Genomic DNA, 54,540 nt, shown 5'->3' with positions numbered 1-54,540 from the left:
CTGCTGGCCCTGCATATCACACCAGCCAGTGTCGGGATGATCGCGTCGAGGTGGGACGTCTTGTGGCCGCTGTGCAGGATGCGACGGACGAGAGCGTTGAACTGGCTTATGTCAATCAGGGATATACCAGCGAGAAGCCTGCCAGAACCGATCGACATTCAGGATTTTCTTTTTGTGGAGATGTTCAATTCAACCATTGTTTGCGCCCATCAGCAGGCTGCGATATCAAGCCTGCCCTGTGATCTGCATGAAAGGCCCGTTCGGCTTCGGCGGGAGGCCTGTAGCCGATTGGCGCCAGCAGGCGTTGGTTAACGCACTTGAGGGTTTCCCATGCGACCTGCGCCATGGATTTCCATGGCCCCAGATGATGGATGACCTCGGTCTTGTATAAACCGTTGATGGTCTCCGCCAGTGCATTGTCGTAGCTGTCACCAACCGTGCCGACCGAGGCGTCGATGTCAGCCAGCGCCAGGCGTTCGGTATATCGGATCGACAGGTATTGTGATCCACGATCCGAATAATGGATCAGCGCCTTGTTTCCCGCGGGCTTTCGTTGCCAGATGGCCTGTTCAAGGGCATCGAGCACGAACTGGGAGGTCATGGAAGTCGAGACTTTCCAGCTCACGATCCTGCGGGCGAACACATCGATGACGAACGCCACATAGACCATGCCATTCCAGGTCTGGACATAGGTAAAGTCCAAGACCCAGAGCTGGTTGAGGCTCTCGGCCCGGAACTGCCGGTTGACCCTGTCATCGGGACAGGGGCACGCCGTATCCGGACGGGTCGTGATGACCTTCCGGCCCCGGATTACACCCTTCAGACCCATCTGCCGCATCAGGCGCTCAACAGTGCAGCGCGCAACCTGTCGTCCTTCACGCTGCAGGCTGTGCCAGACCTTGCGCGCACCATAAACAGCACGGTTGTCCCGCCAGATCCGGCAGATATGTTCCATCAGTTGCCTATCGCGCAGGGCATGCGGGCTGGCCCTGGCCAGATTTCTTGCCATGACCGCCTGCTGGTAAAACGTGGACGGGGCAATCGGCAGAACACGACAGATTGGTGCGACCCCGTAATCGGCACGGTAGGCTTCAATAAACGCGATCATTTGCGAAACGGGCGCTCGAGCGCTACCTGAGCAAAATAAGCCGAGGCCTTCTTGAGGATCTCATTGGCCTGACGCAGTTCACGGACCTCCCGCTCCAACGCCCTGATCCGTGCCGTCTCGGCCGTGGTCGGTCCCGGTTGCGCACCCGCATCCCGACGGGCCTGCTTCCACCAGTCGTGCAGGCTGTCGCCAAGGTTGCCACAAATCTCGCGACAGGTCGCCGAAAGGCTCGGTAATCCGATCGATATTATTCCAGAAAGCGCACGGCGCGCTCACGGAACTCAGGCGAATAACGCGATATCTTCTGCTTTCTACCATAGGGTCCATCCTCCGAGAGTGTTACTCTTCGGTAAACCCGGGCTGTTCACCCTGAATGTCGAGCGGTTCTTGCCCTTCATTCAGGGCAAGGGAGGAATATCACTCAGTTGGTGGCCATGACAATCTATCGTGTTAGAGCCTGAATCAGAAAGCGGTTTGATTGATTTTTCGCAGAACTCTGCGGATATGGGCAATCATCAACCACGCGTGGGATGACGAGATTGTTGCCTCGACATCCTTCGTGAGGCGACGGCAACGTCCGAGCCATGCAAAGCTACGCTCCACGATCCAGCGTTTGGGCAGGACGACGAAGCCTTCGGCCCGATCGCTACGTTTGACGATCTCGATCGTCCATCGGCCGAGTTCAGCCAGCGCACCACGCAACTTCTCGCCAGCATATCCCCCGTCACCGATCAGATGGCGAAGCCAGGGAAACAATGAGCGTATCCTGACCGCTACCAGCGGCGCACCATCACGATCCTGAATGTCGGCGGGATGTACAACAGCCGCCACGACATGACCCAGCGTGTCGGTCGCGATATGTCGCTTGCGTCCCTTGATCTTCTTGCCCGCGTCATAACCGCGTGGGCCGCCATTTTCAGCGGTTTTAACCGACTGGCTGTCGATAATGCCCACTGAAGGCGTGGCGTCTCGCCCGTCCTGCTCACGCGACAGGATCACGAGAATATGGTTCATGGCTTCCCATCGTCCCTCGCGGATCCAACGGTAGAAATAGCCCTGCACGGTCGTGAAAGCGGGAAAGTTACGAGGCAATTGTCGCCACTGGCAACCCGTAGTGACGATATAGAGGATCGCCTCCATGACCCGGCGCAAATCCGTACGTCGTGGTCTCCCCAGTCGTTTCCTCTCGGGCATCAAAGGCGCAATCAGCGCCCACTCCGCATCGCGAAGGTCGCTTGCATACTCCAGGTCGTCCCTTTGATACTGCGCTCGGGTGATTTCAGTCCAGGCCATCTTGATCTCATCAGGTTATCGCAAACCCATGAATCATAACCCGCTGAAATCACTCAACTCATTTTCGGTCAGACACTTAGATACATCGTAATCAGGTATGTTCAACCGATAGGCGATAAAACCTTGTTCCAGATAACCGTTGGGATAACGAGCGATTTCTGTTGACTGAGCTTTCAACTCCCGCTTTTGCTCTTCTGAAAAAGTAAATACAGCATGCCCGTATGAATATTTTCTATAGTTAACATCTTGAACATTATCCATTATATTAGAAATTATTTTTTCGTTTGGACTATAGTCATTTATAATGAGAACTATAGAAGGAGTATGCGTGCAAATTGAATTCCTTTTTGATTCTTTAATAATATCTTCCATAGAATAATTTAGACGTCCGTTACTGCTATACGGAACAACACGATCAAATTTTCTTTGCATCATGATGTAAAGGCCATTATTTATATAATAAGGCATGCTTTCAATTATAGCGTCATCTGACGCTATAATTGTAGCATCTGACAAGTCAGGCGTATTTATAACCAATTTGGCAAATTCTCTAGCCCTAGAATTTGGCGTCTGGATTTCATGAAACTCCAAACTTACAGACGGTAAAATTTGCACAAAAAGCATAAATGAAAGAGAAAATACTCCAAATTTATTCAAATAATTTATTGTATTCTTGTTATTTTTTCGATAAATCCAAAAAAGAGCGAAAATAAAGACGATCCATAATGATTGATGACGATATCCACCAAAATAAACTATTGTGAAAAAAGAAACAAACGCAATATGAGTTACGAGCGCAACAGAAAATAGTAATACATCTCCCCAAAGTGAGAAAATACATGAAAAGACAGAAATTATAGAAATATACTTTAATAATGTAAAAATTTTATGCGAAATGTAGCCAGTTCCAAATATATTATAAAAACATCCCTCAAAAGGAGAAATCGTTATTTCATCCAGAAAATTTATTTTTGAATAATGCTTTATATTGCTTATTGATGGTTGTGCAGCGAGATCATCATACCGAGGAGGATAGATGGTTAACACACAAGCAATAAATCCAGCACAACCCATAGTGGCTGCGGGTAAAATTTTACGAACATTTTCATTAAAGGACCATCTATTTTCCCTCCATACACACAAAGGCCACATGAAAGAAAATAAAATTGAAATAATTGCAGAATGCACATTTGTATTTGCTAGAAAAAAAAGTGTAGGTCCAGTTAATTTATAGCGATAATTTTCTGAGGAAAATACCATTGCTAAAACAATCATTAGCAACATACTTATTCCATAATTTCTTGCCATGACTGTATATTCATACAAAGAAAAGTAACCAAAAATAAACGCTATATTTGTAATAATTCCAAATGGTGAAAAAAACAAAACGAGAAAAACTGCCAAAAAAGATATAATAAACGATGATACTGGTAGCACTTTATAAGTGTGGAAAATTAAATATCCTAACTTTTGAATCAAATATGATACGGCGGGGTGAGCATTACCAATAATATGTATGCTATTTGTTGCATTAATGGCAATCATGAAATTTCTAACTTCATCTCGCCACATAGAATGGTAATTAATCGCACAACATGTAATAATTACCCATATTATTAACATCGTTAATTTAAATAACTTGTTGTTTTTGAAATATTTATCTATAAATTCCATCTGCACCATATCCTAATCTGTAATTTTTTAATGATACCATCATGTTGTAATTCACCAGCTTTCAGAAAAAGATGGAGTGAATATTGACATGAATTGGCCTTACATGATGCGAACATAGCCGAAAAACACTGCAATATCCATAAGATATGCCAAATTAGCATTTGAATGACCCCAGAGCGTCAGCTCATAAACACCGGCACCAGCTTCTCGCTGCGACGCTTTACAACGGCGAGATGGTTTTCGGGACGCTTGTCGTATCGGGTTGCGATGCCTCGGGGACTGTCTGATCCTGTTGAAGAAGCGTTCCACGAGGCTCCTTGCGGACAGACCCAGCGTGAGAAGGTAAAGCTTCCCTAGCGATTGGTCTTTGACGGGATGTTGGCCCAAGCCTTTGGGGCCGCTGCCTTGGTGCGACTGGCATTGCTGTCATATTCCCTGTCGGCCAGCAGGATGTCTCCCTTCCTCCCAGGCTATCGGTCAGCGCATCAGCCTCGATGCAACCGGCGACTTGGCTACCTATCAGAAGAAGACTGGCGGGACGGCTTCCTGCGTCGACGAGAACATGGATCTTGCTGGTGAGGCCGCCGAGGAAACATCCCATGCCGCGATCATTTCCATCCCTTTTTTCTCGTGGCCGCGTGCTGATGCACGCGAACACAGGTCGAATCGATCATGCTGATGTCACCATCATAAGCGTCTAAAACGGCTTCACGAAGCCGATCGATCCCAGACGCGTGCTTTTCGCCAACGGACGAAACGATTGTAGCTGGTGGTCGGCGGCCCACAACATTCGGGGATTTCCGCCCAGGTCAAACCTGCCCGAAGGCACCAAAGAATGCCATTCAGCACACGGCGCTCATCGACGCGGGGAACGAACGCTACGCGGCTTGTTGGGCAGCGATGGCGGCAGGATCGACTATTCGCGGTCAGCGAGTTCGTAGCGGCAGCGCGTCATCAAGGCTCCCTCAGTCCGAAGTCTTCAATCGCGCGAGCCGCTAAACACCAACAATTTTTATAAGTTCGCGACCTAGTATCCGGTTAGCCCATAGCTGTTTATGATAAACCGGCATATGGTCGAAACCCTGTCGACACGGCTCAAGGAATTGCGGACTGTCATACCCGATATGAGAAAACAGCTGCATCCTTCCTCCCCGTCATCCTTATCGCTGCTACAGCAGCAGACTACATCAAGGTTTAACAGATCCTAGCGGGATGTCAGATAAGATTGTGGCGTAATGATATTGATGGAAGCAAAGGGTGCAGTCCACAAGCCACCTGAGCGGTGCCCATGGTTCTGGGCAGATGCTTACCTTGCTACGCGTTATTACGATTTGTATCTCTTCAATAAAAATAAGAAGGAGGCATTTGACTTACGACCGGCATCTTTGTGAGCAGCGACACGGGTCCGAGAACCTCTTCAAGAACATCAGAGACTGGCATCGTATCACAGCACATTATGATCGCAGCACCCACATACTTTTCTCAGCCGTCTGGCTCGCAGCGATTGTTATCTTCTGGAAGATATAAAAAGTCCTGTATCCAGAATATATTAATTATTTTTAAAAAAAACTCCTTTTAAACCCTAAATGCCCAAAATTTTGTACCAATAAAATTGATTATAGTTGTCACAATTATAGAAATACAATTTGCTATTCGCGCGTCCATACCTATGCTTTTTACTGAAAATTTTAGTACATACAAATTAACAAGCAAATATATAAAGTAAATAATTCCATACCTACAAAAATAACATGATTTATTATTAAAATTAACTTTATATGTCCATTTTTTGTTTAATGGAAACCCAACTGCAACCCCAGTCAAAAAACCGCATACTGAAGCCACTTGATATTGATGCCCACATTTCTCGAACAAAATAAGGAAAACTCCATAATTAACTATTGTTGAAATGCCACCAACTAATAAAAAACGAAATAAATGATCTACACTATTTCCAAAATTTTTCATTTAATTCATCTTTCAAAAAAATTAATAATTTCTACATCATATATTAAATTAGAGAATTTCAATCGAGATGTTTAGGCTGAATAACCTCCAGATTTCTAGACGCCCAAACTCCTGAAAATGAGAACAGAAAACGTTGATGGGGAAGTCCAATTTCAATCATGCGTTCAAGCGAAACGCAATGGCGCAGATTACCGAACGGGAACCTTCGGTAGCGGAAGTTTCGCAGCGGCTTGGGTCAGCACACACGCGCTGTTTGCGTGGAAGCGGCAATTCGCGAAGATGACATCAGGTGATACCGGCAGGAATGCAAAATGAAATACGCCTTCATTGCCGGACATCGCGATCATTCTGCAATTCGGGCAATATGCCTGCCATGATGGCGGCCAGGGCGGATATCGTGCAGATGACTGTACCAGTTGGGGCATTCAGACGCTTCACGTAAGCCTCCATAGCCACAGCAATCTGGCTGATTGGCCCAGCGATGATCCTGGCCATGATAATAGGTGCAAGACATCATAGGCGCCTCCCCTCCAGGACCCGCAGAGTGATTTCCGGACGTACCGACATCGCCCGATCTCCCCTGTTCTGGCTGTTCATTTTCTCCTGACCCCCGGCGTAAGTCTTGCCCGCAGGGTCATGGCCGCGATCATGCCGGAACGGCTCTCACGGAATGACCTGTCTTGTCGCTGCGCCCGCAATCCATCTTCTTTCCAAGGCACAGCGGTTCCATCTTCGCCCATTGGGCATCTGCAGTGCAAAGCGATCCATCCAGATTTTAACGCATATCAAGAGGTTTAAAAAAAACCAATTCCCAGCAGGCCCTCAAAAAGGCTTCACCAAAACCCTTTATGATCCGGTGGCCTTGCTTTCATTCCAGAAGGCCTGCTGCAGGGCCGCGGCCTCGGCTTCAAGCAGCGGGCCGATCACCTCCACCGGGCGCTGGCCTGCGGCAAACACCGTACGGCAGGGCAGGTCGAGGGTCGGGTTCTCGGGGTGGTTGCCCGTCATTTCCTTCAGGCTGTGCTCGCTCTGGCCAAAAACCACACGGCCAATGCCGCTCCAGTACACCGCACCCGCACACATTGCACACGGTTCGGCTGATGTGTACATGGTGTGCGACGCCAGCACGGCAGGCGGGAAGCGCTTCGAGGCCCGGGTGGCCAGCAGGCGCTCGGCATGGGCGGTCATGTCACCCCCTTCGGCGGTGTAGCCATTGCCCTGTTCCAGCACCACCTGCCCCTGCGCGTCGACCAGAATGCAGCCAAAAGGATGGTCACCCCCCTGCCGTGCCTGCTCGGCCATCGCAAAGGCGCGACGCAAAAAATGCGCGTGATCGAGATCGGGCGGCAGGTCGGTCATGGCAAATCCTTCATCATGCAGAATGCGCCTTGCCCGGCTGGCCGGGTTCGGCCCCCGCCGGCCTATTCCGGCAGGGGGTGCGCCATGTGCTGGCGCAGCGTCTGCATCTCATCATCAAGGTAGCCCACGATGTCGGTGCTGTCATATGCGCCATCAAACCGGGTGGCGGCGAGTTCGGCCCACATGGCGGCAATCTGCTCAAGCTGGTGGGCCAACTGGGTGGTGTAGCGGGCGACCCATGCGGGCTCATCGGGTGCGAATCGGGCATCGATATCAGCCTGCGTGCACCCGGCGGGCAGATAGGAATTTTGCATCTGTTTTCGTTCCGTGTGTGTGAATAAGATACACAAATGGATGGAAGGCGACGATGCGGACCTAAATGTTCTCATAAAGTTCTTGCCGTATGTGTGTTTTTTCAGCACATACTGTGCGTATGAAAAATATGCACAACATCACCACGGCACCCTCCCCTGCCCCGCCACGCCGCACGCGCCCGCCGCGTGTTGACTGGCCCAGCCTTGCCCCGCGCGTGGCCGCCCTGCGGGCACAGGGCTGCTCCACGCGCGAGACCGCCCGCAGGCTGAACATGAACATCAAGACCCTTGAGGCCCATCTGCGCCGCCACCGCATCCGCCATGCCATACCGATGGACCGCCCCGACCAGGTGCGCCGCACCTGCCTGAACTGCGACACCGCCTTTGTGGCCGATGGCCGCTTCCTGCGGCTGTGCCCGGAATGCCGGGCCATGTTCAGCTAACGGCGCTCACATTCCCGTGATGCCGGAACCGAAGCGACAATCACTCACTTAAGGATGCAATGACATCGCAACAGGATACCGGGCATGGATAGCGCCTTACGCAACCGCACGCAGACCCCCTCCAGCACGGAGCCAGCCCGCCTCCAGTTCCGCATTGCCCTGCGCCACTGCGCGCCGGCCCCCACCGCATCTGGCGCGCCTGCTGCCCGGCGGCGCCTGCGCTCCGTAGCCGCTATTGGCCTGGCCCTGATGGTGGCAGGCACGGGACTGAGTGGATGCAAGCGCCACCATGAGACAGCGGGCGAGAAAATCGATCATTTTGGCGACAAGATGCAGGATACCTTCGACCCGCCCAAAGGCCCCGGTGAAAAGGCAGGCCGCACGATCGACCGTACCCTGCATGATGACTGATATTTTCTAGAATAATTTTAAATAATACCATCTTATTATAAATAAGGTGGTATTTTCATTTCCATAAAGTCAAAAGTTTTTGGTGAATATTTTTTCAAAAAGCTTCGTAAAGAACGCATTTTTTTGAAAAAAGGTAGAACCCAAAAACTTTTACTTCCTTTCAGCCCGCGCCACCGCATCAAACGACAGATCAAGCACCGGGTATTCCGCCCAGTCCCTAAAGTCGAAATGCCACCATTCCTCCGCCAGGGGCAGGAAGCCACTCGCCTGCATGATCCGTGCAAGCAGGTCACGCCGCTGCCGTGCCGTGGCATCACCACCGGCATAATCAACATGGGCGCGGGGCGTCATTTCATCAAAGCCCGATGGCATGGGCACAACACAGCGCGTTGTCAGATCCCACAGGGTCAGGTCAACCGCGCAGCCCCGGTTATGGCGTGACCCGGTGGCCGGATCCCCCACGAATTCATGCAGGGCCTCCGGCACGGCAGCGCGGAACAGCGCCGTGACATGCCAGGGCCGATATGCATCATACACCAGCAGGCCATAACCATGCTGCCCGGCCAGCCTACGCGCGTGTGACAGGGCCAGCGCCGCCGGGCGCTGCAAAAACGCCCGCGCGGCTGGATAAACCGGAAAGCCCAGAAAATTCCGGCTGCAGGCATAGCGGATATCCAGTGCAAGCGCCGGATCAACCCTCGTTATGTCAACAAGGTCCGCAGCCCTGGGTGCTGGCGCAAAGGCGGGCATGACCGCCTGTCCGGCCAGCGCCTGCAATGCACCGGGCGCAAGGCGCGCGGGCACGCGAAACAGGTCGTCAGCTTCCAGCACGGGGCCGGGCGGGCTTATGGATGCAGGCATTACCGCACCCCGATCAGGGGCAGCGCAGGCCCTTCAGTTTGTTGGAGGCGTGTAGGCCTGTACATCTTCCACCGTATGGCTGAGCAGGATCTTGCCGTTATCGGCAGACTGCACCCATGCGGCGGGAATGGTAAAGGCACTTTCCGCCGGACCATCAACGGTAACCTGAATCGTGCCATCCGTATTGACGGCCGTGAGCGTGCCCATGCGGCCCGAGCCCGCCGCGATCACGTCCTGGCCCAGCATGGCCTGCGTTAAATCCGTCATGAATTCCCTTTCCTTGCCGGGCATGCAAGCTGGCACCTGCGTGCCGCCCCATGCCCTGTCTCTTCACATGGCGGGCCCTCTCGGCCGCCTTCCGTGCGCCGGAGCCTTTACGGCAACCGCTCCGGCTTCTTCCCCATGCCCGTTACACCCGGCACAGGCACCCAGGGGCGCATTTGCGAATTCAACGCCCGGCATGGGCCGAAGTTGTCCTGGCCTAGTTCACGCCAAACTGGCTGCGCTGGGCCATGACCTGATTGAGCTGCTCGTTGTAATGGTGATAGGTGCCTTTTGGCACGCAGCCCATTTCCTCAAGATCTTCGAGCTTGATGCTGTCATTGAGCCAGGAATTGACTTCATTGAACTGGATCTTCGCCGGCACCGGGCGCCCGCTGAAGATCACCGGATCATCCTGCCCCTGCACATAGCCGAATTTCTTGTACACCCCATCGGCAGGCGGATTGTGCTCCGCCATTTCGCCGCACACCACCGATGCGCCATCCATGGCATGCACCGTGGCATTGCGGAAGGTCACGGCATGCGGGTCGGGCAGGGTGGCGGCCACATGGCGCTCGGCCTCGGCGATGACGGCAGCGCCGCCCGCCGCATGCGCCAGCCCGGAATACAGGCAGAGCGACACGCCCAGTATAATGACTCGTTTCATGCTTCCACCGCCTGATCACTCATATTGCCATAGCTTGTTTTTATTGTGATGCGCTGCCCGCCTGCATCGGTCAAGCCGGGGGCGGCATGCAGTCGCCATCAGCAATTATGTCATGGGTGATAATATACAGGCATGACAGAGGGGGCGCACAGACCCGGCCAGCCGGGTTATAACAGGGCACCCTGCGGCCCCGTGGCCGCCCACTGCATCAAAGGCCCGTTCTCCCATGTCACAGCGCCCCGTTCCCGCTCCTGCGGCTGACCCGTCCACACGGCCCGACTTCGTGCATGTGCGCGGCGCGCGCGAGCACAACCTCAAGGATGTCAGCGTGGACATTCCGCGTGACCGGCTGGTCGTGTTCACCGGGGTTTCGGGGTCGGGCAAGTCCTCGCTGGCCTTCGGCACGCTGTATGCGGAAGCACAGCGGCGCTACCTTGAATCGGTCTCGCCCTACGCGCGCCGGCTGTTCCGGCAGATGCCGGTGCCCGATGTCACGTCCATCGAGGGGCTGCCGCCTGCCATCGCACTCCAGCAGCAGCGCGGCACGGGCACCGGGCGCTCCACCGTGGGCAGCATCACCACGCTGTCGAACCTGCTGCGCATGCTCTATTCCCGCGCGGGGCATTACCCGGCGGGGATGCAGCGGCTGGAGGCGGAATCGTTTTCCACCAACACGCCCGAAGGCGCGTGCCCGCAATGCCACGGCCAGGGCCGCATCATGGACACGACCACCGACCTGCTGGTGCCTGATGACGGCCTCTCCATCCGCGAGCGCGCGGTCGCGGCGTGGCCCACCGCGTGGCAGGGGCAGAACCTGCGCGATATCCTGATCACCAAGGGCGTGGACGTGGACTGCCCCTGGCGCGACCTGCCGGAAAAAACCCGCAACTGGATCCTCTACACCGAGGAAACACCCACCTACCCCGTCTATCCCGGCCTCGACCATGCAGCCGTGCAGCGCGCGATACACGACCACGTGCCCCCTGCCTATAACGGCACCTTTACCGGCGCGCGGCGCTATGTGCTGCACACCTTTGCCACATCGCAGAGCGCCAACATGCGCAGGCGGGCCGAGCGGTTCCTGACCGCAACGCCGTGCCCCACCTGCCATGGCGGCCGCCTCAACCCCGAGGCGCTGCGGGTCACCATCGCGGGGCTGAACATTGCCCAGCTCACCCGCCAGCCACTGGCCACCATTGCCCGCACGCTGGCCCCGCTGGCTGACGGCACGCAGCCACCCGAGCAGGCCCCGCAGGCGGGCGACGCCACCGCCATCGCCGCGCGCCGCATGGCCACCGACCTGCTCGGCCGCATTGCGGTGCTGGAGCATCTGGGCCTTGGCTACCTGCAGGCCGACCGCCCGGTCACCACGCTCTCCCCCGGCGAGTACCAACGCCTGCGGCTGGGCACGCAGATCCGCTCCAGCCTGTTTGGCGTGGTGTACGTGCTTGATGAACCCTCCAGCGGGCTGCACCCCGCCGATGCCCATAACCTGCTCGATGCGCTGGAAGGACTGAAGCAGGCGGGCAACTCGCTGTTCATTGTCGAGCATAACCTCTACCTCATCCGCCGGGCAGACTGGATTGTCGATGTCGGCCCCGATGCGGGCACGCGCGGGGGCGAGGTGCTGTATAGCGGCCTGCCCGAGGGCCTGCGGGGGGTCAAAAACTCCCGCACCGCGCCCTATCTGTTTGCCAGCAATGCGCCGATTGCGGGTACGCCGCGTCCGGCCAAAGCGTGGCTTAAGCTTGCGGGCATTACGTGGAACAACCTGCACGACCTTACGCTCGCAATCCCGCTGGGCACGTTCGTGACCGTGACCGGCCTGTCAGGCTCGGGCAAGTCGAGCCTGGTCAGCCAGGCGCTGCCCGCCATCATGGCGCATGCGCTGGGGCAGAAACTGCCCGATGCGACAGACCCCGACACCATCGAGGACATGCCCGAAGGCACGCCACAGGGGCAGGTTACGGAAGGTGTTAAAAAAATCAGCCGGCTGGTCATGATCGACCAGAAACCCATCGGCCGCACCCCGCGCTCCAACCTTGCCACCTATACCGGCCTGTTCGACACGATCCGCCAGATCTATGCCGCGACCGACCTGGCCAGGTCGCGCGGGTATGACGCGGGTCGTTTTTCTTTCAATCTGCCAAAAGGCCGCTGCCCCACCTGCGAGGGTGCGGGCTCGGTGATGGTGGAGCTGCTGTTCCTGCCCAGCGTGTATTCCCCCTGCCCCACCTGCCACGGCACGCGCTACCGGCCCGAGGTGCTGGAAGTGACCATAGGCGGCAAGTCCATTGCCGATGTGCTGGCCATGACGGTGGATGACGCCGCTGCCTTCTTTGCGCACAACCCGGCCCTGTCCGCCACGCTCGCCACGTTGCAGCAGGGCGGCCTTGGCTACCTGCGGCTGGGGCAGCCCGCCACCGAGCTTTCGGGCGGCGAGGCGCAGCGCATCAAGCTTGCCACCGAGCTGCGCAAGCAGCGCCGGGGCCATACGCTCTACATTCTTGATGAACCCACCACTGGCCTGCACCCTGCCGATGTGGACCGGCTGCAGGCCCACCTGCAGTCACTGGTGGATGGCGGCCACACCGTGGTGGTGGCCGAGCACGACATGCGGGTGGCAGCCAGGAGCGACTGGATCATCGACATGGGGCCGGGCGCGGGCGACGGGGGCGGCACGATCGTGGCTGCGGGCACGCCGCATGACGTGGCCCGTGCGAAAGGCAGCGCTACCGCGCCCTTCCTGCTGCCGCTGACCGGCTGATTTGCAGAGTAAAAGTTTTTGGTGAAGCTTTTTTCAAAAAGCTTTGAAAAGAACGCCGCCTTTTTGAAAAAAGGCGGCACTCAAAAACTTTTATCTTTTACCCTGCCGAGGCGGGTAATACGCCCCACAGCGCCGCAACACCTGCAAAGACCAGCAGCGATGCCACCAGCGTCATGAGACTCCAGCTCCGCAGCCCCTCGCGCACGCTCACGCCGCACAGGCGCGTCACGATCCAGAACCCCGCATCGTTCACGTGCGACAGCGCCATGCCCCCCGCCCCCATGGCCAGCGCCATCAGCGCCAGATGGGTCTGGTCAAGGTGCAGGCGGCCAATCATGGGGCCAAGGATGCCCGCCGTGGTCATCAGCGCCACCGTGGTCGGCCCCTGGGCTACGCGCAGGATCATGGTCAGCACGAAGGCCAGCACCAGCAGCGGCAGGCCGGTCGCGGCCAGCAGGCCGCCCAGCGCATCGCCCACGCCGCTGCCCACCAGCACCTGCGCAAACGCGCCCCCCGCCCCGGTAATGAGGATGATGATGGCCGTGCCCGGCAGGGCGGCCGCCACGACATCAGACACGGTAGCCAGCGCCATGCCGCGCCGCAGCCCCAGCAGCCACGCGCACAGCAATACGTCCAGCCCCAGCGCCACGAAGGGAATCCCGGCAAAGACCAGCAGGGTGCGCACCCGCCCCGGGGCCATCAGTTCGCCCGCCAGCGTGCCCGCCACCATCAGCACCACCGGCACGGCGATGACGCCCAGGATCTCGCCTACGCTCACCGGGCTGCGCGCGGTGGCCTGCATGAAGGTACCCGCCGCGTCATCAGCCGTATCCTGCCCCTGCGCAGGTGCACGGGCCTCATCCACCACGGCGCGGATATCGGGCGCGCAGCCCAGCGGTTGCGCCATGATGGGCCGGGTCAGCACATAGGTCAGCACCGTGGCCACGGCTGCCAGGGGCAGGCCCAGCAGCAGCATGTGCCCCGCCCCCACGCCCAGCGCCGCCGCAACCGCCACGGCACCGGGGTGGGGCGGCAGCAGGGCATGGACGGTGAGCATGGTCACGGCCATGGGAATGCCGAACACGGCGGGCACGCGGCCCGTCTGCCGCGCCATGCCATAGACCAGCGGCATGAGCATGATCACGCCAACCTCGAAAAACACAGGAATGCCCACGCCAAAAGCGGCAATGACCAGCGCCAGCGGCACATGGGCGGAGCCTACGCGGCGCACCAGCGCATTCGCCACGGTGGCCGCCCCGCCCGAGAGGTCAACCATGCGCCCGATCATGGCCCCGAACGCCACGATAATGGCGATATGGCCCATGATGCGGCCCATGCTGCCCTGAATGGCATCGGCCAGCCTGGCCACGGGCATGCCGGTAAGCAGGGCCACCGCCACGGCCACCACCAGCAGGGCGACGAAGGGATGCAGCCGGAGTTTGAGGATAAGCAGGAGCAGGACGGCAATGGAGCCTATGCCGGTCAGGATCAGCGCGAGCGGAGTCATGGGGCGGTCCCGTGCGTGAGAGTGGCCAGTCTCGTCCAGCCAAACGCGCCTTTTAAGGGGCAGCCATGCAAGAAAGCAACAACCTTGCACAGAGACCCCGCAAAGCCAGCTCCCGCCACCCCTGCCATGCCGGAACCCTTGCCACCGCCTGCGGCCCTGCCACCTGCCGAACCGGGCACGCAAACACGCTCCCGACGGGCAGGATGTGCCCGGCCGTCACCTGCGGGCAGGAAGGTTACGTGGGCCATGATGCCCGGAACAAAGGGGCTTTTACTTCAACTTTTTTATGACGCCGGATTCATGGAGGGTAATTTTTCCAATCCTGTCGCTGCCCCGGGCGTTGCAGACCAGCTCCTGCGTGGCGGGCGAGAGCGTGCAGGTGCCTGTTGCCTTCTCATCATGGGACTGGCCATTGGTCACAACCTGAATTCCGTTGATGTTCTGCCCGATCGCATGATTTTCGCTTGCTGCGGCGGAAAAGAAACCAAAAATCAAGACCTGCCTACTGTTGTTCCAGAATATTCCGTTCTAATGAAAAACCTGTTGTTTATACTATACAAAGATACATTTCAGGTATCAGATCGATCGTTTCCATTCTTGTATTCTATAAGGAAATTGCATTTTTCATGCGTTGCAATGGAAAGCAGGTTTTTTATGTCCGGGTTGGCAAGGGCTGCCCTGATCTGGGGCACGGCCAGTTCTTCACTTGGCGTTTGCGCATAAACCGGCGACGCAACAGCCAGGCAGGGCGCTGCCATGATCCATTGATGAAAATGCATGAACTGTCCTGTTAGCCCATCCATTAAGAACAGCCAGTCCATACGCTGTTCAAGGCAGACGCAGCCCTGTTGTGCTGGCAATGCTGCCAGTTGCGGCCCGCAGCAGGACAGCCGTCCCCGCGCGAATCACCCCAGGCTGGAACCAGAGGCGCAGACTGACCCGCCTGCCCCATCCGGCGCAGCAGGACCGCCCTGCATGCAAAACATACGGGCGTGAAAAATGGCCTGAAAACCGGGGTTTTTCCGCCCCCCGGGTTGCATGCCCCATGCGCCGCCGCTTTTCATGCTTGACAGCGTGCCGCCGTGTCTCCATTACGCGCCACCGGTCACGCACCGCAGTCGCTTTTTTGGGCCCTAGCGCCCCGGGACGTCACGCCATGGCAATCATGCTCAATCCATCCCTGTCGCCCGCGCGCAGCCCGGCCACACGCCGCGCCATGACGCATGTGACAACCTTCATCCGCGAGGCCTGGATCGTGCCGATGGTGGTCATGGGCAGCGTGCTGTGCGGGGGCGTGTTCACCCTGCTCTCGCACCTGCTGGGCCACGCGGCGGGATAAAAAAACGCCGCCCCGGTGCAGTAGGGCGGCGTCTTTCAAAAATGGCATCGGCTTCCGGGCTGAACCAGGGTGCTCAGCGGGCGGCCTGCCGCATGGGGTGGCGGGTGTCACCCTTTTTGGGGGCGGGTTCCGCCAGCCAGTGAATGCGGACCTGACGCAGCTCGAAATTGCGCTGGCCCTGCACGCCCATATCCCCAAACGGGTCATAGACCACGCCGGTCACATCGGCACGGCACTGCTCGTGCTGGCCGGTATCCCCACAGATCTGCTGTGCCTTGCGAAAGGAGGCTTCCTCCATCGTGGGGCCATCGAGCGGTATGGCGCCGTTCCAGTCCACCTTGCCCGGCAGGTCGGCAATACGGAAGGTGGCGCAGTCCGCCCCGCCCGAATTGGCGGAGGTAATGGTGCACCCCTCGATACGCACGGGCTTGCCCACATACTGCGCCGCCTGCGCCTGGAAGGAGGCGACATCAAGCGTGGGTGGCGGTACGGGCGGGACGCCATGCCCCCTGGGCTCGCGGGCCATGGCGGGTGTGGCCGCCACGCCGGTGGCCATGAAAGCCAGCCCGGCCAGCGCACCAAGATGAAAACGTCGCCTCACGTCGTGTCGTCCTTCCGTCAAGAAATCAGCCTGCGGCTTGCATTCGGCAAGGCCATTTTTGCCATAGACACGCGGTTTGTGACCACAACGCAACGTGCGGGCAGCCATGCATGCGCGGCTGGACGGCGACTGGACGGTCGGTCAGACGATCAGAACGGTGAGGATTTCTGCCCCGCACCCTGGCCGAGATCGGCAAAATGCTGGGTTTCAGCACAGCCACGAAAGCGGTCGAGCACGGGAACGCTGCCCGCGAGATTGACGCTGAGCGGCGGGTGGTCGCCAAAGCGCACCACCGCAAGATGCTGGTGGGCCATGGCGTCGAGCAGGCTGGTCATGTCGGCTGCGGGCATGGTGGCAGCCAGCGTCGTGGCGTCATTGGCCTGCATGTGAAAGACATGCGTATAGGCGCCGACCGTTACCGTCATGTCGCCTTTTTCGCCATTGGCCAGGGTCCAGTGATCATCCGCGCTGCGCACCTGCAGCGAGTCGGCATCAGCGCGGAACATCAGAATCTCGCTTTCCGACCCGGCGATGCACAGGTCGGTATGCACCCCGGCATCGGGCGTGTGATGGATGGCGACCCAGCCGCCACCATGTTCATCAACGAGCATCTGCGACGGGCTGGGGCTGCTGTTTTCATCCTGCGGCTGCATGGCCACCGGCATGGCATGCGCCGTGTTGTCATAGGACTGCGCCCACGCCCCGCCCGGCAGGGCAAGACAGGCCAGGCAACCCAGAAGAACCTTAAATTTCGTGCTCACTTTGCGACAATCCCATTGCAACAAGGACCGACGAATCGGAATGGTGGACGGTTTCGGCATCACCCAGGCGTGATGTTGACATATATTGTCATAATTATGGATAAGGAAAGGGGTTTGCCCAACCCATGCTACAAAGCATGTCTTTCCGCCTGCCCGATGCGTGCCACGCAGGCGCGCATAATAATACTAAAGAAGATTTTCATTTTCGCGCCCGGACACGGCCGCCGTGCGTGCGCGGCATTGGCCTGCGGGCGCGGGGCCGTTATCATGCGGTTCGCCCACACTGTTTTTTCATGGATCTGGAAGGAAAAAGCCGGGATGCGCCTGTTACCTGCTGCCATCCTGGCAATCGGAACCCTTTGCGCCACAACACAGGCTCGCGCCGCCGATCCTGACTGGATCTTTGCCAATAGCGGCCCCGGCGGGCAGCCCATGATCATATCGCACCAGGGCACGCTTGATGTGATGTTCTACCGATCGGCCAGCGGCACGCTGGGCATTGCCTTTCACCAGCGTCATGGCAGGTACCGCAACCCCAAGGGCGTGGAAACCGCCATGGCGATGATCGGCAAGTTCACCGTCGCCCTCCAGACCTTCCTGACCGGCCAGAAATGGGACACGGCGGGCGGCGACCTCAAGCCCGACACCGTGCCCGACATGATCAATGCGCTCAAAAACGCCAGCACCGGCGCGCTCATCCCCTTCGAGCATGATCCCGTTTCGTTTTCGCTCAAGGGTGCCATGCCCGCCCTTGAGGACCTGGCCCATTACGCGATGGCCCATGGCGAGAGCCTGCCGCCCCCGCTGCAACCAGCCGCAGCCGCCCCCCCGACCCAGCCGGGACTGGACATAGAAAAACTGGCCCACCACCCCTATGACACCCAGCACGGGCGCAAGGTGGCGCTGCCGCAATACGACATTGCCGCCAACTGCGACCGTGCCCATGTGGAAATGCTCGATACGGATGGCGAATGCGTCGGCGCCGAGCAGAAAAGCCAGGCCACGCTCGGCGCGCACTGGACCGGCTATGACAGCGACCTGCGTGGGGCATGCCTGTCCTTGGTGAATGATCCGGGCCGGCTGGAAAAATACCAGGCCCTGCTCATGTGCCTCTCGCGCTATCAGGATGACCGGCGGCAGTGGCAGCTCGTATCAGGCTCAAGCGGCAGCGATGACATCCTGCCCGCCAAGAACGCGACCGCAACGCCACAGGCCGCGACAGGACAGATCCCTGACCAGAAACGATAAAAGTTTCTTCTGACACTTCTAAAAAAGGTGGCGCCCGGAAACTTTCATGACCTGAAAGCTGCGGCGGTTACAGCCATGCAACCTGCCCGTAGCACAGGCGTTGACCTGTCAGTTCGCCGTATTGTCGCGCCGCAGCGCCTGTATGAAAAAGATCACGCCGCTCAGCAGCAACCCGAACAGAATGACCAGCGGCTGCACGTAAAGCACGACCAGCACCACGAACAGCACAAGAAGGGAGCCGTATTTCAGCTTGCGGTCCTCGTTCGAGAACAGGTCGATAAACCCGTCTGAAATCAGGCGCAGGGCGGAATCGCTGCCTGCCGGGGTCACACTCAGACCCTGCTGCTCCAGCCGCTGCATGAAGGCGCGCGCCTGCTCGCGCGCGGCGGGGGTAAGGGCCGGGGGTGCCGCGTTCCCCTCCAGCGCCGTCGCCACAGCGTCAATCACATGACTGTCCACAACCGCCTGATCGCTCATTTTTATCTGTTCCCTAAGCCATGTGGTGCGTAAGCCCGTGGCCCGTCCACCCGTTTATCCACATTATTTACCGTTTTATCCACAGGGATGGAGACTCACTCCCCCTCGCCATGCGTGACCTTGCCGCAGGCAATGCGGCGTCCGTCGCGCAGGGAGGGGTCGACCGTCATTTCGCCACGCGGCACCGGGCCATCGGCAATACGGTGCCCCGTGCCCATGTGCCCCGACCAGGTGGAATAGGCCATTGTGCGATAGGTATCGCCCGCGCAGTTATAGACGACGGAAAACCGCACCGAGGCAAAAGGCAGCCCGTGGCGGATCATGTCCTCGTCAAAATCCTGGATGAACGTGGCAGAGGAATGGGTGCCACGCGCCTGCACCGAGGCAAGGTCGATATATTCGTTCACCTTATTCTGGTACGGCGGCAGTTTCTGCAGGTTCGCCGCCACGTGCGGGGCGGGGGAGACAGCTTCCTGCGCCAGTGCCGCCCGCGCGCCGCCCGCCAGGCCAGCACAGGCGAGTCCTCCGGCCATCACTGCCAACACTACCCTGTATCCCATTGTCTCCCTTTCATATGCATGTGCGATGTCCATGCATGCCAGACCCCACATCACGAGACTGTTTTGCAGGATCATGCCAGTAGCGGCAAGACAAACCACCCGCAAACACGTCGCATATCGCTTCGCGCTGACAGGAAGCCGCCATGCAGGCCCTTTTTTCACGCATGAACGCCGCCCTGTTCGCGGCCACCCTGCTCTTGGCCAGCCCGGCCCTGGCGCAGCCTTTGCCCGCGCCCACTTTGGCCCGCGCGCCATTTGGCGCAACGCCCGATGGGCAGGAGGTGGAGCGCTTCACCCTGGCCAATGCGCACGGCATGCGCGTGCAGGTGCTGAGCTATGGGGCCATCATTTCCGCCCTTGAGGCGCCAGACCGCACCGGCCATGTCGATGACGTGGTGCTGGGCTTCCCCACGCTGGCGGGCTACACGGTGGACAGTGCCCGCGGTGGCCTGTTCTTTGGGGCAACGGTCGGGCGCGTGGCCAACCGCATTGCCCACGGCACCTTCATGCTGGAAGGCCAGCGCTACCATATTCCCCCCACCAAGGGCACGACCGCGCTGCATGGCGGCCGACGGGGGTTTGACAAACAGATGTGGACCGTGGAGGGCACGGAGCTTGCCGCGGATACCGCCAGCGTAACCCTGAAGCTCGTCAGCCCCGACGGGCAGGAAGGCTTTCCCGGCACGCTGACCACGCATGTCACCTTCGCGCTCAACACGCGCAATGAGCTTTCGCTGCACTACCGCGCCACGACGGACCGGCCCACGGTCGTCAACCTGACCAACCACAGCTATTTCAACCTGGGCGGCGAAGGCAGCGGCACGGTGGAAAACCATGTGCTCCAGCTCAATGCCGATGCCTACACGCCCACCGATGCCAACGCGCTGCCGCTCGGCACCATCGCCCCCGTGGCGGGCACGGCGCTTGATTTCCGCACGCCACAGCGCATCGGCGCCCACCTGCGCGACAGCATGCCCCAGATGCTTCATGCCCACGGCTATGACCAGAACTGGGTCATCAACCCCGCCCATGCCGCAACACCGGTGCCTGCGGCCCGGTTGCGCGACCCGGCATCGGGCCGGGTGCTCGAGGTGCTGACCACCCAGCCCGGCATGCAGGTCTATACGGCCAATTCCCTTGATGGCGCCTATGCCGGGCCTTCAGGCCGCACCTACCGGCAGGGCGACGGCATAGCGCTTGAAACCCAGCATTACCCCGACAGCCCCAACCACCCGGACTTCCCTTCGATCGAACTGCGCCCCGGCCAGACATATGATGAAACAACCATCTACCGCCTTGGCGTGGAACCGGTTTCAGCCTCCACCCCTTAAAGATACGGGGAAAGGCTTTGATTCCGGCACCAATATCCTTACATACCTCGCCATATCGTGATCGAAGGACGCAAACCCTCAATGAAAAAAATTACCGTTCTGCTGCTTCTCGCAACGCTGGCAGCCTGCCAGTCCGGCCACCCGCCCAGCGATGCCGACCAGAGCGGCGGCGTGGGCGGCATGACCGGCTCGCCCGGCCAGGACTCGCCCGATGACGGACCGGGCGGCTCAGGTGGCCCCGGCATGGGTAACTGAGGGGCGGCCAGGCCCGGCGCCCTGGCGGGCGCTCAGTCGCGCCCGCCGCTTATGTTGATGATTCCCAGCCCCAGCAGGCCCAGCCCCGCAAGTCCCTCGGCCACCATCCATGAGATGGGGCCAATGCCGTCAGCCGTCATGCCGCGCACCAGCACGCCCACGCTGCCCATCATCAGCAGCAGGGACACGATGGTCCCCCATTTCACAATCTTGCCGCGGTTCATCAAATCTCTTCGCTGTCTGTCAGTCCGGTTCCCGGCGTAGCCGGTTTTCGTACTTCTATCACCATGTGGGCGCAACCGTCCAAACCCGGCATGCGCGGCGGCAATGCGCCTGCCGCGCAACGGCGCATCACTCATGCAGATGTGATACCCGCCCCGACCGCTTTCATGCTTGCATTTCGTTACAGGGATAACGGGCTGGCCCCTTAGGCCCACCTTCCTGTGCAAAAGCATTCAAGGAGCACGGCCATGCAGATACTGACAGCCCCCGCGCCTGGCGCCGAATGGCCTGGCCGCATGATGGACCTGATGCGGACCTGCATGGCCTATCCATACGCCTTCCTGCGCCTGTGGGATGGAGACTGACCGCAGCCCCGTCATTCGTGGCGCAGGTCGCTGGCCGAAAACCAGGCATCATTGCCGGTTTTGTCATTGCGCACGCGCACCTGCCCGTTTTCTATCATCTCCACGATGGCGCCCTTGAAGCCGCGCTGCTCGGGCCTGACCGCAGCATCATCCTTCACCACCACGATATCGCCGTCCTTGAAATCCATCAGCCCTTACTCCTTTCCCTCATGCGCGTTGAAATCCTGACGCGCATCATGCCAGCGCCCCTGCGCGCTGCAAGCCACTGATCCGCCACGGCATACCACATCCGCGCAAAAAACAGGTTGTGCCAGTCCCAATCCATTCCGACATGAACGGAAACCACCTTTTTTTATGGAGCCCGTTCATGTCCGCAGACCATCGCATGCCGTCCAATACCGATCTCGAGCGTGAACTCGAGCAGGTGCGCCGCGACCACGCCATCGCGCTCAAGGACCGCCCCGAACATGCCCATGCGCTTGCCGCACGCATGAAAAAGCTTGAAGACGACCTTGCCCGCGCAAAATAAGACCTGAAAAGATAAAAGTTCCTGGTGAAGCCTTTTTCAAAAAGCTTCGTAAAAAACGCCGCCTTTTTAAAAAAGGCGGCACCGAAAAACTTTTATTCTTCTACTCTTCAGGCGTGGTGGGTGCCGTGGCACCGGGCGTGGGCGCGCGCACCAGCCAGTAGACAATGCCCAGCGACAGCACGGCGGCCGACAGGGCCAGCAGTTCCATCACATCGACTTCCTTGAGGTCGATGACGATGAACTTGCGCACCGTGGCCAGCATGCCGATCAGCAGCACCGAGCGCATGCGGATCATGCTGTGCGGCTGCGCATCGGGCAGCACCAGAATGGAATGCTTGAACTCAAGGGCAATCAGCACGGTAAAGAACATGCCGAAAATGCCCTGCAGCACCTCCGGGCTGGTCGGGTTCAGCCCCGAGGTCAGCACCATGCGCCCCACCGCCACCACTACATGCACAAGCGAGGTGCCCGCGATCACCACGATCAGCAGGGTCAGGATGAGCATCACCCCCTCCTCGAACAGGTCGAACAGGCGGGCCATCTGAAAGAAACCGGGCAGGCGTTTCATCATATGCGGGGCAGTCTCCTGGCTGGGGGTGCTGACGGCAGTCATGCCGCGCCATGAAAAGCAGCCCTTGTAACAAGCTTACCCCTGGCTGTGCAAAACCGGCGGCAGGACCCCTGTATCAACCGCCGCCATGTCAAGATTGCGCCGCGGCATCCTGCCATGCAGGGACGGGTCTGGATGACGGGCCCGCGCCACCCCATCTATGGTGGAACGGACACCGCCGTGTGTCCCTGATACACACCATGAAGAACAGGATGCCATCATGAGCAAAGCCGTACCGACCGGACCCGACGCACAGGGCAAATTCGCGCTTGAGATCAACATCGGTGGCCTGACCGGCAGCATTGCCGGGTTCAGCTCCAAGATGGAAGCGGAAGACTACGCAACCTCGCTGCTGCGCCGCGTCAAGGAACTCGCCAAGGCCGACGGCCTGAAATAAGCAGGCAGGCCGGGATGGGAAGGCCAGACCTTCTCCCCCGGCCATCCTCCTTCCACATGGCGGGAAAGGAGGGAAGAAAGCCGCGTTTTCTGAAGATTTTTGAAAAAAACTTCGCCCAGAACCCCTTTATGTGAAAAAACGGAACCACGGTTTCCCCACGCCCTTGCATGCGCGTGAAAAGACCGGAACAGTCGCCTTAGTGCATTCATAGCGCCCCGCAGGCCCAGACCCTGCCCCCGCAATGACAATAAGGACGATTTGCCCCATGAAAAAACTGACCCGATCACTCTGCGTACTGGCTGTAGCCAGTGGCCTGAGCGCCTGCGTGGACGGCCCGCGCGGCGGCTATTATGGCGGATATGGTGGATATGGCGGCTACGGTTACGGCGGCTACTATAATGGGTATGGCGATTATTATGGCGGCGCGCCGGAATACATAGGGCGCGGCGGCGGGCCCCGTGGCGGCGGCTTTGGCGGTCCCCGCCGGGGTGGTGGCGGTGGCCCCTTCATGGGCGGCGGGCCGGGCCGTGGTCCTGGCGGTGGTGGTCCGGGTGGCGGCGGGCATGGGGCCGGTGGCCCTGGCGGACCCGGCGGCGGCGGGCATGGGGCCGGTGGCGGTCACCGCCGCTGAGCGTGACATGGGCTGGCTCCCTGCGGAGCCAGCCTTTTTTAACGGACCGCCTTCATCAACGCTTTTTGCAAAAAAAACCGCGCCCCAGGCCCTTATCCGTGCTGCCCTGCCCCTGAAAGCAGGTTCATGACCAGCACGCCACACACGATCAGGGCCATGCCCGCAATGGCGGCCAGATCGAGCTTCTGCCCCAGCACCACGCGGCAGACCAGTGTAATGAGCACCGTGCCAATACCCGACCAGATGGCATAGGCCACGCCGGTGGGAATAACCCGCAATGCCAGCGACAGCGCATAGAACGCCACCCCATACCCCACCACCGTCACGCATGATGGACCCAGCCGCGTAAAGCCGCTGGACAGGGTCAGGCAGAATGTTGCCGTAACCTCCGCCACGATGGCGATGACCAGATAACAATACGCCACCACTCAATCCCCTGCGGGTGGCGTGGCGCGCGGGGGCAGGCCGCGCAGGCGGGCGCGTGGCGCGCGCGGCGGCGGGGGTGTTTCATCGCGAATCGCCACGGCGTCCTGCCCCCTGGCCTGCAGGGCGGCGGCAAAGCGCTGCACGTGCGTCCATTGCGCGCCAGCATAGAGCTCACGCCCGTCCAGCATCACCCGATGTCGTCTCAAGCCCTGATCCTGTCCTGTTTCGTTCCTGCCTGTAGATGGGGATGGCCGCCCTGCGGCGCAACCGCGGCACAAAATGGAACCAGTTTTCAGGAAACCTTCGCTTTTACGAAACGATTCATGTATGAAGAGGATAGGAGGTATGATCCATGAGCAACTCTGCACGTATGATCGCCCATCTGCTGATTACGGTCCGGCTGAGCACGCGCAACCGGCCTTCTCCCACAGTTTCCCAGCCTGCAAAGGACTGAGCGCCTCACCCGCAGGATGGGGCGCGCGAGCGGGCAGGCGGGCCCGTGTCATGTTATGACACAATATGTCCGTCATGCCTTCTTGCGCGCCCGCGCCAGCCGGGCGGCAAAGGCGGGCAGTTCATCATGGTGCAGCAGGAACACGTTGTTGGAGCGCGCAAGCTGCCGCGCCGGAATCGTGTAATCCGCATTCGAGACCACGGCCGCCACATCGGCATGGTAATGCAGGCGGGCGGCTGCAATCTGCTGCACGGCCTCGTTGCCCACCGCGTTGCGGTACAGCTTGCACTGCACCACCAGCCTGACAGGACCATGCACGGCAATGACATCCGCCCCCTGGTCACCGCCCGGCGGGGTGGCATGGGCATCCCAGCCACAGCCCCGCAGGCGGGCGGCGCAGTACCGCTCATAGGCGATGGGGTCCATGTCGGGTGAAAAGCCATCGGTGGGTTCGCTGCCCGAAGGGGCCTGACGCGCCACCTGATCGACCAGCGCCAGCACGGGCCGGGCGAGGGCTGGCCACAGCCCCTCCAGCTTTCTGCCGCGCAGGGCGGGCTGGATGATTGTCTTGACGAATTCGGCCTGCTCGCGCTCCCACTTCGTGGTGCGCTCCACCCCATAACTGTTGAACTGCACCAGTTGCCTGCGGCGGATGCGCAGGGCCTCGGCATGGCGGCGCACCAGTTGCCCGCACAACTGCCACGCCCGCCTGCGCCGCCACCATCGCGCGCCATAGCGCAGCACGGGCCACAACAGCACCGCCACACCGCCCGCCAGCACAAGCCGCCACACCCCCGATGGCAGTGCTGCGGGCGCGGCACCCGCTACACGCACGGCACTGGCGGCAAAATACAGGGGCGCGCTCCCCCGCCGCACCGGCAGGGCGCGCAACCGCACCACGGCGCCATTATCGCGCGTGCCCAGTAACTGCCATGTTCCCGCCCCGTCAGCGCGCTGGCAATGCAACTGGGCCAGCGCCTGCCCGTAGGCCGCGGCAGGCATGGAAAGCGGCAGTTCCGCTACCCGGCGCAGGCTGGCCGCCTGCGTGCACCCTATGGCGTCAGGCGCGACCTGATAGGAGGTGGGGGCTGCCAGCGCGGACACGGGGGCCAGTAGAAGCCACAAGCCCAACCATGGCGCGATGCCTGCCCGCATTTGTATTCCTGCTCCCCTGCATTCGTGGCACAGCCAGTCTAAAACGTGAGAACAAAATAAGAAAGTAGAGAAATGCCAGTGCCTTCGCCCAAGGCCCGGGCCTATCATGCCCGCATGCGACTCTGCTTTATCGGTGACAGCTATGTCACGGGAACGGGCGATGAAACCTGCCAGGGCTGGGCCGGTCGGCTTTGCGCATGCGAGCGGCAGGCCGGGCACGACCTCACCCTCTACAACCTTGGCGTAAGGGGCCAGACCAGCCACGACATTGCGCTGCGCTGGCAGGCTGAAGCGCAGGCGCGGCTGCACGGGCGCGATGATGGCGGCATTGTCCTGTCCTTCGGGGCCAATGACGTCATGCCCGATGCCGCAGGCCAGCCCCGGCTTGCGCACGCCGACAGCCTGCACGCCACCGAACGGATCCTGCACCAGGCCCGCAGCAGGTGGCCAACCCTGATGATCGGCCCCCCGCCCGTGGGGCGGCCCGGCCCCGACCAGCGCACCCGCGTGCTGGAGCAGGCCATGGCGGCATCATGCAGCCGGGCTGGCGTGCCCTTCCTGTCCGTCTGGGCGCCGTTGCTGGGCAGCGCCCCATGGTGTGGCGGGATTGCCCGGGGTGATGGGCTGCACCCCGGCGGAGCAGGCTACGACGTGCTGGCCCGGCTCGTGCGGGACTGGCCTGCGTGGCGGGATCTGATGGCCGCACCGCCATAGAAAACGCATATCCCCATTCCCCTTGGCAGGAACCGGCATTATGGCCACATAAGGCGCGCAGCCCCATGCCGCGCTTTTTCGAATGAAGGCATACAGACATGAACAAGATCATCACCTGTGCCCTGCTGGGCACGCTGGCCGTAGCCTGCGTGCCCGCCGCCCGCGCCGACGTGCCCGAGGCGGAACTGAATTCGCTCTACATCCGCCCCGAGGTGCAGCTTCCCGCTCCCGCGCTGACCTTTCCCGCCTATCCGGTAGTGGATGACTGCACCACCGAGTTTGGCGACGAGGTGACCAATGCCTGCGTCACGGCGGAAAAGGAACGCGCCCTGGTGCTGCAACCCGCGTGGGAGGAATACAAGGACAGCGACAAGATCGGCTGCCAGGAGGACGTCACGCACATCCGCCACATCCAGCTCTATCGTGACCTGGCCTACTGCCTGGACAAGCGCCGCTATGACGCCTGGCGCAAGGACCACCCCAACGGCAAGTAAAAGGCCTGAAAAAAGTTAAAAGTTTTTGGGTGCCGCCTTTTTTCAAAAAGGCGGCGTTCCTTCGAAGCTTTTTAAGTCATCGCCGGTTAATCACGCGCGATATGACAGCTCTGGTCATCATGGCTGTGGTCGTAATCCACGTTCTGGTTGGCGGCACTATCGCCATGCACGATCCGGCGCGGGCGGGCGGGGTCGGCTGACAGCACCGACAGGCTGCGATCCAGCCCCACATAGGCCAGCCCCGCCGCCTCAAGCACGCTGGCGGGCATGCTGGCCAGCGTAAACGGCGCATGCACATTGGCGCGCGCGGCCTGCATGGCCGGGGCGTGGGCAGCCTGCCAGCCAGGCGAGGCCCAGAAATAGAGCGGCACTTCATAGGCTGCGCGCACATCGCCATGCGCGGGGATGCCGCCTGAGCATTCATTTACCCGCACCCCATGGTCCGGCACGTAGAACAGGGCAGATTCACCCCCATGCGCCTGCAGGCTAGCCTGTACGCGGGCAAGGATATGGTCGGTATAGGCGATGCTGTTGTCATAGGCGCTGCCCAGATGGGCGAAGCCTGGAGGGGCGCGATCCGCCGCATTCTCGTGGCTGCCAAACAGGTGCAGCACGACCAGCACCGGCCCCTTCGCCCCGGCAATGGCCTGATCGAACACGGGCAGCATCTGTTCATCAAGCACGGGGCGGCCCATCACGCCGCCCCGCACGGTGGTATAGGCGATATGGTGCGCCTGCTCCGAATAGGCGCCGATCACGCTGTCATACGGGCCAAGGCGGGGGTGGTTGCTGATCCACCACGTATCGAACCCCGCCGCATTGAACACCGAGACAAGGTCATGCCCCGGCACGGACCCCGGCCGCAGCCGGTCATAGCCTGACAGGATGACCGGCACGGCACCCACCGTGTAGTCAAAGGGCGTAACCACATTGTCAAAGCGCAGCAGGCCGGGCAGGTGGTCCATTTCAGGCGTGGTGGGCAGGGCGTAGCCAAAGCCGTGATGGTGGTCGCGGCGCGCGCTCTCGCCAATGACCAGCACGATCACCTGCCGCGCACCGGGTGCGGGCGGGGTGAGAAACTCGACCGGCTCATGGCTGATGCCCCGCGCCATGGCGGTTACGCGCCATGTCTCGCGCCTTGCTGCCGCATAGCCGGTCAGCAGGCTCCACGGCCAGGCGCGGTCGAAATGGGCATGGATGGCCACCAGCGGGTTCTCCGTGCCCGCACGGGTGGGGGGCAGGCTGTGCCACAGCCGCATCACGGGCACCACCAGCACCGTCACCAGCACCGTCACCGCGCCCAGACGCCACCGGCCCGGCCACGGCACCACCACCCCGCGCGGGCGCGACAGGTAAAGGGCGGCCAACCCCGACCACAGCACCGCCCACGCGCACAGCCATGGCAGCACCGGGGCGACATAGCCCATCACTACCGGCACCGAGCAGTAGAACAGGATCAGCCATAACGGATAACCCGGCGGCACACCGCTGATATGGATGTAATACAGAGCCCCCGGCAGCAGCACGACGGCAGGCAGCAAGGCCGCCAGCAGCACCCGCCTGCTGTTGCAGGCGAGTGCGATCACCCCCCACAGCATGAGCGCGCGCGCAATGCCCTGCAACGCCGTGCAGGCGGGCAGCAGTGCCAGGCCAGCCATCAGCCCCAGCAGCGCATCGGGCCATGCCTGCCGCCATGAGCGCGACCGATGCAGAAACCTGCGCGGAGGGGAGAGCCTGTTCATTGCCCCTTCATGCCACGGGCACACACAGGCGGGTAGACCCGCGCGCAATGGCGGCAAACGGCCCCGCGCCGCGGGGCTGGCACGTTTGTGAACGAACCGGCATGCGGCAATGCTTTTTATCGTCCGGGCACGCGCCTAATAATGCGGGCCGCCGGGAGGGCCCGCGCAGACGGGCGCCACAAGAAAACACCCTTCAAAAAAACCAGATTCAACAAAGGCACACAGACGTACCATGGCAAAGATCAAGGTCAAGAATCCCGTTGTCGAGATGGATGGCGACGAGATGACCCGCATCATCTGGCATTTCATCCGCGAGCGGCTGATCCTGCCCTATCTCGACATCGACCTGAAATATTATGACCTCGGCATCACCCACCGCGACGAAACCGATGACCGCGTGACCGTGGACGCCGCCGAGGCCGTGCGCCGCTACGGCGTGGGCGTGAAATGCGCCACCATCACCCCCGACGAGGACCGGGTGAAGGAGTTTGGCCTGAAAAAGATGTGGCGCTCGCCCAATGGCACCATCCGCAACATCCTTGATGGCACCATCTTCCGCGAGCCAATCATCTGCACCAACGTGCCGCGCCTCGTGCCGCACTGGACCCAGCCCATCGTGATCGGCCGCCATGCCTATGGCGACATCTACCGCGCGGCCGAAACGCGCATTCCCGGCCCCGGCAAGGTCACGCTGCGCTATACCCCGGCCGATAGCGGCCCCGAGCAGGTGCTTGACGTGCATGACTTCAAGGGCCCTGGCGTGGCCCTTGGCATGCACAACACCCGCGCCTCGATCGAGGGGTTTGCCCGCGCCTCGCTGGCCTATGGGCGCGACCGCAGGCTGCCGGTCTACCTGTCCACCAAGAACACCATCCTCAAGGCCTATGACGGCATGTTCAAGGATGTGTTCCAGGAAGTGTACGAGCGTGAGTTCAAGGCCGAGTTTGAAAAGCTGGGCCTGACCTACGAGCACCGCCTGATCGATGACATGGTGGCCTGCGCGCTGAAGTGGAAGGGCGGCTATGTCTGGGCGTGCAAGAACTATGATGGCGACGTGGAAAGCGACATCGTGGCCCAGGGCTTCGGCAGCCTTGGCCTGATGACCTCGGTGCTGCTCAACCCCACGGGCGACGTGGTGGAGGCGGAAGCGGCCCACGGCACCGTGACCCGCCATTTCCGCGAGCACCAGAAGGGGCGGCCCACCAGCACCAACCCCATCGCCTCGATCTTCGCCTGGACGCGCGGCCTGGCCTATCGCGGCAAATTCGATGACACGCCCGATGTCACCCACTTCGCCCATACGCTCGAGCGCGTATGCATCGAGACGGTGGAGGGCGGCCAGATGACCAAGGATCTCGCCCTGCTGGTGGGCAAGGACACGAAATGGCTTGATACCCAGCCTTTCCTTGACGTGCTGGACGAAAAGCTGCGCGCGGCACTGGCCAAGGCATAAAACAGAAGTTTCCGGATGCCGCCTTTTTTCAAAAAGGCGGCATTCTTTTGAATCTTTGCAGGGGTTACGCCCCCTCCTCCAGCGCGTGATCGGCCAGTTCGCCTTCCCACCGGGCCGCGACGGCGGCGGCGTAGCCATTGCCCAGCACATTGGTGGCCGTGCGCGCCATGTCGAGAAAGTGGTCAATGCCCAGGATCAGCGCCAGCCCCGCCTCGGGCAGGCCGAACTGCGGCATGACGGCCGCCAGCGTGACAAGGGCGGCGCGCGGCACGCCCGCAATGCCCTTGCTGCTCAGCATCATCACCAGCACCATCGCGATCTGCTGGCCTACGGGGATGTGGATGCCATAGGCCTGCGCAATGAACAGCGCGCCGAAGGACTGGAACAGCACCGAGCCATCAAGGTTGAAGCTGTAGCCCAGCGGCAGCACGAAGCCGCTGATGCGGTCGGGCACGCCAAACAGCTCCAGCCGCTCGACCAGCAGCGGATAGACCGCCTCGCTGCTCGCGGTGGCGAAGCCAAGCAGGATGGGCTGGATCAGCAGCTTCGCCAGTGCGAACACGCGCCTGCCCAGCACGCAGAAGGTCATGGTGGTCAGCAGCACCCACAGCACGCCCAGCGTGCCGTAGAACTTGCACAGGAACACGCCAAACATGCCTAGGATGCCAACGCCGCTATGGGCCACGCTGCCCATGACCGAGCCGAACACGGCCACGGGGGCGGCATACATCACCATATCGGTCATGCGCAGCATGATGCGGGCGAGTTCGGCGGTCCAGGGCAGGATCATGCGCTGCGCCCCCTTGCCGGCCGCGGGCAGGGCCAGGCCAAACAGGACAGAGAACACCACGATCTGCAAAATGTCGTTGCGGCCCATGGCATCAAAAATGCTGGTGGGCACCACATGCAGCACGAACTCGACCGGATCGAAATGTGCATGCGCCAGGCCCGTATCGCCCACGCCCTGCGGCACGGTAAAGCCTATGCCGGGCTGGAGCAGGTTGGCGGCCAGCAGGCCGGTCACGAGCGACAGGAAGGAGGCGACGATGAACCACAGCAGGATACGCCCGCCAATGCGCATCACCTGCGTGCCATCGCCAAGGCTGCCAATGCCCGACACAAGGGTGGCAAAAACCAGCGGGGCAATGATCATGCGCACAAGCCGCAGGAACAGCCCCGTCAGCAGGGCTGCGCAGCGGGTGGCGGCCTCGGCCGCAGCCGGGCCCGCCGCATGCAGGCCCAGCCCCACGACCACACCCAGCAGCAGCGCGACCACAATGGCGCGCGTGCGCCCGCTGGCATTACGTTTTACGGGCTCGGCCAAATCAACAATCCTGCTGCCATTCATCAGAAGATAACGCCGCAAGTAACGCACGCCCCCCCGGTTTTGCAAGGTAGGCGTGCAACACCCCTCTGGTCGGCGTGCAGGCAGGGCAGCATAAAAAAACTGTTATACCCATACCCCCTACCTTTCTGGACAGAATGCGATTATAGGGATGTTCCTGTGAAATTATGCACCTGATGCATTATCTCCTCCCTGACCCAAGGGCGCACCAGGACGGGAAAGGCGGAATAAGGCGGACGGACATGCGTGCAGGATAGCCAGCCACTGGCCGGGGAGGCTTATGGCCCCCAGGCCAGATGTATCACCACGGATCAGGCGGGATGGTACGCATCAGGCGCGCGCAAAAGTAGTGCGAATCGCATTTCAAGATGCAGATCACATGACAGACAAGGCTACGGGCGTGCAGGAATCCCTGCCACGCGGGTGGTGGGGTTCAGCAGTCTGTGCCTGTTTTCTGGTGGTTTTCCTTAGTTTTTTTAATATTATCTCAATGCCGCAGCGCGCATGCGGGCCCCTGCCAGGCCCCGGTCCGGCGCATGGAAACGCACCTCCTGCCACCACTGACGCCGACGCTTATTGCTCACCCTAATCACTCGCATGATGAAATCGTGTGTCAGCCTCCCTTCCTTTCCCCACCCGGGCAGGAAGCGCAACGAGAGACTTAAGATATCAAGTCATTGGAAATATGATATTTAATTCTGGAAAACAGGGCTTTTCCCATGCTGGCTCACAAACCGGAATCGCTTGTGAGGATAGAGGCAGGATGATGGCGGTTATCTGTTACTTCAATCACATTGTCGTGATACTATAGCACCGAATTTGTCGCCTTTAAGCGCAATCAAGGCCCCAAAACCAAGGGTTGGAGAGGATTTCGCCCATTAATATGCATTCATTATGCAATTTATAGAGGTCTGTTTCTGCTCATTCACGCCATGCTAGCTATCGGTATGCGCCTGACCCTGCACACCGATTATGCCTTACGCACGCTATTATACATGGGATTGCATGCCGACAGGCGTGTCTCGATCCATGAGATCGCCAGCGCGTATGACATTTCCGAGAATCACCTTGTCAAGGTCATCCACCGGCTGTCGCGCCTTGGGCTGGTTGATGCGCGGCGCGGTCGTGGCGGTGGCCTGATCCTTGGCCATCCCCCCGAGGATATCCGCATTGGCGATGTCGTGCGCCAGACCGAGGATGACCTGCAACTGGTCCATTGTGAACCCAGCCACGCCGATGGCAGCTGCTGCATCCTTTCGGAGATGTGCAAGCTGCGCGGCGTGCTCTCTATCGCGCTGGGCGCCTTCATGAGCGTGCTGGACGCAACAACACTGGCCGACCTGCTGCCAGATCATGAACGCCCGCATCTGCTCGCACGCCTGCCCGGCCCGGCCCAGGTGCAACAGACACAGCAGCCATTGGCCAAAAGCGCCTGACCATAACGGTCAGGCGGCCTGTGTTCCGCCCCCCGCATTTTCCGCCTCGGCCTCACGCAGGGCCTGCGCGGTCAGGCGCTGTTCATTGCGGCGCAGGAACACGGCACTCGCCACAAGCCCCACCGCAACCGCAAGGCCAAGCCCGATACTCGCGGGCCCCGATACCTGCGTGACCTTGCGGCCCAGGTAATACGCCCCGGTGGCGTACCCCCCTGCCCAGCACAGCCCACCCAGCGCATTAAAGATCATGAAACGCGGCCAGGGCATGTGGTTGGCGCCGGCCAGCAGCGCCACGAAAACACGCAGCAGGGCGATAAAACGCCCGAAAAACACGATGCCACTGCCATGGTGGCGGAACAGGAAGCGGCCAAGCAGCAGCCTCTGCGGCGTAAGCTTGATGCGGCTGCCATATTTCTGCAGCAGCGGCAGCCCCACCCTGCGCCCGATCATGTAACCGATATTATCGCCAATGACGGCGCCCATCACGGCGGCAAGGGCCACCCAGCGGATATCGAGCCGGTGGGTGGCGGCACAATAGACGGAGGCGGAAATGATCAGCGTCTCGGCAGGCAGCGGCAGGCCCATGCTTTCCAGCATGACAATGAAAGTAATGACCCCATAGCCATAATGCTGGAACAGGTATTCGAAATGATGCAGCAGCGTTCAGTCCTCCGTGCCGGGCAGGTCATCATGATTTCTTAGCGGAACATAGACAGGGCATGCCCGGACCAGATACGCGATACAAAGCCGCAAGGTGCCTGTACCCCCGGCCTGAAATCCGGTCGGTACAATGGGTGAAACAGGCGCAAGGCAAAACCGGATTTAACGAATATCTGCCACCCGTTTTTTCAACCATCCATTAAGATGGCCCATAATACCGGCCCCGTGATACGGGCCAGCCCCATGTAACCGCGCCATGAATACACAAGAACCGGCAGCGTTGGCCCTTACCTGGCATGCCTGCCCCTCATGCACGCAAGCAGAGCCGCTCCTTTACAAGGGCGATGTCAGCGCGTGATGCCAGCTCCAGCACCGCATCATCATAACCGGACAGATCTTAGCCAGTCGTGGCCAGGGCGATGGCGGTGCATCTTCCACACAACGGCCTGCCGCGCGCTGCCCGCCACCCGGCTTTTCGAGATCAGGCACACGAGGCCATCACCGCTGCCCTGCTGCTTCTCCCATAACGCAAAAACCGCATCGGAAAACCCAAGGGCGGCCAGCAGCACATGGGTCCGGTACCAGTCTTCCACATGCAGGCAATTGACCCAGCATTCCCGCCCCGTCCCATCAGGGCTGGCCTTGCCCGCGGGCAGGGCCGTGCGTGCGCGGCAATAGGCCAGGTACGTGCATTCCCCTTCGTTTACAATGCCCGCATCCAGCACCGGGGCGAAACGACGCGCCACCTGCAGCGTGGCATGGGCAGGCACCCGGGCCAGGGTGCGCAGCATCCGCTCATTGGCACGCATGGGTAACGCCCCGCCTGCCGCCTAGCGCCGGATCCACTGCCGCCGCTCGGGCGCGCGGCGTTCCCAGCCGCGCCGCTCGAGTTCGGGGGTGCTGGCGGGAGCCGCCGGGTAGCCCACGCACAGATAGGCCACGAGTTCGAGTGCGGGGTCCATCTCCAGCACGGCCGCAACCCGCCCGGGGTCGATGATCGAGACCCAGCCCACCCCCACCCCTGCCGCGGTCGCCGCCAGCCAGAAGGTATGGATGGCCATGACGGTGGACCAGGTGGTGGTCTGCGGCATGGTCGCCCGCCCCAGTCCGCGCCCCTGGGCGGGATCGGGGTGGGAGAACACGGCCACATGGTGGGGCGCATCATCCAGCCCGGCCAGTTTCAGCCGCGCGTAGCGCAGGGCATCCGGCCCGTCACGGTCGGCCAGGGCGGCTTCGTTGCAGCAGGCAAAATCAGCCCGGACCGCAGCCCGCCGGGCCGGATCATCCACGCGCACGAAGCGCCACGGCTCGCTCAGCCCGACCGAGGGCGCAAGGCAGGCGGTGCGCAGCAGGTCATCGAGCACGGATTCGGGCACCGGGTCGGGGCGGAAATGGCGCACATCACGCCGCCAGCGCAGCAGGTCGCGCAACTGGTCCATGAAGGGCGATGGAAATTCCGGCGGGGTAGTGGTCATGCCTGTTTGTGGTTCATCGCAGCCCGTCTGTCACCCCCGGCCCCTCATCACCCGCACCGGGCAGGCCCGTGGCGGCCGCCGGGGGAATGCCTTCCTCCTGGGTTGCGGGCGTGGCGTAGGCGGGGTCTTCACTGAACTGGGCCGAGACTTCCTTGATCTCGTCAAAACTGGCCTTGTACCAGTCCACCTGCGTCATGGTGTGGCTGCGCACGACAAAGCTGAGGAAGGTCGGCTCGGACACGGCATAGCCATACAGCGCATCATCCTGCCCCGCCCGGTTGCGGAACATGAACCGGCACGTCGCCGCATCGGTATAGCGCAGGAAGGTATGGTAGATGATGGTCGGCACGATCTCGTGCATGGCCTGGCCGATATAGTATTCGGGCCGCTTGTTGATGAGGTCGGTCGTGGCGTTATCGAGAATGCCCTCGTTTTCCAGCGCGCCCGCACTCTGGGCAAAACGGGCGGGATTGACGCGCACCGTCACCTCGCAGCGCCGCACATGGTAGGCGGAGGAAACCGTAATGCCGAATTTCTCGTAATCCGGCATCTTGTTGAAGGCCGTTGTCGCCGCCCCGGCAGTGCCCCCATGCGCCAGCATGGCAAGGCCAATTCCCCCCATGCAGTTCAACATGCGCCTGTGCATCGCCCTGTGCCTTCCTGTTCGCCCGCGCCATGCGGCAGTTATGAATATGGCGGCACACCGTGATGCGCCGCCATATACAATATCACAGGACTGGCCTGCCCGCAGGCAGCAGTTTCAGGCCCGGTCCCACCCGCGCAGCGCGAGCAGCGAGGGGCTACCTTCCATGCCGCAATGGCAGCCCGAGGGCACGGCCACGCTGGGCAGCGTGGCGAGCAGCATCATCCCCTGCTTGCGATAGGCCGCACCCACCCACGCACTCACGCGCTGGCGGAAGGAACGGATCGGGAGGGAGGGGGAAGACGGGGAAAATCCCACGGCGGGGACAGGAGAAAAACTACGCATCAAGGCGTTTCCCGTGAGCCTAGCGGGCGATACTGCCGCATGCTGCTCCTGTTGCTCTACTACGCCGCAACCAACGCCTTGCACATCCGATATTTTCGCAGATTTACGGGCCGATCCATGCTGTTTTCGCAAGGCTTATTCCGGCGGGTGTTGCGCGGAAAATACACCCGCCGGAACCCGCCGCGCTCAGATGCAGCCAACCTGCCAGCCAGCCCGCCATTCCTGCCCCGGCTGAAGGTGGAACACACCCGGGCGGGTGGAAAATTCACCACTGAAACCCACCGGGCTTGCAATGCCATGCCAGGGCTCGATGCACAGGAAATCACCGCCCGGCTTCATCCACAGGCCCAGATAGGGAAAGCCCTCCCATGTCAGCCGCAGGCCCGGCCCATCGGGGATGTGGTAGGTCAGGCCATGGCTGGCCAGCTGGTCGAGAATCAGCGCGTCCGGCGCAAACAGGGCCTCGTCAAGCGCCAGCGTGCGGCCCCTGATCGGGGTTGGCAGGGCTTCGGGCAGCAGCAGGCCGCCTTGCAGGCGGCGGATGGGGGCAGGCTCGGGCGCATCAAAGGTAATGACATGCCGGTTCTTGGGCACATCGGGGGCGAGCGGCCAGATGAAGGCGGGGTGCGCGCCAAGCGAGGCGGGCAGCACGCGCGCGCCATCGGGGTTGGTCACGCAGTAGCGCACCGACAGGGTGCCGTGCTCGATCCGGTATTCGATGACGAGGCTGAAGGCGAAGGGGAACATTTTGCGCGTCTCGTCCGTATCGACGAGTTCGAGGCGGCAGCCGGTCTCGTCACGCGCGAGCCAGCGGAAGGTGCAGTCGCGCGCAAAGCCATGCTGGGTCATGCGGTAGGGCCTGCCCTCTACCCAGGCGGTATCCTCGACCAGCCGCCCCACGATGGGGAACAGCACCGGCGACTGCCGCTGCCACGGCGCGCCGCCGCCCCACAGCAGGTCGCGCCCGCCCGCGCGCAGGGCGCACAGTTCGGCCCCCTTGGCGTGCACGCTGGCAGCAAGGCGGCCATCGCCAAAACTATGGGTATTCTCGGTCATGCTGGCGGCTCCATCAGGTTTCATGATGAAGCTACCATGCACGATCAGGGTGCCGCCTGCCTATTGGCGTGATGCAGGGCTGGTGGCCGGAGCGGGTGCTGCGGCAGGCTGCTGCGCGGGCGGCGTGGTGCCGGGGTTGAGCCGAATCGTCAGGCGCTCGACCGAGAAGGCAAGCCGCGCGCCGCTGCTGGTTGAGGTGAACTTGATATAGATGCCGTTATTGTTTTCCATGACGGCACCGCCCTTGCCCGCCCCCATCGTGGCCTCGCCCTGCACGGACCAGTACGTGCCCTCGATATCGGACACGCGATACAGGTTATAGACGGTGCCCACCGCCCTGGTGCGCGAAAAACCAATGGCAGCCCCCGAGCCACCCCGGATGCGGAAGGGATAGTCATGCCCCTCGAAGGTCAGCACGCCCTTGCCCCATGATACACCCGCCCCGACATCCGCCGCCGAAATGGCAAAGGTGATCGTTCCCGTATGGTCACCAAGCGCATCCGCCGCGCGGGCATGGGCGCACAGCGGACCAAAACCGGACAGGGATATAACAGCCGCGGTAGCGGCCACATATGCTAGGCGCAAAAGCAAACTCCCTGACTTCTGGCGATATGTGTCGCCCGGCTCCATGAAGGATTGGCATGGCTTCCATGCCGTAACGCCAACAGTGCCGCACAAATAGCAGCCATGCAAACCCTATCATGGACTTTATGCCAGGCGGCCCGGCTTTACGGCCTGGCAGGCGGGGTCAGGCGCTCGATCTGGGCGCGGGCCTCGCCATTGGGCAGGGCAGCGGTGTGCAGGTTGACGTAAACCTGCCCGTTCTGCAGCGCCTGCGCCTGCTCGGCCGAGAGCAGCACCGAACCGTGCTGGCCTGGCTTATAGGGGCCGGGAATGGGCACGAGCACGCCCGCTTCCTCGCCTGCCGGGGCGGGGCCATGGAAATGCGCCGCCGTGACCGGGCCGCTCAGGCCGCTCCATGTAATGACATACTTCACGAGGTTGGTGCGCGTGTTCAGCGCGGCCTCGACCTTGCCCTCGGGGTGGGATGTCGTACCATGTTCGCCTGCAAAATGCCCTTCAAGACGCACGACCGACGCCAGCGCGGGCGAGGCGAAGGCAACACTGGCCACGACGAGGGCCGGCAGGGCGGAAAAACGGATCATCTCTCTGACTCCAGTGCGGGGTGTGGCCCGCATGCCTTGTTCCGGTTTTTATGGGATATGCGTAACGTGAATGCGTATCACATGCATGAACCCCCGGGCAGCGCAACACAAATCCCTGTAGGGCCATGATGTTGCCAGATACTTAATCCTGATGGCGCTTTTTTTTCAGATATCCAGCGGGCGGGGCCGCTCCATCCAGCGCATGTCGGGGATGAGCCATCCGGCAAGGCGGCGGTAGCACAGGCTGCGGCGGGGCCATAACAGCCCCTTAAGGCCCGGCGTGGTGACATCGTGATCAGTCATCCTGTCATCCCTCTTTTACCATCAGGAGATTGCCTGAAAAGGCAGACCCGATCATGCCTTGAAATGATGAAAGTTTTTGGGTGCCGCCTTTTTTCAAAAAGGCGGCGTTCTTCGAAGCTTTTTGGAAAAAAGCTTCACCAAAACTTTTATCAAGGCGTTGTTTTAAAATACCCTTTCATGAAGGGGCGTGTCACCACGGATGGGAATCCGATATGAACCGCCCGGCATCGGTAATCATGCCAATGGCGAAGTAACACGCCGCGACACCAAGCAGCATCAGCAGGGCAGGAATGATCATGCGCATGCCTGTGCTGTGCCACCGCGCGCAGCACAGCGCAAGGGTTCAGCCAACCCCCGTGCCGCCCGAGGCCGCATAGACCTGCCCGGTGATGTAGCTGGCCTCAGATGAGGCCAGGAGCACGTAGATCGGTGCGATTTCCGCCGGTTGCCCGGCCCGGCCCATCGGGGTCTCGCCACCGAAATTGTGGATGTTCTCCTCCGTCTGCCCGCCACTGACCTGCAGCGCGGTCCAGAACGGGCCGGGGGCGACAGCGTTGACGCGGATGCCCTTGTGCACCATCTGCTTGGCCAGCGACTTGACGAAGGCGACAATGGCCCCCTTGGTCGCGGAATAGTCCAGCAGGATCTCGGACGGGCTGAACGCATTGACCGAGGCCGTAGCAATGATCGCGGCTCCGCGCGGCATGAGCGGAATGGCAGCCTTGCTCAGGTGGAACAGCGCATAGATATTGGTGCGGAAGGTCTCGTCGAACTGTTCGTCGGTAATATCAAGAATGCTGGCCTGATGGCGCTGGCGGCCCGCGTTGCTGACCAGTATGTCCAGGCCGCCCAGTTCATCATGCGCGCGCTGGACAAGCTGGGCGCAGTATCTGCTGTCACGCAGGTCACCGGGGAGGGCCACCGCCTTGCGCCCGGCCTCGCGGATGAGGGCCACGACCTCGCGCGCATCGGGTTCCTCCTGCGGCAGGTAGGCTATGGCCACGTCCGCGCCCTCGCGGGCATAGGCAATCGCGGCGGCGCGCCCAAGGCCGGAATCACCGCCGGTGATCAGCGCCTTGCGCCCGGCCAGCCGGCCCGCGCCACGGTAGCTCGTCTCGCCATGGTCAGGGCGGGGGTTCATCTTGCCCGCAAGGCCGGGCCAGGGCTGTGACTGCTCGGGAAAGGGCGGGCGGGGATAGGCATTTTCCGGGTCGACCAGTGGCGGGCGGGGCGCGGCCATTTCGGCTGCCTGCGCCCGGCTTGAGGCCGCCGCTGCCGTTACAAGCCCCGCCGCTGCTGCCAGCACGGTGCGGCGGGAGGAGGCGATATGGCTGTCATCTGGCATGGGGCAGGCTCCGTATCTGTAACAGGGGCGCTTGTGGCCCCGGGGCTACAGATCAAACAGTGCGCCTGCCGCGCGGTTGCATGCCGGGCGGGTTTTGTGACCGTCCGGTGCCAAAAGGACTTCGTGGAAATCCTATCGGGTCAATATGTTGCACATGGAAAGATGCCGCCTTTTTGAAAAAGGCGGCACCCAAAAACTTTTATCCTTTTCAGGCCAGGGCGGCGATGCCGGTGATCTCGACCTTCCATTTCGGGTTGGCCAGGCGGGCCTCCACCGTGGCGCGGGCGGGCTTGCTGGCGGGGTCGAGCCAGGCATCCCATGCACGGTTCATGGCGGCCATGTCATTCATGTCGCTCAGGAAGATCTGCACCGAAATCAGGTTTGCCTTGCTGGTGCCGGCCTCGGCCAGGATGGCGTCAATCTGGCGCAGGATGTCGGCGGTCTGGCCCTCGGCATCGAGGTCGGCATCATCGGCAACCTGCCCGGCAAGATAGACAAGCCCACCATGCACGACAGCCCCGGCGAGGCGTTCTTCAGGTTGCAGGCGTTTGATGGTCATGAAACGAATTCCTTATTATTGCAAGTTTCCAGAAATAACACCTTATCAAAATAATAAAAGTTTTCGAATGTCGCCTTTTTCCAAAAAGGCGACGGTCTTCCGAAGCTTTTGTCCTGGTCTATGCGCCCCCCTTGCCCGCCCCATCAGGCGGCAGGTGAAAGCGGCGCGTCACATCGAAAAACCGGGCATTCATGTGCAGTTCACGCACCAGTATTTCCAGATAGGCCACGCTCCACCCCAGATCGAGGCGGCGCGACAGGTTGACCTCGCCATCCACCGCAGCCCGCATCTGCGCAAGGGCCGCGGCCACGATGCGGGCCAGCTCCACCGGCGGGCCGCCCTTCCATGCGCCAAAGGCCGCAAGCGTGCGCTCGACCGTAGCCACCACGGCGGGCGGCAGGCTGCCGCGGGCCAGCAGGCCGCGCAGGCGGATCAGGTTCAGCCCCACCGTCATGGCCGACAGCACGCCATCCAGATACGCATTGGTCTGCGCATCGGACATGGTGGTCGCGTGCCTTACCAGCCGGGCAAAGCCGGTCGTGAGCCGGTTCACCCACGCGCCGGGGTCAGGTATGGCGGGAGCGAGGGCAATGCGGCGCAGGTCGCGCACGATCTGGCGGCGCATGCGCCACCGCTCGGCATCGGGGTCAAAGGGCAGCACGAGGCGAAACACCAGCACGCTGCACCCGATGCCCAGCACCACCGCGCTGTTGGTGTTGAAAAAGGTCAGTTCATCCAGCCGCGACTGGTTACCCGGATAGACCATGAACGGCAGGAAGTTGTTATAGGGCGCTGCCGTACCCGCCGTGCGCGCATCGCGCAGCGCAAGACCACCCACCATCATGGGCACGAACAGCGAGAGCACCAGCGTCTCCCACACCGCCTGGTCGGGCAGCACCAGGAAGGTGATGATGGCCGCGACCAGCACCGCCCATACTGCCCCGCGCAGGAAGCCGATGCTGTCGCGCACCGGGTTTTCATTGGCGGCAAAGCGGCTGCAGGTCACCACCACGAACATGGCGAAGGTCGCGCCATCGGGCCAGCCGGTGCACTCCCACACCAGCCCGCCCATCAGCACCGCAACCGCCGAACGGATGCCGTTATGCCACGCCGCCGTGCGGTCGCGCCATGGGGGAATGGAGAAGTGAAAGTGGTCATGCGCCGGCGCAACCTGTGTTGCCGCCAGATGCGCCAGCGCCGCATCAAGCCGCACCAGCAGCACGCCAAGCGAGGCATTGAGGATGTAGCCATCAAGATGCTGCTGCCCCGCCGCCCGGCCCGGCGGGGTGGGGCCGGATACGGCAATGATGTCATTGACGAGCTGCTGGCGGCATTCCGCCCCAAGGTCGCGCAACTGCGCGCGCAGGGCGGGAATGGCGGCCAGCGGATCCGGCCCCGCCAGTGCCGCCTGAATGTTGCCGAACAGCGCCTGCGCGCGTGCAAGCGGGGTGACGAAGGCAGGCGGCAGGTCGCCCGTGGCATGCATGCGCACACTCAGCCCCAGCCCGCGCGACATCACCACCGCAATCGAGGCAAGTGCTGCGCGCGCATGGTCGCCCGCGCGGGTGCGGTGCTGCATCTCCACCTCGCTGAACTCGATCTGGTCCGATACGGAAAAGACCGAGCCCAGCAATGTGCGTGACTTGAGGAACGCCCCCTCGTGCCCCTGCATCATGCTGCCGAGCGCCTGTACTGCCTGGCCTATGGCAGCGCCCACCTTCTGGCCGATCTCGCGCCGGGCCACGTCAATCAGGCTGGGGGCGAACACGGCGGCCAGCGCGCTCTCGCACAATATGCCCACAAAGATGTAGGTCGAGCGCGACAGCGCGATGTCAAACACCTGATGCGGCGCATTGGCGGCGTTCAGCGCAATCAGCCCGCTGGTAAAGGCCATGAGCACCAGCGCATAGGAATGAAAATTGCGCAGGAAGGTCGCCAGCCCGCAGCACACCCCCACCCACAAGGCCAGCACGGGAAACAGCAGCCACGCCGATTGCGGCATGGCGGCAATCAGCGCAACGCCCGCCACCGCGCCAAGGCAGGTGCCCAAAAGCCGCCACCGCGCCTTGGACATGCTCTGCCCGCGTGAATTCTGAGCCACGATCCATGTGGTCATGGGGGCCCATTGCGGGTCATCCATCTCCATCCACAGCGCCAGCACGAGGGCCAGCAGGGCGGCGATGGTCGTGCGCAGCGCAAAGCCGAAATCCGCAAGGCGCGGGGCGTAAAGCCAGCGGAACCGCCGCAGCAAGCCATCCGTCATGCCTGGCGCCGCAGCTCCCTGCCCCACCTGCTGCGGGCTGGCGCAATGCCCCTCTCACGTAATCGTGTCATGCCCCTCCCAATGGCAATAACGGGGGCACAAATCTACATGTTATAACGTAAATAGTTTTTCATGTTTCCCAGCCTTTTCGCCGGGCGTTACGGGCGATGGCGCTGCGTGCGCAGGGGGCTGCAAGGATACAGGTTTCCATGTGCAGCCTTTTTTAAAAAAGGCTGCATTTTCCCTGTGGTTTTAGCGGTGGCGGAACATCTCGTACAGCGCCACGGCGGCAGCGTTGGATACGTTGAGGCTTTCCATGTCGCTGCTCATGGCCAGACCCGCGATTTCATCACAATGCTCACGCGTCAGCCGCCGCAGGCCCGCGCCCTCCGCGCCGAGCACAAGGGCAACCCGGCGCTGGTGGAAGGCCGCGCCATCCAGAATGCCGCCGCCCGCATCAAGCCCCACCACCCACAGGCCACGCGCCTTGAGCGCATCAAGCACGCGCGAGAGGTTGACCACGCGGATCAGCGGCACGATCTCGAGCGCGCCCGAGGCCGCGCGTGCGAGCGTGCCGGTCTCGTCAGGGGCGTTGCGGTCCTGCATCACCACCGCCACCGCGCCAAAGGCCACCGCCGAGCGCAGGATGGCGCCCACGTTGCGCGGGTCGGTCACCTGATCGAGCACCAGCACCGGGCCGGGCTGCTCGAGCACCGTATCAAGGTCGGGCGGGGTCAGCATATCGGCCAGCAGGGCCATGCCCTGATGCACGGCGTCAGGGCCGCACAGCGCATCAAGCTGGGCACGCTCGGCACGGACGGCCTGGATGGGAAAGCCGCCTTCAAGCCTTGCCGCCAGGGTTTCCTGCGCTTCCGCCGTGACCAGGAGCTGGCGCAGCTTGCGGGCCGGGTTTTCAAGCGCGGCCTGAACCGCATGCAGGCCATACAGCCAGCATGTGCCGTGCGGAGCCGATGCGGCCCCACGACCACCCCGCCTGCCGCCCCTTTCAGGTGTGGCGCGGGCGGAAGAAGCGGAATGAGCCCCGGACGAGGCGCCACGGCGGCGGGATGTGCGCATGTTCATGATCGCTCTTTAAGCCCAACGGGCACCGGCGTCATTCCCCCAAACGAAAATTGTCGCAAATTTTTCACCCATGCCCTTGACTTACCCCCCGCATACCCCGTATTTACCCGCCCAACCTGGAGGGATGCCCGAGTGGCTAAAGGGGGCGGACTGTAAATCCGCTGGTGTACGCCTACGTTGGTTCGAATCCAACTCCCTCCACCATTCTCCTTTTTTCAAAATGACTGCAATCTGCATCACAACGCTGGCGCGCCGGCGCTTTTTGTGTTTTCCCGCCGTGCGAATTCGTTTGTGTATCGGCCATGACCCGAAGCGATGCAGGGCCTATTAGGAAGTTACACCCCCTTCCGCCATAATGGGCTATCAGGTGCCTGCCCTGTCGTGGCAACCCGGTTCGGTTTTATGGATATGATAGGCAAGATGGCGCGGAGAGGCTGGCATAGAATTATTTTCTGCATCGGCCTTGTCTATGCTGTCTGGGCCTTTGCGGTATTCAATGCTGTTGCGCTGCTGCTGGCCCCTGTCGTGCCGCGCAGGTGGCGGGGCACGGTCGGGCGGCGGTGGGTGTGGGTCATGTCGCGGCTTTCGCTCAACGTGCTGCGCGGGCTGGGCGGAATCCGGTGCGACGCGCGCGACCTCAGGGCACTGGCCCATATCCGCAACACCGTGGTGGTGGCCAACCATCCATCGCTGATGGATGCCATGCTGTTCACCGCCTACCTGCCCGACCTTGTGTGCGTGACCAAGCAGTCCCTGCTCGATCACCCGTTCTGTGGCGCGGCGCTGCGGCTTGCGCAGTATCCCGGCAACGACACGCCGCTGCGCCTGATCCGCAGCACGGTTGCACATGCGCGCGCGGGCCAGCCCATCCTGCTGTTCCCCGAAGGCACGCGCTCGGGCCGGGCACAGGTCAATGACGCCTTTCACCCCGCCTTCGCCGCCATTGCCATGCAGGCGGGCTGCACGGTGCAGATCATGGTCATCACCAGCACTTCGCCCTACCTGCGCAAGGGCGCCTCCCTGCTGCGCAGGCCAGCGCTGCCCATTACCTATACCGTCACGCGCGGCGCGACCCTGCCCCCGCAGGCCACCCACGCCATGACATCACGCGAACTGGCAGGCCAGGTGCAGGCCTGGCTGACCGAGGCCCTTGCCCGGCAGGCACCCCATGGAGGCATGGCATGAACCCGCCCGCCCCACGGCATCTTGTCGTGATCCCCTCCTACAATACCGGCCCGGTGCTGGCGCGCACGGTGGCCGAGGCCCTGGCCTCCTGGCCCGATGTGCTGGTGGTGGTCGATGGCAGCACCGATGGCAGCGCCGACACCCTGCCCGCCCTTGCCGCCACCCACCGGGGCCTGTCGGTCACGCACCTGCCGCGCAACCGGGGCAAGGGGGCGGCCATCCATCATGGGCTGCGCTGGGCGCGCACGCATGGTTATACCCATATCCTGACCATGGATGCCGACGGGCAGCACCCTGCCGAACAGATTGGCCGGTTCATCAAGACTTCACGCAGCGCGCCGGCGGCCATGATCCTGGGGCGGCCGGTCTTTGCCGATGACGCGCCCGCGCTGCGGGTGCAGGGGCGCCGGGTTTCCAACTGGTGGGCACGGCTGGAAACCCCGGGCAGTGACATCGGGGATTCGCTGTTCGGCTTCCGGGTCTATCCGGCGGCCGACCTGCTGGCGGTCATGGACACGGTATCGGGCATGCGCCGCTATGATTTCGACCCCGAGGCCGCCGTGCGCCTGTGCTGGCGCGGGCTGGACTGTGTCAATCTTGATTCACCCGTGCGCTATCTCAGCCGCGATGAAGGGGGCATCTCCCACTTCCATTACCTGCGCGACAACCTGCTGCTGATCCGCATGCATGTGCGACTCATGATCATTTTTCTGGGCCGCCTGCTGCGGCCCCTGCGCAGGCGCGCCGCACGGGCGTGAAAGGGCGGCCCCTCACCCCCGCGCGCGGTTGTTGAAGGCCCTGACGGACTCCATGATCGAGGCATGCTCGAAATTGCGGATGCGCCAGCGCCGCACGCCCGCTTCAACCCCGAACATGACCAGCACCAGCGGCAGGCTCGCCCCATGCAGCACCGCGCGCCACCATCCCGCGGGCCCCGCCAGCGCAAGGAGCGCGGGCAGCAGGAGCTGCACCGCAAAGAAAAGACTCCATGCCCATGTCAGCTGGCGGGTATAAAGCCGCACATCGGGCCGCAGCGTGCCGTGCACCTGTCGGGCCAGCATGGTGACAAGCGGCTCACGGCCGGGCCGCAGGGTGCGCGCGAACAGCAAAAGCAACGCGCCCTGAAGCACGGTGTACAGCACCACGGAATCCGCCAGCAGCACAAAACCGGGGGGCAGCGCGTATCCAAGCGCCGCAAGGACTGCAAGGCCCGCCCCCCATGCCACGCGCCAGCGCATGACGGATGCCGCCAGCAGCATGCAGCCCGCCATGGCCTGCCCCGTTACCAGCCAGCGCGCGGCAGGGGCCACAAACCCCATGCCCGAGAGCACATGCGCCCCTACACTCGCCACAAACAGCATGATAATGCCAGTTAAACGCATAGAACCGCCTGACCGTAAGAACCCACCATACCGGCATCACACTGAAGAACGATGCACAAAACCCGGCTTCTGTTACAGAATGATTCAGTATTGTTACAGGCCATGGGGCAGGGTATGCTCCGGACCACAAACCTTCTGATATTAATGTAAATAAATAGGCATAAATTAGTGGCGGAAAACCCTCCATCTCCATCAGAAACCGAAGTAGCGGCCCTTATTGTAGAGACCCTGCAACTGGACATGCCCGTCTCCACAATCGATATGGACGCCCCCCTGTTTGGCGATGGCCTTGGCCTGGACTCCATTGATGCGCTGGAACTCTCGCTGGCCATCAAGCGGCAGTACGGCGTGGAACTCCGTTCGGACACTGCCGATAAAGTGGATATCTTCCGCTCCGTGCGCAGCCTGACCCATTACATAGCAGCGCATTCCCCGTCCTAAGCCATCAGCATGCATGCGTTTCCCCTGCTCGGCCACCCGGCAGCCCCCCTGTTCAGAACACCGGAACGCCTCATAACCGGCAATGGCGTGCTCCATGCAGCCCACGCCCTTGCCGCGACACTGCCGCCGCGGCCCATCATCAACCTGTGCCGCGACAGGCTGTACTTTACCGCCGCCTTCTGCGCCGCCGTGCTGCGCGGGCAGTACAGCGTGCTGCCGGGCAGCAGGGCTGCCGGGCCGCTCGCGCACCTGCTGGCCCGCTACCCCGATGCGGCCATCGTGACCGATGCCGACCTGCCGCCCTGCCCGCTCCCGGTCGCAACGCCTGTCATCCGCCTCTCCACCCTGGCAGCCGATGGAGCGGGCACGCCCGCCAACCCGGACATTGCCGCAACACAGGTCGTGGCGCATATCCTGACATCGGGCAGCACCGGCACGCCGGTCGCCCATGCCAAGACATGGGGCGCGCTGAGCCGCCGGGCGCAGGCGAGCATAACGCTGTTCACGCCCGTACCGGGCAAGGTTGCCACCATCGTGGGCACGGTGCCGCCCTACCACATGTACGGTTTCGAGACGACGGTCATCCAGCCCCTCGTCACGGGCTGCCCCAGCACCACGGGGCCTGCCCTGTTCCCCGCCGATATCCGCGCCCGCCTCGGGCAGGGGCCGCAGCCGTGCATCCTGCTCACCACGCCGCTGCACATCCGTACGTTCCTGGCCGACCCCACGCCCCTGCCGCCCATTGCGCGGGTCATATCCGCTACGGCGCCACTCGATACCGCCACCGCCGAGATGGCGGAACGCTGCTGGCACGCCCCCGTTTTCGAAATTTATGGCAGCACCGAAACCGGCTCCATCGCCACGCGCCGCACCACTGCAACGCAGGCATGGCACCTGCACCCCGGCATCAGCCTACACCCCCGCCCCGATGGCACCGCCCGCATCGAGGCACCCGATGCCACGCCCCATGTCGTGGCCGATGCCCTCACGCCCCTCACGCCCGATACCTTCAGGCTGGAAGGCCGCATGACCGACATCATCAAGATCGCGGGGCAGCGCACGTCCCTTGCCGGGCTGAACGCCATCCTGCTGGGCATACAGGGCGTTGAGGATGGCACCTTCATTGCCCCCGAACCCGATGCCGTGCCCGGCCAGCCCGTGGGGCGTATGGAGGTCGTGGTGGTGGCGCCCACCCGCGCGGCACCCGACATCCTGGCCGCGCTGCGCGCACGCGTGCCGCCTGCCTTCCTGCCGCGCCGGGTCATGCGCGTGGATTCCCTGCCCCGCAACGAAATGGGCAAGCTGACCCGTACCGCCCTGCTCGCCCTTGTGCATGAACCACGCCCGGCCACCCCCGCCACGGCCACGGCCACGGCGGTGCAGGATGCTGGCTGCTTCAGCATAGCAGCAGACCACCCTGCCCTTGCCGGGCATTTTCCCGGCTGCCCCATCGTGCCCGGCGCGGTGGTACTGAGCGAGACCTTTGGCCTCATGGGGGTCGAACCCGCCCGGCTTGAACAGATCAAGTTCCTCCACCCCGTGCGGCCGGGCGATACCGTGCGGGTTACGCACACGACGCAGCCGCTGGCGTTTACCTGCACGGTGGGCACGCAGGTCGTGGCGAAAGGGCGCCTGCGCAATGGCGCCCATGCGTGAACCCGGACCCGGCTGGGTCAGGCCCGAGCGTGGCACAGCCGCGCTCTCGCGCTTCATGATCTGGCTGACGCTGCGGGTGGGACGCCCGTTTGGCGAGGCCATCCTGCCATTCATCACGCTGTATTTCCTGCTCACGGCCCGGCAGGCGCGCCGGGCCTCGCGCCAGTACCTGGCCCGCGTGCTCGACCGGCCCGTGCGCATGGTGGATGTGGCGCGGCATTTCCATACCTTCGCCGCGGCCATACTGGACCGGGTCTTTTTCCTGGCAGGGCGTTACAGGGGCTACAAAATCGACACCAGCGGGCTGGACTGCGTGCATGCGGCCATGGCGGGCGGGCGCGGATGCATCCTGCTGGGCGCGCATATCGGCTCGTTCGAGGCATTGCGCAGCGTGGGCCGCATGTCGCCCTTTCCCGTCAAGGTGCTCATGTTCCGCCGCAACGCAGGCGCGCCCACCCGCCTGCTGGAGCAGCTTGCCCCCGAATTCACCCATGATATCATTGATATCGGCGAGCCTGACGCCATGATCCGCGTGCATGAAAGCCTGGCGCGCAATGAACTGGTGGGCATGCTGGGCGACAGGGCGCCGGGGCATGAAAAATCCGTGCTGACCCCGTTCCTTGGCGGCATGGCGGCCTTTCCCGCCGGGCCGCTGCTCGTGGCCAGCATGCTGGGGGTGCCGGTCATCCTGTTCAGCGGGGTGCGCACGGGCTACAGGCGGTATAGGGTGCACTTCGAGCTGCTGGCGGAACAGATCACCATCCCGCGCAGGCAGCGGGCCGAGGGGCTGGCCACGTGGATGGGGCAGTACGCCCGCTGGATGGAACGGCTGTGCCACGCCCATCCCTATAACTGGTTCAATTTCCACGATGTATGGGTTGCCCCGCAGGTGGGAAAACACGGGGGGAACCATGAAAAACCATAAACGCGCCCTTGCGCCCGCCTTGATGGCACTGGCCCTGCTCCGGGGGGCGGGCAGCGCGCATGCGCAGGACGTGCAGCCGCCGCCCGACCTGGCGGCGGCCATCATCGCCCGCATCGGCATGGTGCCCGCACGGCACAATGCCTTTCATGAAAGCAAGCATATCGCGGCGCTCACGCATGACCTCGACTCATCGGGGGAGCTGATCTATGCCCGCCCGGGCCATGTGCAGAAGATCACGCGCGAACCGAGGCCCGAAACCCTGATCGTGCAGGGCACGACGCTGAGCCTGGCCCGCGGGCAGGGACCGGCCCGCGTGGTGGACCTGTCGCACCATGCGCAGCTTGCCGCCCTTGTCGAGGCCATCCGCGCACCGCTTGATGGCGACATCACCGCCCTGCGCCATGACTATACGCTGGCGGCACAGGGCGATGTTGCGCACTGGACGCTGCAGCTCACCCCCCAGCCTGCCATGGCGCGCTACGTGCGCACGATCACGATCGATGGCCAGAACAACGCCATGACCGTGATCCGCGTGGTGCAGGCCAATGGAGATACGCAGGTCATGCGCATCGACCCGCCCGCATGACGGCACGCCCGCGCTCCATAAAGCCGCTGGCCATCGGCCTGCTGGTCTCGCTGGTGGTGGCGGCGTGCGTGTTTGCGCTCATACCGCTGCGCACGGACATGGCGGGCTTCCTGCCCGCGGGCCGCACGGACAATACGCGCTTCATCATGCGCGAGATCCAGTCCGGCAGTGCCGCCACGGTCATCCTGGCCGGGGTGGAGGGGGCTGCGCCCGATGTGCTGGCCCATGCCAGCCAGGCCATGGCGGACAGCCTCGCCCGCAGCGGGCTGTTCGTGACCGTGACCAATGGCAGCCGGCCGCCCGATGGCGCGGACGAGGCCTTTCTGTTCAGCCACCGCTACCTGCTCGCCCCACAGGATCCGGCGCGCGATTTTTCGGTCAATGCGCTGCATGATGACATGCAGGCCGTGCTGGACATGATGGAATCCTCCGCCGAGCCACTGGCCCAGCATTATGGCCTGGCCGACCCGACCGGGGCCTTCATGGCGCTGCTGCGGGCCTGGGCGCCGCACAGCCACGGGCGTAGCATTGATGGCGTCTGGTTCGCCCCCGAGCGCGACCGCGCGCTGCTTTTGCTGCGCACCCGCGCCAACGGCATGGACCTGTATGCGCAAAAGCAGGTGCAGGCGGCGATCAATGCCGCCTATACGGCGGCGGCACGGCCCGGCATGCGCCTGCTCATGTCCGGGCCTGCGGTGTTTGCGCTGAAAGCCTCGCACGCCATGCAGGCGGATGTGGAGTTCCTGTCAACCGCCTCGATGATTCTGGTCACGGCGGTGCTGATCTGGCGTTTCCGCTCGCCATGGGTGCTGGCGGCGCTGGGCATTCCGTTCGCGCTATCGCTCAGCATGGCGATGATCGTGGTGCGGGTGCTGTTTGGCTACGTGCATGGCATCTCGTTCGGTTTTGGCATGGCCATGCTTGGCGTCTCGCTCGACTATCCCGTGCTGCTGATCGGCCACCGCGACCAGGGCGAGGCGGCAGATGCCCCCCTGCGCCGGATCGGGACCAGCCTGCGGCTTGCGGTGGCCAGCGCGTGCCTCGGCCTGACGGGCATGGTGTTCTGCGGGCTGCCGGGGCTGGCGCAGCTTGGCGTGTTTTCGGTTGCGGGGCTTGTAAGCGCCGCAGCCACGACATTATGGCTCCTGCCACGCCTGATCCAGAAGGCCGACCTTTCCCCCGGTGTCGCCACCCATGCCGACGGCATCCTGCGCATTGAATCCTGGCGGCGTTACCGCCTGTGGTTCCTGATCCTGCCGGTTCTTGGCGCAGGCGTGCTCGTGGCCCATCCCCCCCAGCGCGAGACCGATATCGCCTCCCTCAGCCCCGTGCCGCCCGCGCTGCGTGCGCTCGATGCGGAATTGCGCCACGAAATTGGCGCCCCCGATGCAGGCCAGGCCATTATCGTGCAGGCCCCCACCGTGCAGGGCGTGCTCGAACGCGAGGAACAGCTCATGCCCGTGCTCGACGCCCTTCAGGCGCGCGGGGTGATGGGCGATGCGGAATACGCCGCCCGCTTCCTGCCCAGCATGGCCCTCCAGCGCGCCCGGATCACGGGCCTGCCCGACACGCCAACGCTGACCCGCAACCTTGATGAAGCCCGTGCCGACCTGCCCTTCCAGCCCGATGCCTTTGCGCCCTTCGTGCATGATGTCGCAGCAGCACGCGCCATGGCGCCGTTACAGCCGGGCGACATGACATCCCCGCTCGTTGCCACCCGGCTGGCCCCGCTTCTATTCGCCCGCCAGGGCCAGTGGTTTGGCATCATCCTGCCCGAAACCGTGCGCGATACGGCAGCCCTTGCCACAGCCTTCGCAACGCAGCCCGGCATCATGGTGCTGAACATGCGCAACGAAACAAACGCCATCGTGGCCGACCACATGCATCAGGCCCTGTGGTGGACGGCGGCTGGCACCCTCATGGCAATAGCCCTGCTGGCACTCGGCCTGCGCAGCGGCGGGCGGCTGGCGCGCGTGTGCGTGGCGGTGGGGAGCGCTGGCATAATCATCCTGGCCGCGATGGGCGTGCTGGGGGTCAGGCTGTCGCTCATCCATGTCATTGCGCTGCAGTTCGTGATGGGAGTGGGGCTGGATTACGCCCTGTTCTTCGCCCGCCCCCAGATCGACCGGGCCGAACGCGCCCGCACCTTACGCACCCTGCTTACCTGCAATACAATGACCCTCCTCACCTTTGGCATCCTGGCATGCTGCCGCACCCCGCTTTTGCGTGATATCGGCTCAACCGTCGCGATAGGAGCGTTCCTGGCCATGCTGTTCAGTTTCATGATGGCGGCACCCCTGGCCGATACCACGCGGCAGGCCCGTTCATGAGTGCTACCATGACCGCCCTGCGCATGACCGCGGGCACCGGCATCAGCGCCATTGGCCGTGGCGTGGGCCAGACGCTGGCCGCCCTGCGCAACCGGCGCACCGGGCTGGAGCCGTGCGATTTTGCCGGCATCACCCATGGCTATGCAGGGCCTGTTGCAGGCGTGGAGGCCCACGCCCTGCCCCCGGCGCTGGCTGCCTATGAGTGCCGCAACAACCGCCTGATCGACATGGCCCTGCGCACCGATGGCGTGGCCGAGGCCATCATGGCGGCCCGCGCGCATTATGGCGCGGGGCGCATTGGCGTGGTCATGGGCACCAGCACATCGGGCGTGCTGGCCAGCGAGGACGCCTTCTGCGCCATGGATGCGCAGGGCAGGCTGCCCGCGAACTTTGATTATGAACACACGCAGGACCTGTTCTCGCTCGCGCGGTACGTGCGCGCGGCACTGGAGCTGGGCGGCCCCGCGCTGTGCGTGTCGATGGCGTGCGCATCCTCCTCGCGCGCGTTCATGGATGCGGCCTACCTGATCCGCGCGGGTATCTGCGATGCGGTGGTGGTGGGCGGGGCGGACAGCCTGTGCCGCATGACGCTGCGCGGCTTTGCCGCCCTTGAACTGGTCTCGGCCCGGCGCTGCCGCCCGTGCGATGCGCTGCGCGATGGCATCTCGATCGGGGAGGCGGCGGGCATCGTGCTGCTCGAGCGCCCTGATGGCCGCGCCATCAGCGGCCCCCCCGCCGGGTTTCGCGCCACCCTGCTCGGCTATGGCGCCAGCAGCGACGGGCACCACATGTCCACCCCGCACCCGCAGGGCGCGGGCGCGGCCCTGGCCATGCAGCGCGCGCTGGACAGTGCGCGCCTGCCGGTGGACGCCATTGATTACATCAACCTGCACGGCACCGGCACCCGCGCCAATGACGCGATGGAGGACAGGGCGGTCAGCACCCGGTTTGGCGCGCATGTGCCCTGCTCCTCCACCAAGGGCTGGACGGGACATACGCTGGGCGCGTGCGGCGTGCTAGAGGCCATAATCTGCGCCCTGGCCATCGAGCACGGGTTCATGCCCGGCTGCCTTGGCGTGGATGAAGTCGACCCCACCTTCAGGGCCAATGTCCTGACCACCAACATGGCCCGGCCCGTGCGCCATGTCATGAGCAACGCCTTTGGCTTTGGCGGGGCGAACTGCAGCCTGATTTTTGGAAAGGCCGCCTGATGCGCGTCTGGATTCCGGGCCTGGCCGTGCAGGCCGATGGCATGGCGGGATGGGAGCCCGCCCGCGCCATCCTGCGGGGGGAAGACACATGGCAGCCCACGCCCTGCGCCCTGCCGCCGCCTGCCACCCTCGCCCCCAACGAACGGCGGCGCACCAGCCCCATCGTGCGCCTTGCCATGGCCGTGGCGGCCGAAGCCTGTGCCGCGGCAGGCTGCGACCCGGCCGCGGTGCATAACGTGTTTGGCAGCTCCAATGGTGATGGCAGGGTGGTCAATGCCATCCTGCAGGCACTCGCCGACCCGGCAGCAGGCATATCGCCCACGCAGTTCCACAACTGCGTGCATAACGCGGCGGCGGGGTACTGGACCATCGGCAGCCAGTCCCACCAGCCCGTGGCCTGTCTTGGCGGGTATGACTGGAGCTGGGGCTTTTCCCTGCTGCAGGCCGCGGCCGAGGCGGTCGTGGAAGGAAAGACCGTGCTCCTGTGTGTCTATGACATGGCCATGCCAATGCCGCTGGGCCAGAAACGGGCCACGCGGGGCACGTTTGGCGTGGGGCTCGTGCTCTCTCCCCACCCCGTGCCGCACGCGCTGGCCATGCTGGATGTGGACTATGGAGCGGAGGATGTCAATCGGCACTCAAAAATAACCCCTGATCGGCATGCAATATTAACCCCCTGTTGAAGGCCCGGCCTGTCTCCTGAAGCCGTAGGCGTAAGGAGACAGGCCGGGGCAGGTATGGATCTGGA

At 62.3% G+C, this 54,540-nt stretch carries 61 protein-coding genes, 1 tRNA gene, 3 pseudogenes and 1 other annotated feature (1 of these 66 only partly in view); of the genes and pseudogenes, 24 read left to right on the top strand and 41 right to left on the bottom strand.

The features are described from left to right. Positions 1-143, top strand: a pseudogene (locus OQZ28_RS14615) (IS5/IS1182 family transposase) (its annotated part extends 15 nt beyond the left edge of the window); the annotation flags it as partial. Between the two features lie 41 nt (positions 144-184). On the opposite strand, the pseudogene OQZ28_RS14610 reads toward OQZ28_RS14615, so the two are convergent. The 8 genes and pseudogenes from OQZ28_RS14610 to OQZ28_RS14575 form a co-directional block, all read right to left on the bottom strand. Further along, positions 185-1,409: pseudogene (locus tag OQZ28_RS14610) on the bottom strand (IS3 family transposase). Next, positions 1,034-1,150, bottom strand: a sequence feature (AL1L pseudoknot). It overlaps the preceding pseudogene by 117 nt. 161 nt (positions 1,410-1,570) lie before the next feature. Then, on the bottom strand, positions 1,571-2,401 hold the full coding sequence (locus tag OQZ28_RS14605) for an IS5 family transposase (RefSeq protein ID WP_034927665.1): 831 nt from the start codon (positions 2,399-2,401) through the stop codon (positions 1,571-1,573). A gap of 33 nt (positions 2,402-2,434) precedes the next feature. Further along, positions 2,435-4,075, bottom strand: a complete 1,641-nt coding sequence (locus OQZ28_RS14600; RefSeq protein ID WP_458136525.1) for a hypothetical protein — start codon at positions 4,073-4,075, stop codon at positions 2,435-2,437. Positions 4,076-4,259: 184 nt separating this feature from the next. Next, a pseudogene (locus OQZ28_RS14595) lies at positions 4,260-4,988 on the bottom strand (IS5 family transposase). Between the two features lie 662 nt (positions 4,989-5,650). Continuing rightward, positions 5,651-6,043 carry a GtrA family protein gene (locus tag OQZ28_RS14590; protein WP_458136524.1) on the bottom strand — a complete coding sequence of 131 codons (393 nt, stop codon included), beginning with the start codon at positions 6,041-6,043 and terminating at the stop codon, positions 5,651-5,653. A gap of 324 nt (positions 6,044-6,367) precedes the next feature. Further along, entirely contained in the window at positions 6,368-6,538 is a 171-nt protein-coding gene (locus OQZ28_RS14585) for a hypothetical protein (RefSeq protein WP_458136523.1), read from the bottom strand. A gap of 351 nt (positions 6,539-6,889) precedes the next feature. Beyond that, positions 6,890-7,402, bottom strand: coding sequence for a nucleoside deaminase (locus OQZ28_RS14580; RefSeq protein ID WP_458136522.1), 513 nt, complete (start codon positions 7,400-7,402; stop codon positions 6,890-6,892). Between the two features lie 62 nt (positions 7,403-7,464). Further along, positions 7,465-7,716 (bottom strand): hypothetical protein, encoded by a 252-nt coding sequence (locus OQZ28_RS14575; RefSeq protein WP_458136521.1) that lies wholly within the window; start codon positions 7,714-7,716, stop codon positions 7,465-7,467. Between the two features lie 119 nt (positions 7,717-7,835). Between OQZ28_RS14575 and OQZ28_RS14570 the strand changes: the two genes are divergently transcribed. After that, complete coding sequence (locus OQZ28_RS14570) at positions 7,836-8,159, top strand: helix-turn-helix transcriptional regulator (RefSeq protein WP_130731155.1); 324 nt, start codon at positions 7,836-7,838, stop codon at positions 8,157-8,159. 84 nt (positions 8,160-8,243) lie between these two features. Further along, the gene (locus tag OQZ28_RS14565) at positions 8,244-8,570 is read left to right on the top strand and encodes a hypothetical protein (protein WP_458136520.1); all 327 of its coding nucleotides are present in this window, start codon (positions 8,244-8,246) and stop codon (positions 8,568-8,570) included. Positions 8,571-8,720: 150 nt separating this feature from the next. On the opposite strand, the gene OQZ28_RS14560 is transcribed toward OQZ28_RS14565, so the two are convergent. The 3 genes from OQZ28_RS14560 to OQZ28_RS14550 form a co-directional block, all read right to left on the bottom strand. Then, positions 8,721-9,431: a M15 family metallopeptidase gene (locus tag OQZ28_RS14560; protein WP_458136519.1), complete on the bottom strand. Its 711-nt coding sequence runs from the start codon at positions 9,429-9,431 to the stop codon at positions 8,721-8,723. Between the two features lie 33 nt (positions 9,432-9,464). After that, positions 9,465-9,698 carry a DUF2171 domain-containing protein gene (locus tag OQZ28_RS14555; RefSeq protein ID WP_130731158.1) on the bottom strand — a complete coding sequence of 78 codons (234 nt, stop codon included), beginning with the start codon at positions 9,696-9,698 and terminating at the stop codon, positions 9,465-9,467. Positions 9,699-9,912: 214 nt separating this feature from the next. Further along, on the bottom strand, positions 9,913-10,359 hold the full coding sequence (locus tag OQZ28_RS14550; RefSeq protein WP_458136518.1) for a hypothetical protein: 447 nt from the start codon (positions 10,357-10,359) through the stop codon (positions 9,913-9,915). 226 nt (positions 10,360-10,585) lie between these two features. Here OQZ28_RS14550 and OQZ28_RS14545 point away from each other — a divergent pair, with 226 nt between their 5' ends. Next, positions 10,586-13,126 (top strand): excinuclease ABC subunit A, encoded by a 2,541-nt coding sequence (locus OQZ28_RS14545; protein ID WP_458136517.1) that lies wholly within the window; start codon positions 10,586-10,588, stop codon positions 13,124-13,126. A 97-nt stretch (positions 13,127-13,223) separates the two neighbouring features. Here the strand turns inward: OQZ28_RS14545 and OQZ28_RS14540 are convergent, their stop codons facing one another. From OQZ28_RS14540 to OQZ28_RS14530, 3 genes are all read right to left on the bottom strand, one after another. Then, positions 13,224-14,633 (bottom strand): GntT/GntP/DsdX family permease, encoded by a 1,410-nt coding sequence (locus OQZ28_RS14540; RefSeq protein WP_458136516.1) that lies wholly within the window; start codon positions 14,631-14,633, stop codon positions 13,224-13,226. Positions 14,634-14,903: 270 nt separating this feature from the next. Beyond that, positions 14,904-15,128 (bottom strand): hypothetical protein, encoded by a 225-nt coding sequence (locus OQZ28_RS14535; RefSeq protein WP_458136515.1) that lies wholly within the window; start codon positions 15,126-15,128, stop codon positions 14,904-14,906. Between the two features lie 74 nt (positions 15,129-15,202). Beyond that, complete coding sequence (locus OQZ28_RS14530; protein ID WP_458136514.1) at positions 15,203-15,454, bottom strand: hypothetical protein; 252 nt, start codon at positions 15,452-15,454, stop codon at positions 15,203-15,205. Between the two features lie 335 nt (positions 15,455-15,789). On the opposite strand from OQZ28_RS14530, the gene OQZ28_RS14525 reads away from it, so the two are divergent. After that, positions 15,790-15,972, top strand: a complete 183-nt coding sequence (locus OQZ28_RS14525; RefSeq protein ID WP_130731163.1) for a hypothetical protein — start codon at positions 15,790-15,792, stop codon at positions 15,970-15,972. Between the two features lie 73 nt (positions 15,973-16,045). On the opposite strand, the gene OQZ28_RS14520 is transcribed toward OQZ28_RS14525, so the two are convergent. Both OQZ28_RS14520 and OQZ28_RS14515 read right to left on the bottom strand, forming a co-directional pair. Then, the gene (locus OQZ28_RS14520; protein ID WP_458136513.1) at positions 16,046-16,573 is read right to left on the bottom strand and encodes a hypothetical protein; all 528 of its coding nucleotides are present in this window, start codon (positions 16,571-16,573) and stop codon (positions 16,046-16,048) included. Positions 16,574-16,722: 149 nt separating this feature from the next. Further along, positions 16,723-17,334: a hypothetical protein gene (locus OQZ28_RS14515; protein ID WP_242621773.1), complete on the bottom strand. Its 612-nt coding sequence runs from the start codon at positions 17,332-17,334 to the stop codon at positions 16,723-16,725. Positions 17,335-17,652: 318 nt separating this feature from the next. Here OQZ28_RS14515 and OQZ28_RS14510 point away from each other — a divergent pair, with 318 nt between their 5' ends. After that, positions 17,653-18,582, top strand: a complete 930-nt coding sequence (locus OQZ28_RS14510) for a hypothetical protein (protein WP_458136512.1) — start codon at positions 17,653-17,655, stop codon at positions 18,580-18,582. A 108-nt stretch (positions 18,583-18,690) separates the two neighbouring features. On the opposite strand, the gene OQZ28_RS14505 is transcribed toward OQZ28_RS14510, so the two are convergent. Further along, complete coding sequence (locus tag OQZ28_RS14505; protein WP_458136511.1) at positions 18,691-19,059, bottom strand: hypothetical protein; 369 nt, start codon at positions 19,057-19,059, stop codon at positions 18,691-18,693. 95 nt (positions 19,060-19,154) lie between these two features. Beyond that, positions 19,155-19,592 (bottom strand): surface-adhesin E family protein, encoded by a 438-nt coding sequence (locus OQZ28_RS14500; protein WP_458136510.1) that lies wholly within the window; start codon positions 19,590-19,592, stop codon positions 19,155-19,157. Positions 19,593-19,762: 170 nt separating this feature from the next. Between OQZ28_RS14500 and OQZ28_RS14495 the strand changes: the two genes are divergently transcribed. Together OQZ28_RS14495 and OQZ28_RS14490 are read left to right on the top strand one after the other, a co-directional pair. Next, complete coding sequence (locus OQZ28_RS14495) at positions 19,763-20,950, top strand: aldose epimerase family protein (protein WP_458136509.1); 1,188 nt, start codon at positions 19,763-19,765, stop codon at positions 20,948-20,950. Positions 20,951-21,031: 81 nt separating this feature from the next. Continuing rightward, positions 21,032-21,205, top strand: coding sequence for a hypothetical protein (locus OQZ28_RS14490; protein ID WP_165399130.1), 174 nt, complete (start codon positions 21,032-21,034; stop codon positions 21,203-21,205). 32 nt (positions 21,206-21,237) lie between these two features. Here OQZ28_RS14490 and OQZ28_RS14485 read toward each other — a convergent pair whose 3' ends face one another. Beyond that, positions 21,238-21,429, bottom strand: a complete 192-nt coding sequence (locus OQZ28_RS14485; RefSeq protein ID WP_061273682.1) for a hypothetical protein — start codon at positions 21,427-21,429, stop codon at positions 21,238-21,240. Between the two features lie 374 nt (positions 21,430-21,803). Beyond that, positions 21,804-21,980, bottom strand: a complete 177-nt coding sequence (locus tag OQZ28_RS14480; RefSeq protein WP_165399131.1) for a hypothetical protein — start codon at positions 21,978-21,980, stop codon at positions 21,804-21,806. 179 nt (positions 21,981-22,159) lie between these two features. Between OQZ28_RS14480 and OQZ28_RS14475 the strand changes: the two genes are divergently transcribed. Next, positions 22,160-22,321, top strand: coding sequence for a hypothetical protein (locus OQZ28_RS14475; RefSeq protein ID WP_458136508.1), 162 nt, complete (start codon positions 22,160-22,162; stop codon positions 22,319-22,321). A gap of 100 nt (positions 22,322-22,421) precedes the next feature. On the opposite strand, the gene OQZ28_RS14470 is transcribed toward OQZ28_RS14475, so the two are convergent. After that, the gene (locus OQZ28_RS14470) at positions 22,422-22,892 is read right to left on the bottom strand and encodes a phosphate-starvation-inducible PsiE family protein (protein ID WP_308721424.1); all 471 of its coding nucleotides are present in this window, start codon (positions 22,890-22,892) and stop codon (positions 22,422-22,424) included. A gap of 259 nt (positions 22,893-23,151) precedes the next feature. Here OQZ28_RS14470 and OQZ28_RS14465 point away from each other — a divergent pair, with 259 nt between their 5' ends. Then, positions 23,152-23,328 carry a hypothetical protein gene (locus OQZ28_RS14465; RefSeq protein ID WP_165399133.1) on the top strand — a complete coding sequence of 59 codons (177 nt, stop codon included), beginning with the start codon at positions 23,152-23,154 and terminating at the stop codon, positions 23,326-23,328. A gap of 283 nt (positions 23,329-23,611) precedes the next feature. On the opposite strand, the gene OQZ28_RS14460 is transcribed toward OQZ28_RS14465, so the two are convergent. The 4 genes from OQZ28_RS14460 to OQZ28_RS14445 form a co-directional block, all read right to left on the bottom strand. Next, positions 23,612-23,968: a hypothetical protein gene (locus OQZ28_RS14460; protein WP_458136507.1), complete on the bottom strand. Its 357-nt coding sequence runs from the start codon at positions 23,966-23,968 to the stop codon at positions 23,612-23,614. Positions 23,969-24,051: 83 nt separating this feature from the next. Next, positions 24,052-24,384 (bottom strand): DMT family transporter, encoded by a 333-nt coding sequence (locus tag OQZ28_RS14455; protein ID WP_130731169.1) that lies wholly within the window; start codon positions 24,382-24,384, stop codon positions 24,052-24,054. Positions 24,385-24,387: 3 nt separating this feature from the next. Continuing rightward, positions 24,388-24,591: a hypothetical protein gene (locus OQZ28_RS14450; protein WP_242621775.1), complete on the bottom strand. Its 204-nt coding sequence runs from the start codon at positions 24,589-24,591 to the stop codon at positions 24,388-24,390. 320 nt (positions 24,592-24,911) lie between these two features. Continuing rightward, complete coding sequence (locus OQZ28_RS14445) at positions 24,912-25,994, bottom strand: restriction endonuclease (RefSeq protein WP_458136506.1); 1,083 nt, start codon at positions 25,992-25,994, stop codon at positions 24,912-24,914. Positions 25,995-26,066: 72 nt separating this feature from the next. Here OQZ28_RS14445 and OQZ28_RS14440 point away from each other — a divergent pair, with 72 nt between their 5' ends. After that, complete coding sequence (locus OQZ28_RS14440) at positions 26,067-26,708, top strand: GDSL-type esterase/lipase family protein (protein WP_458136505.1); 642 nt, start codon at positions 26,067-26,069, stop codon at positions 26,706-26,708. A 98-nt stretch (positions 26,709-26,806) separates the two neighbouring features. Next, the gene (locus OQZ28_RS14435; protein ID WP_458136504.1) at positions 26,807-27,202 is read left to right on the top strand and encodes a hypothetical protein; all 396 of its coding nucleotides are present in this window, start codon (positions 26,807-26,809) and stop codon (positions 27,200-27,202) included. A gap of 86 nt (positions 27,203-27,288) precedes the next feature. On the opposite strand, the gene OQZ28_RS14430 is transcribed toward OQZ28_RS14435, so the two are convergent. After that, positions 27,289-28,944: a phosphoethanolamine transferase gene (locus OQZ28_RS14430; RefSeq protein WP_458136503.1), complete on the bottom strand. Its 1,656-nt coding sequence runs from the start codon at positions 28,942-28,944 to the stop codon at positions 27,289-27,291. Positions 28,945-29,176: 232 nt separating this feature from the next. On the opposite strand from OQZ28_RS14430, the gene OQZ28_RS14425 reads away from it, so the two are divergent. Continuing rightward, a complete protein-coding gene (locus OQZ28_RS14425; RefSeq protein WP_458136502.1) occupies positions 29,177-30,397 on the top strand; it encodes an NADP-dependent isocitrate dehydrogenase in 1,221 nt (406 codons plus the stop codon). Positions 30,398-30,461: 64 nt separating this feature from the next. On the opposite strand, the gene OQZ28_RS14420 is transcribed toward OQZ28_RS14425, so the two are convergent. Beyond that, positions 30,462-31,721: a dicarboxylate/amino acid:cation symporter gene (locus OQZ28_RS14420; RefSeq protein WP_458136501.1), complete on the bottom strand. Its 1,260-nt coding sequence runs from the start codon at positions 31,719-31,721 to the stop codon at positions 30,462-30,464. Positions 31,722-32,689: 968 nt separating this feature from the next. Between OQZ28_RS14420 and OQZ28_RS14415 the strand changes: the two genes are divergently transcribed. After that, the gene (locus tag OQZ28_RS14415; RefSeq protein WP_130731257.1) at positions 32,690-33,178 is read left to right on the top strand and encodes an Rrf2 family transcriptional regulator; all 489 of its coding nucleotides are present in this window, start codon (positions 32,690-32,692) and stop codon (positions 33,176-33,178) included. A 9-nt stretch (positions 33,179-33,187) separates the two neighbouring features. Here the strand turns inward: OQZ28_RS14415 and OQZ28_RS14410 are convergent, their stop codons facing one another. From OQZ28_RS14410 to rlmB, 13 genes are all read right to left on the bottom strand, one after another. After that, complete coding sequence (locus tag OQZ28_RS14410) at positions 33,188-33,775, bottom strand: DedA family protein (RefSeq protein ID WP_130731176.1); 588 nt, start codon at positions 33,773-33,775, stop codon at positions 33,188-33,190. Positions 33,776-34,218: 443 nt separating this feature from the next. Next, positions 34,219-34,647 carry a hypothetical protein gene (locus OQZ28_RS14405; protein ID WP_458136500.1) on the bottom strand — a complete coding sequence of 143 codons (429 nt, stop codon included), beginning with the start codon at positions 34,645-34,647 and terminating at the stop codon, positions 34,219-34,221. Positions 34,648-34,668: 21 nt separating this feature from the next. Beyond that, a complete protein-coding gene (bluB, locus tag OQZ28_RS14400; protein ID WP_458136499.1) occupies positions 34,669-35,313 on the bottom strand; it encodes a 5,6-dimethylbenzimidazole synthase in 645 nt (214 codons plus the stop codon). A 13-nt stretch (positions 35,314-35,326) separates the two neighbouring features. Continuing rightward, positions 35,327-35,959, bottom strand: a complete 633-nt coding sequence (locus OQZ28_RS14395) for a hypothetical protein (protein ID WP_458136498.1) — start codon at positions 35,957-35,959, stop codon at positions 35,327-35,329. 114 nt (positions 35,960-36,073) lie between these two features. Beyond that, positions 36,074-36,301 (bottom strand): hypothetical protein, encoded by a 228-nt coding sequence (locus tag OQZ28_RS14390; RefSeq protein WP_207303441.1) that lies wholly within the window; start codon positions 36,299-36,301, stop codon positions 36,074-36,076. A 186-nt stretch (positions 36,302-36,487) separates the two neighbouring features. Beyond that, complete coding sequence (locus OQZ28_RS14385) at positions 36,488-37,357, bottom strand: aldose 1-epimerase family protein (RefSeq protein ID WP_458136531.1); 870 nt, start codon at positions 37,355-37,357, stop codon at positions 36,488-36,490. 60 nt (positions 37,358-37,417) lie between these two features. After that, positions 37,418-37,942: a hypothetical protein gene (locus OQZ28_RS14380; protein WP_408884453.1), complete on the bottom strand. Its 525-nt coding sequence runs from the start codon at positions 37,940-37,942 to the stop codon at positions 37,418-37,420. Between the two features lie 143 nt (positions 37,943-38,085). Beyond that, entirely contained in the window at positions 38,086-38,523 is a 438-nt protein-coding gene (locus OQZ28_RS14375; RefSeq protein WP_458136497.1) for a CHRD domain-containing protein, read from the bottom strand. A 165-nt stretch (positions 38,524-38,688) separates the two neighbouring features. Continuing rightward, entirely contained in the window at positions 38,689-38,826 is a 138-nt protein-coding gene (locus OQZ28_RS14370) for a hypothetical protein (protein WP_165399136.1), read from the bottom strand. Positions 38,827-39,169: 343 nt separating this feature from the next. Further along, positions 39,170-40,171, bottom strand: a complete 1,002-nt coding sequence (locus OQZ28_RS14365; RefSeq protein ID WP_275100981.1) for an SDR family oxidoreductase — start codon at positions 40,169-40,171, stop codon at positions 39,170-39,172. A 208-nt stretch (positions 40,172-40,379) separates the two neighbouring features. Further along, entirely contained in the window at positions 40,380-40,730 is a 351-nt protein-coding gene (locus OQZ28_RS14360; RefSeq protein ID WP_130731179.1) for a RidA family protein, read from the bottom strand. A 118-nt stretch (positions 40,731-40,848) separates the two neighbouring features. Further along, a complete protein-coding gene (locus OQZ28_RS14355) occupies positions 40,849-42,993 on the bottom strand; it encodes an FUSC family protein (protein ID WP_458136496.1) in 2,145 nt (714 codons plus the stop codon). A 252-nt stretch (positions 42,994-43,245) separates the two neighbouring features. Then, positions 43,246-44,076, bottom strand: coding sequence for a 23S rRNA (guanosine(2251)-2'-O)-methyltransferase RlmB (gene rlmB / locus OQZ28_RS14350; protein ID WP_458136495.1), 831 nt, complete (start codon positions 44,074-44,076; stop codon positions 43,246-43,248). Positions 44,077-44,194: 118 nt separating this feature from the next. On the opposite strand from rlmB, the gene OQZ28_RS14345 reads away from it, so the two are divergent. The 3 genes from OQZ28_RS14345 (at position 44,195) to OQZ28_RS14335 (ending at position 46,019) form a co-directional block, all read left to right on the top strand. Beyond that, positions 44,195-44,280 (top strand) — tRNA-Tyr (locus tag OQZ28_RS14345). A gap of 216 nt (positions 44,281-44,496) precedes the next feature. Next, positions 44,497-45,261, top strand: a complete 765-nt coding sequence (locus OQZ28_RS14340) for a lysophospholipid acyltransferase family protein (protein ID WP_165399137.1) — start codon at positions 44,497-44,499, stop codon at positions 45,259-45,261. Further along, complete coding sequence (locus OQZ28_RS14335; RefSeq protein WP_458136494.1) at positions 45,258-46,019, top strand: glycosyltransferase family 2 protein; 762 nt, start codon at positions 45,258-45,260, stop codon at positions 46,017-46,019. The genes OQZ28_RS14340 and OQZ28_RS14335 overlap by 4 nt, the downstream gene beginning before the upstream one ends. Before the next feature lie 12 nt (positions 46,020-46,031). Here OQZ28_RS14335 and OQZ28_RS14330 read toward each other — a convergent pair whose 3' ends face one another. Then, positions 46,032-46,622, bottom strand: a complete 591-nt coding sequence (locus OQZ28_RS14330) for a hypothetical protein (protein WP_458136493.1) — start codon at positions 46,620-46,622, stop codon at positions 46,032-46,034. Between the two features lie 189 nt (positions 46,623-46,811). Between OQZ28_RS14330 and OQZ28_RS14325 the strand changes: the two genes are divergently transcribed. From OQZ28_RS14325 to OQZ28_RS14295, 7 genes are read left to right on the top strand one after another with little or no spacing between them, the layout of a single operon-like run. Then, on the top strand, positions 46,812-47,084 hold the full coding sequence (locus OQZ28_RS14325; protein WP_458136492.1) for a phosphopantetheine-binding protein: 273 nt from the start codon (positions 46,812-46,814) through the stop codon (positions 47,082-47,084). Between the two features lie 9 nt (positions 47,085-47,093). Further along, positions 47,094-48,740 carry an AMP-binding protein gene (locus OQZ28_RS14320; protein ID WP_458136491.1) on the top strand — a complete coding sequence of 549 codons (1,647 nt, stop codon included), beginning with the start codon at positions 47,094-47,096 and terminating at the stop codon, positions 48,738-48,740. Then, entirely contained in the window at positions 48,733-49,665 is a 933-nt protein-coding gene (locus OQZ28_RS14315) for an LpxL/LpxP family acyltransferase (protein WP_458136490.1), read from the top strand. The genes OQZ28_RS14320 and OQZ28_RS14315 overlap by 8 nt, the downstream gene beginning before the upstream one ends. Next, on the top strand, positions 49,652-50,251 hold the full coding sequence (locus OQZ28_RS14310; RefSeq protein ID WP_458136489.1) for a LolA-related protein: 600 nt from the start codon (positions 49,652-49,654) through the stop codon (positions 50,249-50,251). Before OQZ28_RS14315 ends, OQZ28_RS14310 begins: the two co-directional genes overlap by 14 nt. Then, a complete protein-coding gene (locus tag OQZ28_RS14305; protein WP_458136488.1) occupies positions 50,248-52,581 on the top strand; it encodes an MMPL family transporter in 2,334 nt (777 codons plus the stop codon). The genes OQZ28_RS14310 and OQZ28_RS14305 overlap by 4 nt, the downstream gene beginning before the upstream one ends. After that, positions 52,578-53,792, top strand: coding sequence for a beta-ketoacyl-[acyl-carrier-protein] synthase family protein (locus OQZ28_RS14300; RefSeq protein ID WP_458136487.1), 1,215 nt, complete (start codon positions 52,578-52,580; stop codon positions 53,790-53,792). The genes OQZ28_RS14305 and OQZ28_RS14300 overlap by 4 nt, the downstream gene beginning before the upstream one ends. Continuing rightward, positions 53,792-54,475: a beta-ketoacyl synthase chain length factor gene (locus OQZ28_RS14295; RefSeq protein WP_458136486.1), complete on the top strand. Its 684-nt coding sequence runs from the start codon at positions 53,792-53,794 to the stop codon at positions 54,473-54,475. Before OQZ28_RS14300 ends, OQZ28_RS14295 begins: the two co-directional genes overlap by 1 nt. The last annotated feature ends 65 nt before the right edge of the window (positions 54,476-54,540 follow it).

It is taken from the genome of Komagataeibacter sp. NFXK3, assembly GCF_054182245.1.
The sequence above is the reverse complement of the archived record's forward strand: the minus strand, read 5'-3'. Positions and strand labels throughout refer to the sequence as shown.

Excerpts from the sequence above, each read along its gene's own strand:
- OQZ28_RS14605 (WP_034927665.1), bottom strand. The coding sequence starts at position 2,401 with ATGGCCTGGACTGAAATCACCCGAGCGCAGTATCAAAGGGACGACCTG.
- OQZ28_RS14600 (WP_458136525.1), bottom strand. The coding sequence starts at position 4,075 with ATGGAATTTATAGATAAATATTTCAAAAACAACAAGTTATTTAAATTA.
- OQZ28_RS14590 (WP_458136524.1), bottom strand. The coding sequence starts at position 6,043 with ATGAAAAATTTTGGAAATAGTGTAGATCATTTATTTCGTTTTTTATTA.
- OQZ28_RS14585 (WP_458136523.1), bottom strand. The coding sequence starts at position 6,538 with ATGGCCAGGATCATCGCTGGGCCAATCAGCCAGATTGCTGTGGCTATG.
- OQZ28_RS14580 (WP_458136522.1), bottom strand. The coding sequence starts at position 7,402 with ATGACCGACCTGCCGCCCGATCTCGATCACGCGCATTTTTTGCGTCGC.
- OQZ28_RS14575 (WP_458136521.1), bottom strand. The coding sequence starts at position 7,716 with ATGCAAAATTCCTATCTGCCCGCCGGGTGCACGCAGGCTGATATCGAT.
- OQZ28_RS14570 (WP_130731155.1), top strand. The coding sequence starts at position 7,836 with ATGAAAAATATGCACAACATCACCACGGCACCCTCCCCTGCCCCGCCA.
- OQZ28_RS14565 (WP_458136520.1), top strand. The coding sequence starts at position 8,244 with ATGGATAGCGCCTTACGCAACCGCACGCAGACCCCCTCCAGCACGGAG.
- OQZ28_RS14560 (WP_458136519.1), bottom strand. The coding sequence starts at position 9,431 with ATGCCTGCATCCATAAGCCCGCCCGGCCCCGTGCTGGAAGCTGACGAC.
- OQZ28_RS14555 (WP_130731158.1), bottom strand. The coding sequence starts at position 9,698 with ATGACGGATTTAACGCAGGCCATGCTGGGCCAGGACGTGATCGCGGCG.
- OQZ28_RS14550 (WP_458136518.1), bottom strand. The coding sequence starts at position 10,359 with ATGAAACGAGTCATTATACTGGGCGTGTCGCTCTGCCTGTATTCCGGG.
- OQZ28_RS14545 (WP_458136517.1), top strand. The coding sequence starts at position 10,586 with ATGTCACAGCGCCCCGTTCCCGCTCCTGCGGCTGACCCGTCCACACGG.
- OQZ28_RS14540 (WP_458136516.1), bottom strand. The coding sequence starts at position 14,633 with ATGACTCCGCTCGCGCTGATCCTGACCGGCATAGGCTCCATTGCCGTC.
- OQZ28_RS14530 (WP_458136514.1), bottom strand. The coding sequence starts at position 15,454 with ATGGACTGGCTGTTCTTAATGGATGGGCTAACAGGACAGTTCATGCAT.
- OQZ28_RS14525 (WP_130731163.1), top strand. The coding sequence starts at position 15,790 with ATGGCAATCATGCTCAATCCATCCCTGTCGCCCGCGCGCAGCCCGGCC.
- OQZ28_RS14510 (WP_458136512.1), top strand. The coding sequence starts at position 17,653 with ATGCGCCTGTTACCTGCTGCCATCCTGGCAATCGGAACCCTTTGCGCC.
- OQZ28_RS14505 (WP_458136511.1), bottom strand. The coding sequence starts at position 19,059 with ATGAGCGATCAGGCGGTTGTGGACAGTCATGTGATTGACGCTGTGGCG.
- OQZ28_RS14500 (WP_458136510.1), bottom strand. The coding sequence starts at position 19,592 with ATGGCCGGAGGACTCGCCTGTGCTGGCCTGGCGGGCGGCGCGCGGGCG.
- OQZ28_RS14495 (WP_458136509.1), top strand. The coding sequence starts at position 19,763 with ATGCAGGCCCTTTTTTCACGCATGAACGCCGCCCTGTTCGCGGCCACC.
- OQZ28_RS14490 (WP_165399130.1), top strand. The coding sequence starts at position 21,032 with ATGAAAAAAATTACCGTTCTGCTGCTTCTCGCAACGCTGGCAGCCTGC.
- OQZ28_RS14485 (WP_061273682.1), bottom strand. The coding sequence starts at position 21,429 with ATGAACCGCGGCAAGATTGTGAAATGGGGGACCATCGTGTCCCTGCTG.
- OQZ28_RS14480 (WP_165399131.1), bottom strand. The coding sequence starts at position 21,980 with ATGGATTTCAAGGACGGCGATATCGTGGTGGTGAAGGATGATGCTGCG.
- OQZ28_RS14475 (WP_458136508.1), top strand. The coding sequence starts at position 22,160 with ATGTCCGCAGACCATCGCATGCCGTCCAATACCGATCTCGAGCGTGAA.
- OQZ28_RS14470 (WP_308721424.1), bottom strand. The coding sequence starts at position 22,892 with ATGATGAAACGCCTGCCCGGTTTCTTTCAGATGGCCCGCCTGTTCGAC.
- OQZ28_RS14465 (WP_165399133.1), top strand. The coding sequence starts at position 23,152 with ATGAGCAAAGCCGTACCGACCGGACCCGACGCACAGGGCAAATTCGCG.
- OQZ28_RS14460 (WP_458136507.1), bottom strand. The coding sequence starts at position 23,968 with ATGTCACGCTCAGCGGCGGTGACCGCCACCGGCCCCATGCCCGCCGCC.
- OQZ28_RS14445 (WP_458136506.1), bottom strand. The coding sequence starts at position 25,994 with ATGCGGGCAGGCATCGCGCCATGGTTGGGCTTGTGGCTTCTACTGGCC.
- OQZ28_RS14440 (WP_458136505.1), top strand. The coding sequence starts at position 26,067 with ATGCCAGTGCCTTCGCCCAAGGCCCGGGCCTATCATGCCCGCATGCGA.
- OQZ28_RS14435 (WP_458136504.1), top strand. The coding sequence starts at position 26,807 with ATGAACAAGATCATCACCTGTGCCCTGCTGGGCACGCTGGCCGTAGCC.
- OQZ28_RS14430 (WP_458136503.1), bottom strand. The coding sequence starts at position 28,944 with ATGAACAGGCTCTCCCCTCCGCGCAGGTTTCTGCATCGGTCGCGCTCA.
- OQZ28_RS14425 (WP_458136502.1), top strand. The coding sequence starts at position 29,177 with ATGGCAAAGATCAAGGTCAAGAATCCCGTTGTCGAGATGGATGGCGAC.
- OQZ28_RS14415 (WP_130731257.1), top strand. The coding sequence starts at position 32,690 with ATGCGCCTGACCCTGCACACCGATTATGCCTTACGCACGCTATTATAC.
- OQZ28_RS14410 (WP_130731176.1), bottom strand. The coding sequence starts at position 33,775 with ATGCTGGAAAGCATGGGCCTGCCGCTGCCTGCCGAGACGCTGATCATT.
- OQZ28_RS14405 (WP_458136500.1), bottom strand. The coding sequence starts at position 34,647 with ATGCGTGCCAATGAGCGGATGCTGCGCACCCTGGCCCGGGTGCCTGCC.
- bluB (WP_458136499.1), bottom strand. The coding sequence starts at position 35,313 with ATGACCACTACCCCGCCGGAATTTCCATCGCCCTTCATGGACCAGTTG.
- OQZ28_RS14395 (WP_458136498.1), bottom strand. The coding sequence starts at position 35,959 with ATGCACAGGCGCATGTTGAACTGCATGGGGGGAATTGGCCTTGCCATG.
- OQZ28_RS14390 (WP_207303441.1), bottom strand. The coding sequence starts at position 36,301 with ATGCGTAGTTTTTCTCCTGTCCCCGCCGTGGGATTTTCCCCGTCTTCC.
- OQZ28_RS14385 (WP_458136531.1), bottom strand. The coding sequence starts at position 37,357 with ATGACCGAGAATACCCATAGTTTTGGCGATGGCCGCCTTGCTGCCAGC.
- OQZ28_RS14375 (WP_458136497.1), bottom strand. The coding sequence starts at position 38,523 with ATGATCCGTTTTTCCGCCCTGCCGGCCCTCGTCGTGGCCAGTGTTGCC.
- OQZ28_RS14370 (WP_165399136.1), bottom strand. The coding sequence starts at position 38,826 with ATGACTGATCACGATGTCACCACGCCGGGCCTTAAGGGGCTGTTATGG.
- OQZ28_RS14365 (WP_275100981.1), bottom strand. The coding sequence starts at position 40,171 with ATGCCAGATGACAGCCATATCGCCTCCTCCCGCCGCACCGTGCTGGCA.
- OQZ28_RS14360 (WP_130731179.1), bottom strand. The coding sequence starts at position 40,730 with ATGACCATCAAACGCCTGCAACCTGAAGAACGCCTCGCCGGGGCTGTC.
- OQZ28_RS14355 (WP_458136496.1), bottom strand. The coding sequence starts at position 42,993 with ATGACGGATGGCTTGCTGCGGCGGTTCCGCTGGCTTTACGCCCCGCGC.
- rlmB (WP_458136495.1), bottom strand. The coding sequence starts at position 44,076 with ATGAACATGCGCACATCCCGCCGCCGTGGCGCCTCGTCCGGGGCTCAT.
- OQZ28_RS14340 (WP_165399137.1), top strand. The coding sequence starts at position 44,497 with ATGGCGCGGAGAGGCTGGCATAGAATTATTTTCTGCATCGGCCTTGTC.
- OQZ28_RS14335 (WP_458136494.1), top strand. The coding sequence starts at position 45,258 with ATGAACCCGCCCGCCCCACGGCATCTTGTCGTGATCCCCTCCTACAAT.
- OQZ28_RS14330 (WP_458136493.1), bottom strand. The coding sequence starts at position 46,622 with ATGCTGTTTGTGGCGAGTGTAGGGGCGCATGTGCTCTCGGGCATGGGG.
- OQZ28_RS14320 (WP_458136491.1), top strand. The coding sequence starts at position 47,094 with ATGCATGCGTTTCCCCTGCTCGGCCACCCGGCAGCCCCCCTGTTCAGA.
- OQZ28_RS14315 (WP_458136490.1), top strand. The coding sequence starts at position 48,733 with ATGCGTGAACCCGGACCCGGCTGGGTCAGGCCCGAGCGTGGCACAGCC.
- OQZ28_RS14310 (WP_458136489.1), top strand. The coding sequence starts at position 49,652 with ATGAAAAACCATAAACGCGCCCTTGCGCCCGCCTTGATGGCACTGGCC.
- OQZ28_RS14305 (WP_458136488.1), top strand. The coding sequence starts at position 50,248 with ATGACGGCACGCCCGCGCTCCATAAAGCCGCTGGCCATCGGCCTGCTG.
- OQZ28_RS14300 (WP_458136487.1), top strand. The coding sequence starts at position 52,578 with ATGAGTGCTACCATGACCGCCCTGCGCATGACCGCGGGCACCGGCATC.
- OQZ28_RS14295 (WP_458136486.1), top strand. The coding sequence starts at position 53,792 with ATGCGCGTCTGGATTCCGGGCCTGGCCGTGCAGGCCGATGGCATGGCG.